The organism is Citrobacter sp. Cb028 (assembly GCF_030336705.1).
GTDB classification, from domain to species: Bacteria; Pseudomonadota; Gammaproteobacteria; order Enterobacterales; family Enterobacteriaceae; genus Citrobacter; species Citrobacter braakii.
The window spans coordinates 115,343-173,013 of record NZ_JAOWCZ010000028.1; the positions used below are offsets into that span (position 1 = coordinate 115,343).

Here is a 57,671-nt window from a genome sequence, read left to right on the forward strand (position 1 = left end):
TTGAAGTTCCCGGCGTCGATCAAAACAGGATCGACGCATTGCGCCAGCAGTTAAAAAGCGCGGGCAGCATTCTGATTTCGGCTCCGCGTATTGGACAGACGCTGCGCGAAGATCGTCTGATTGGCCTTGTACGTCAGCGTTTAAGCATTCCTGGCGGATGCTGCAGTTTCGATCTGCCGACCCTGCATATTTGGTTACATCTACCGCAGTCGCATCGCGACGCGCAGGTTGAAACATGGCTTGCAAGTCTGAATCCGCTCAATCAGGCACTGTCGCTGGTGCTGGATTTAATTCGCAACTCTGCGCCATTCCGTAAGCAAACCAGCTTGAATGGTTTTTATCAGGACAACGGCGAAGATGCCGATCTGCTTCGCTTGCAGCTGCCGCTTGATTCGCAGCTTTATCCGCAAATTTCTGGTCATAAGAGCCGCTTTGCTATTCGCTTTATGCCGCTGGATAGCGAGAATGGCCAGGTGCCTGAGCGTCTCGATTTTGATCTGGCGTGCTGTTAAGGAGTCAACATGTCTGAACAAACCATCGTCAACTGCCCAACCTGCGGCAAACCCGTAGTGTGGGGTGAAGTCAGCCCGTTTCGCCCATTCTGCAGCAAGCGCTGCCAGTTAATCGATCTGGGTGAGTGGGCCGCAGAAGAGAAACGTATCCCAAGCTCTGGTGATCTGTCGGAAAACGACGACTGGAGTGAAGAGCAGAAGTAATTCAGCTAAAACGTAGGGCGGGCAAGCGTAGCGACCCCGCCCTAATTTGCCGGATGGTGGGGTTGCCTAATCCGGCCTAGGAACACCTTTAACCAGCAATCAGCTTTTCAATTACCGGCGCATTCGCAGGCGGAAAATCTTCTGCATTCAGAGCATCTTGCGCAATCCACTGCGCCGGTTGCCCCTCTTTCCCCCACGGTTCGCCTTCCCAGCTTTCAACCAGCCAGAACCACAGAGTGATATGCCGGTCCGGAAACTGGTACTCCAGCTTTTCGAACAGTGAGCTTTGAGTCGGCGTAATGCCTACTTCTTCCTGTAACTCGCGAATCAGCGCCTGCTCCGGCGTTTCGCCTGCTTCAATTTTCCCGCCGGGGAACTCCAGCTTATTTGCCATGTGGGCATCAGCCGCACGCTGGGTTATAAAAATTTCATGGTGCTGGTTGCGAATAATCCCGACGGCGATCTGCAGTATTTTCATCTTTATCGTCCATAAAAAAGGCGCAGAATTCTGCGCCTTTTCAGTAAGTTACTTTCTTAGCTCAGACGGCCATGGCACTGTTTGTACTTTTTGCCGGAACCGCAAGGACACGGATCGTTACGACCCACTTTACGATCGCCAGTTTGTGCTGCCAGCTCTTCTGCCGCGGCAGAATCGTCACCTTTATGGCTCAACTGCTGCATCTGCGCTAAACGTTCAGCGTCTTCACGACGTTGCTGCTCCATCGCTTCTACTTCTTCAGGCATACGTACCTGAACTTTGCTCAGGGTGCTGATCACTTCGTACTTCAGTGATTCCAGCATTGATGCAAACATAGAGAAGGATTCACGCTTGTATTCCTGCTTCGGATCTTTTTGCGCATAACCACGCAGGTGAATACCCTGACGCAGGTAATCCATCGCCGCAAGGTGCTCTTTCCACAGAGAATCGAGAGTTTGCAGCATCACGCCTTTTTCGAAGTGACGCATCATCTCCGCGCCCACAACTTCTTCTTTACGCTGATAAACTTCGATGGCGTTTGCCAGAATACGTTCGCGCAGCGTTTCCTCATGCAGCTCAGGCTCTTTATCCAGCCACTCTGAAATAGGCATTTCCAGATCGAAGTCGTTTTTCAGACGTTCCTGCAGACCCGGGATATCCCACATTTCTTCCAGAGACTGCGGCGGAATATAGGCATCAATCGTCGCTTTGAAGACATCCTCACGGATGCTATTAATGGTTTCGCTAACGTCAGTTACGTCCAGCAGTTCGTTACGCTGGGTGTAGATTGCGCGACGCTGGTCATTGGCAACGTCATCATATTCCAGCAGTTGCTTACGAATATCGAAGTTGCGGCTTTCTACTTTACGCTGCGCGTTTGCAATCGCTTTAGTCACCCACGGGTGTTCAATCGCTTCACCAGGCTTCATGCCCAGTTTACGCATCATGCCGGACACGCGGTCAGAAGCAAAAATACGCATCAGCGCATCTTCCATCGACAGATAGAAACGAGAAGACCCCGCATCCCCCTGACGACCAGAACGACCACGCAGCTGGTTATCTATACGACGAGATTCGTGACGCTCGGTACCGATAATATGTAAACCACCTGCTGCTAACACCGCATCATGGCGAACCTGCCACTCGGCTTTGATCTGCGCGATTTGTTCTGGAGTCGGGTCCTCCAGCTCGGCAATTTCCGCCTGCCAGCTACCACCCAGCACGATATCGGTACCACGACCCGCCATGTTTGTCGCGATAGTCACTGCGGACGGATAACCCGCCTGGGCGACGATTGCGGCTTCGTTGGCGTGGAACTTGGCGTTCAGAACGTTGTGTTTGATACCCGCCTTGTTCAGCTCATTAGAAACCACTTCCGATTTTTCAATAGAGATAGTACCAACCAGCACCGGCTGGCCATTTGCGGTACGCTCTTTAATATCTTCAATGATCGCCTGAATTTTTTCCGCTTCAGTCATGTACACCAGATCCGGTAAATCCTTACGGATCATCGGGCGGTTGGTCGGCACAACCACGGTATCCAGTTTGTAGATGGAGCTGAATTCAAAGGCTTCAGTGTCTGCTGTACCGGTCATACCGGCCAGTTTTTCGTACAAACGGAAGTAGTTCTGGAAGGTAATAGATGCCAGCGTCTGGTTCTCGTTTTGGATATCTACGCCTTCTTTGGCTTCAACAGCCTGGTGCAGACCATCGGACCAGCGGCGACCCTGCATGGTACGACCGGTGTGTTCGTCGACGATGATAACTTCACCGTCTTTCACGATATAGTCAACGTCGCGAGTAAACAGCACGTGCGCGCGCAGTGCAGCAGTCACGTGGTGCATCAGCATAATGTTGCCCGGAGAGTACAGCGACTCGCCCTCATCCATAATGCCTTCGTTAACCAACAGCTCTTCAATCAGTACCAGACCACGTTCGGTCAGGTTGACCTGGCGCGCTTTCTCATCAACAGAGAAGTGGCCTTCCCCCTGGAACGTGTCGGAATCGTCCTTCTCCTGACGAATCAGGTGCGGGATGATTTTGTTCACTTTTTTATACATTTCCGAGCTGTCTTCAGCCGGACCGGAGATGATCAGCGGCGTACGCGCTTCATCGATCAGGATGGAGTCGACTTCATCGACCAGCGCATAGTGCAGTTTACGCTGAACGCGCTCTTCCGGGCTAAACGCCATGTTGTCGCGCAGGTAGTCAAAGCCGTATTCGTTGTTAGTACCGTAAGTAATATCGGCATTGTAGGCTTCACGCTTGGCTGGCGCAGGCAGGCCAGACATGTTGATACCCACGGTCATGCCGAGGAATTCAAACAGCGGGCGGTTATTTTCGGCGTCACGCTGAGCCAGGTAGTCGTTCACGGTAACCACGTGTACACCTTTCCCGCTTAAGGCGTTGAGGTAGGCTGGCAGCGTTGCGGTCAGGGTTTTACCTTCACCGGTACGCATTTCCGCGATGCAGCGATCGTTAAGCACCATACCACCCAGCAGCTGTACGTCGAAATGACGCATGCCGAACACACGCTTACTCGCTTCGCGGACCACCGCGAACGCTTCCGGGATCAGGCTTTCAACGCTGGCGCCTTTTTCCAGACGGGCGCGGAATTCAGCGGTCTTCGCTTTCAGTTCATCATCGGAGAGTTTTTCCATCTCCGGTTCCATTGCATTGATGACATTGACCACTTTACGCATACGACGCAGCGTACGCTCGTTACGGCTACCGAATACTTTTGTTAATAATTTGATTAGCATAATAAAATCTCAAACGCCCCGCGGTGCGGAGTCAAAAATTATAAGTTGGAAGGTTCTTTTTTAGCTGAGGCGTTGAGGGCCAGCACGGATACCCTGCAGCTGGCTGATCCAGACCGGAACGCTAAATGCGGCCTGAGAGGTAAAATGGGCATATGTCACGCGACTCACGGTCGCGGGCGGTCTGCCTTCTTGCGTCAGCATCGCGCTGAGCGTATTCAGTAACGCAAGATGGTGCGCCTGGATTGGCAACGGCTCTTCGGCAACAGGCAGCGCCTGAGGAGCCATGGCAAAAGAAAGATGGCGAATGACCGTACGAATGGCATGCTGATGCCAGTAGTCAACGGTAAAATTCGGGCGGCGATTGGTCGCCTCCAGCAAAGCAAGCTGGCTAAAGTTAACTTTGGCAGATTGATCGTGATTGCTGGCGGTCGCCTTCGCGGGAGTATTAGGTTCAGCAGCATTACCGAGCGCAGGCAGGCCAAAACTAGCCGCGACCATCCCCAACAGGAGATGCGGCCAGAAGTACCGTCTGCCTAACTGTCGCCAACGCGTCAGTATTCCACTCACGTTATTGCCACCTGATATACCCTGCGTTTGGGGTTACAAATGCAAAACCATTTTTTTGCGCATAAATATTACCATTAAAGCGTACGCTCCACAGCAGTAATGACAGCAAGTCGCGGGTAAATATGCTTAAGAAACCAGCGATCGAATGGTGTTTTAATCTGTTGGTGGGGAAAAAGTCGCTTCAGATAAGGTGGTTTTGCAATCGAAAGATAAAAAACGACTGGCTCACCTGGCCGGAGAGAGTGCCAGATTTACCAGTCGAATTTATGCGACAGCGTATGTCGTTATGCCAGTACAGTCGAAGGTGCTTTGAACGCCAACGGCAGTTCTGCATCGTCCTGGAAGGTCACATATTCCCAGGCTTCCTGTTTTGCCAGGACTGCCTGCAATAGTTTGTTATTCAGTGCATGACCGGATTTATACGCGGTGAATGCACCAATAATGTTGTGACCACACATGAACAAGTCACCAATCGCGTCGAGCATTTTGTGACGAACGAATTCGTCTTCAAAACGCAGGCCGTCTTCGTTCAATACGCGATAATCGTCAACAACGATGGCACAATCGAAGCTGCCGCCCAGGCACAGGCCGCGGGACTGCAGATATTCGATATCACGCATGAAGCCGAAAGTACGCGCGCGGCTGATCTGGCGCATGAACGCATCCGCAGAGAAGTTCATCGCGTAGCGCTGCGTGCTGGAGTCGATCGCCGGATGGTTAAAGTCGATGGTGAAATCCAACGTAAAACCATTATACGGCTTAAACTCAGCCCACTTATCGCCATCTTCGACACGAACGGTCTCTTTGATGCGAACAAATTTTTTGGCGCTGCTCAGTTCTTCAATACCTGCATCAAGCAGCAGGTAAACGAACGGAGCGGCACTGCCATCCATAATCGGGATTTCCGGGGCGTTAACTTCAATAACGATGTTATCGATACCTAAGCCCGCCAGAGCAGCATTAAGGTGCTCTACAGTTGAAATCCGCACATCATGCTCATTGACCAGACACGTACAGAGCATGGTATCACGCACAGATTTGGCATCGGCCGGGAAATCTACCGGAGGATTCAAGTCGGTGCGACGATAGATGACCCCGGTGTTGGCCGGCGCAGGTCGTAATGTCAGGGTGACTTTTTTGCCGGTATGCAAACCGACGCCAGTCGCCTGAACGATACGTTTAAGAGTCCTTTGTTTGATCATCGTATAATCTCGCCAAATTACCTATCCAACCGAAGTGTACTATACATTCGGTGGGCCAGTTTAGCACAAAGAGCCACAATTCCCAAATTCCAGCTAATTCTTAATCAGCTTGCTTACGCAGGAATGCAGGGATATCCAGATAATCCGGCTCTTTCGTGGTTTGCGGCGTATTGTCGTTAACCACTTTCGCTACCGGTTTCTGCTCTTGCGTCAACGGCGCCATGCCGTGCTGCTGGTAACGATCCATTACCGGCTGCTGTACCTGTTTGTTGGTCACCAGAGTGATTTCAGGACGCTTGTCCATACCAATTCCAGTCGCAACAACGGTCACGCGCAGTTCGTCGTTCATATCCGGGTCCAGAGAGGTACCGATAACCACAGTCGCGTTATCCGATGCAAAGGCACGAATCGTGTTACCCACGGTTTCGAACTCATCCAGACGCAGGTCGAAGCCCGCAGTAATGTTAACCAGCACGCCGCGTGCGCCGGACAGATCGATATCTTCCAGCAGCGGAGAAGAGATAGCCATTTCAGCCGCTTCTTCTGCACGGTCTTCACCGCTCGCCACGCCAGAACCCATCATCGCGTAGCCCATTTCGGACATCACGGTGCGTACGTCTGCAAAGTCGACGTTCATCAGGCCCGGACGAGTAATCAGTTCAGCGATACCCTGGACTGCGCCTTTCAGCACGTCGTTCGCTGCGCCAAATGCATCCAGCAGGGAGATACCACGGCCCAGTACTTTCAGCAGCTTGTCGTTCGGGATAGTGATCAGAGAGTCCACGTGTTTGGACAGCTCGGTGATACCCTGCTCCGCGAATGCCATACGCTTCTTGCCTTCAAAGTTGAAAGGCTTAGTCACGACAGCAACGGTCAGGATACCTAAATCTTTTGCGACTTCAGCTACCACTGGCGCTGCACCGGTACCGGTACCGCCGCCCATGCCAGCTGCGATAAACACCATGTCTGCGCCGTCAAGCGCTGCGCGCAGAGCTTCGCGATCTTCGTCTGCCGCATTACGACCGACTTCCGGGTTTGCACCCGCGCCCAGACCTTTGGTGATGCCGCTACCAATCTGAATGGTCTGTCCAACCGCCGTTTTACGCAACGCCTGAGCGTCGGTATTCACCGCGAAGAATTCAACACCTTCGATGCGCTCACGCACCATGTGTTCAACGGCATTACCGCCGCCGCCACCGACGCCGATGACTTTAATCACCGCGTCGTTGGTTAGTTCCATAGGTTCAAACATAGTTTCTCTCTCCGTTTTACACTTCATCCTTCAAGCCGCCTCTTTGTTGGCTGCCTTCACTCACTCCCGTGACATAGTAAACTATGCTCCAGGAGATTCGCTCAGTTGCCGCCGCGATGCAACTTGAATGACTTTGTGTAGTGCCTGTCGCCTGAGACCGTTAATTTGCGTCGGTCTCTTTAAAAATTAAAACTCTTTACGTAACCAGCTATTCAGTCGCTTGATCCACGATCCGACCGAGGCAGTTACGCGCTTTTCTACTTCAGCCTCACCACTTAAATGGGATTCTTTCCCGTAGTGCAGCAGCCCTACCGCCGTTGAATAATACGGCTCCTGGGCATAATCCGTCAGACCGGTAATATTCAGCGGTGCGCCAATACGTACTTGTGTATGGAACACGCGCTGTGCGCAGGCCGCAAGACCTTCAATTTGCGCAGCACCGCCGGTTAACACAATCCCCGCCGCCAGATGATGTTTCACACCCTGCTGGCGAAGCTGTTCTTGTAATTGCAAAATTTCTTCGTTGACCAGGTTGAGCAGCTCGGTATAACGCGGCTCAATGACCTCTGCCAGAGTCTGACGTTGCAGGCTACGCGGCGGACGACCACCAACGCTTGGCACTTCAACGCTCTCGTCTTTACCCACGATGGAACCCAGTGCGCAGCCATGACGCACTTTGATGGCTTCAGCATCGCTCGGCGGCGTACCAAAGGCATACGCGATATCGCTGGTCACGACATTCCCTGCATAAGGGATAACTTTAGTGTGGCGCAACGCCCCGCCAGTATAAACGGCGATGTCCATTGTACCACCACCAATATCCACCACGCAGACACCCAGTTCACGTTCATCTTCCGTCAATACGGAATAACTGGCTGCCAACCCGGCAAAAATCAGTTGGTCAACTTTCAGACCACAACGTTCAACGGCTTTGACAATATTCTTCGCCATGTCGTTGTGGCAGGTAATAAGGTGGACTTTTGCCTGCATACGCACACCGGAAAGACCGACCGGATTTTTGATACCTTCCTGGTAGTCGATGGCGTATTCCTGCGGGATGACGTGCAGAACACGATGTTCATCGCGAACGCGTACGGATTTTGCCGTATGTACCACGTTTTCCACATCTTCCTGCGTCACTTCCTCTTCGGAAATGGGCACCATACCAATTTCATTCTGACAGCTAATATGTTTACCGGAAAGCGCCAGATACACTGAAGAGATCTGGCAATCTGCCATCAGTTCAGCCTGGTCAATGGCGCGCTGTACGCACTTCACCACTGACTCAAGGTCATTCACCCCGCCTTTATCCATACCTCGCGATGGGCAACTGCCCACGCCAATGATATTGACCATACCGTCGGGCAGAACTTCCCCTACTAAAGCGGCTACCTTCGCGGTGCCAATCTCCAGTCCAACTACCAGTTTTCTGTCCGTCGCCTTGATCATTGTTGTTCTGCCTGTGCCTGATTCTGTTGCTGATTAGATTCCTCAGGAGGCAAGGGAACCCAGCCTACTGCCGCTCCTGAGTCATAACGCAAATCAACGTAGCTAATCCGTTTGCCATCGGTTTGCGCCTGCTGCTGTAAAACCGGGTAGAGTTCCACAAAGCGAGCCAAACGTTTTATCGTATCGCCCCTGCCCAGATTCAGCTTAATATCGTTATTCAGCGTCAACTGCCAGGAACGACGAGCGGTCATTGCCGCTTCCTTCAGGGTGAATCTGTCCTTAGCCAGCACCTGCCCCATATCGCGGAACCCTTGCAGCACTTCACTTGCGCTGCCTTCCGGTCCGTACAACATAGGTAATACCTGCTTATTAGCCCGACCGGTTGGGACACTGAAGGTATTTCCTTCAGCATCCACCATATGTTGGTCATTCCAACGCGCTATTGGCACATATTCAACCAGATGAATCTTCAATTCATCAGGCCATTGCTTTCTGACGCTCGCCTGTTTGATCCAGGGGAGGCGTTCAATCTGGCTCTGGATGATGTTCACATCCTGAGTCATAAATGTTCCCGGAGCGCCCAGCGCCAGGATGGACTGACGGATATCATCATTGCGCGTGTAATGCCGTTCACCGGTTAACACCAGTTTTGACAATGGCAGGCGCTGCGCATCTTCCATCCATCCCAACACTACCCAGCCGCTGACAAACACGGTGCACAGCACTGTCAGCAGGAACAGTATTCCTGCAAGACGCGTTCCATTATTGCGGCGTGAGGAGTTTACTTCTTCTTCATCACCGTTTCGCGTGTTCAGCGCAGCCTGCGACATATCAGTCCGCCAACTCCAGAATTCTTACCACCAACTGCGAGAAGCTCAGGCCCGCCTGACGCGCCGCCATCGGCACCAGACTGTGGCTGGTCATACCCGGAGAGGTATTCGCTTCCAGCAGATAAAACTGGCCATCGCTGTCCAGCATGACGTCAATGCGACCCCAACCTTTACAGCCCAATGCAGTCCACGCTTTCAGGACTAATTCCTGTAAAAAGGCTTCTTGTTCGACTTCCAGACCAGCAGGGCAGAAATATTGTGTCTCATCAGAGAGATACTTCGCCTCATAATCATAGAAGGTTCCCGCGGGTTGGATACGTATTGACGGTAAAATTTCTTCGCCAAGTATCGCAACTGTAAATTCCGGGCCACTGAGCCATTTTTCAATCAGTACTTCTTCATCATGCTGAAAAGCCAATGCTAATGCACCCTGCAAAGCATTTTCTTCTTCAACTTTTGACATCCCTACGCTGGAACCTTCACGGCTTGGCTTTACAATCAGCGGCAAGCCTAACGCAGAAATTTTTGTAACTGCTTCATCGCTAAGACCTTTTTCGAACTCAGCGCGGGTCAGCGCAACCCATGGGGCGACGGGTAAACCTGCGCCCTGCCACAGCAGCTTGCTGCGCAGTTTGTCCATGGAAATCGCGGAAGCCATGACGCCGCTGCCGGTATACGGCAGGCCAATCAGCTCCAGCATGCCCTGCAATGTGCCATCTTCACCGCCACGACCATGCAGCGCAATAAACACCTTCTGAAACCCCATAGATTTCAAAAGAGTGACATCGACCTCTTTAGGGTCAATCGGATGGGCATCTACACCACCTTCGCGTAACCCTGCCAATACGGCCGCGCCTGAATTCAGCGATACTTCACGTTCAGCGGAGGTTCCCCCTAACAGGACCGCGATTTTATCAGCCATGTTGTTCTTCCTCCGGGTTTTGCGGCTTCAGTTTGATTTCAGCTAAGGAACGCGCGATTTTGCCGATATTTCCAGCGCCCTGCACCAAAATCAGATCGTTGCCGGTTAATACGGGTGCCAGCATTTCTGCCACCTGGGCCGGATCGGATACCAGAATCGGATCGATCTTACCGCGGCCACGAATCGTACGGCACAACGAGCGGCTGTCGGCCCCCGGAATCGCGGCTTCGCCCGCGGCATACACATCCAGCATCAACAGCGCATCGACCTGGGTAAGCACGTTGGCAAAGTCGTCGTACAGATCGCGAGTACGCGTAAACCGGTGCGGCTGGAACAGCATCACCAGGTTTTTGTCCGGCCAACCCGCGCGCGCGGCTTTAATCGTAGCGTCCACTTCCGTTGGGTGGTGGCCATAATCATCAACCAGCATCGCGGTCCCGGCTTTACCGTTCACCGGCTCAAGCGGGAATTCGCCGAGGAAGTCAAAACGACGTCCGGTACCCTGGAAACTTTCCAGCGCGCGCAGAATAGCGTCGTCTTCAATACCTTCTTCCGTCGCGACCGCCACTGCCGCCGCCGCGTTCAGTGCATTGTGACGACCCGGCGCGTTTAACGTAACACGTAAATCGGCCATCCCCTGACGCACCAGCGTGAAGTGTCCTTGTGGACCAATCTGCTGGTAATCTTCAACGCGCACATCGGCATCATCACTGAAACCATAGGTTGTGGTTTGACGGCCAACTCGCGGTAACAGTTCGCGGATAACCGGATCGTCAACGCACATCACCGCACGGCCATAAAACGGCAAGTTATGCAGGAAATTAATAAACGTCTGCTTTAAATTTTCGAAGTCGCCATGGTAGGTATCCATGTGGTCGGCTTCGATATTGGTGACAATCGCCACCATTGGCTGCAAATGCAGGAACGACGCGTCGCTCTCGTCTGCTTCGGCAATCAAATAACGGCTATGACCCAGGCGCGCATGCACGCCTGCGGCCTTCACCAGACCGCCGTTGACAAAAGTGGGATCCAGACCCGCTTCCGCGTAGATGCTGGAGACCATTGCCGTGGTCGTGGTTTTACCGTGCGTCCCGGCAATAGCAATACCGTGACGAAAACGCATTAACTCCGCCAGCATTTCAGCACGACGAATCACCGGAATACGTGCTTCATGCGCTGCAACAATTTCCGGGTTATCCGCAGAAATAGCGCTGGATACCACCACCACGCTCGCATCGCGCACGTTTTCCGGGCGATGGTTGAAGAAAATCGTGGCACCCAGATTCGTCAACTGCTGCGTCACAGGATTCGGCGCTAAGTCAGAACCGCTGATCTGATAACCTTCATTGGCCAAAACTTCGGCAATACCGCCCATACCAGCACCACCGATGCCGACAAAGTGAATGTGCCGAACGCGACGCATTTCGGGCACGATGGAACGCAGTTTTGCCAGTTGTTGTGTATTCATTCTTTAGCCATTAACTTCTTAGTTCATGCGATGCAAAAGGCATCACCACAATTACGCCCGGGCAGCCCGGCTCACTTCATTTGCAACGCGCTCTGTGGCATCCGGTATGGATGCGGCGCGCGCACGTTCTGCCATGGTTAATAACGTTTCTCGCGACCACCCGGCAAGGGTGCTGGCGACGGCATCCACAGTAAACTGCGGCTGCTCCAGAATTTTGGCGGCGCCCGCTTTCTCCAGCGGCAGCGCATTCCAATACTGCTGTCTGTCTTTGTGCTGGAACGGCACAAACAGCGCAGGCAAACCTGCGGTGGCAATTTCGCTCACCGTCAGCGCGCCTGAGCGACAAACCACGACATCAGCCCACGCATAGGCCGCTGCCATATCATCAATAAACTCAGTGACCTTGTGCTGCGGTTGTCCCGCGACGGCATACGCCTGTTCAACGGTCTGCTGCGCGCCTTTGCCGCTCTGATGCCAGATAGTCACCGCGTCGCCAAGCTTTGCGGCAACCTGCGGCATCGTCTGGTTCAGTACGCGTGCGCCCTGAGATCCCCCGACAACCAACACACGAACTGGACCTTCACGCCCGGCCAGACGCGCTTTGGGCAATGGCAGCGCCAGCACGTCAGTGCGCACCGGGTTGCCCACCACTTCCGCATTCGGGAAAGCGCCAGGAAAAGCCTGCATCACCGTAGTGGCAATCTTCGCCAGCCATTTGTTAGTTAATCCCGCAATGCCGTTCTGCTCATGCAGTACAACCGGAATACCTAATGACCAGGCCGCCAGACCGCCAGGGCCAGACACGTAGCCGCCCATACCCAGCACCACATCGGGTTTAAACTGCTTCATGATGGCGCGCGCCTGACGCCAGGCATTAAAAATACGCACAGGTGCGGCAAGCAGCGCATTGACGCCTTTGCCACGCAAACCGGAGATACGAATAAAGTCAATTTCAATGCCGTGTTTCGGCACTAAGTCCGCTTCCATACGATCGGCGGTGCCCAGCCAACGAACCTGCCAACCCTGGGCCATTAAATGGTGCGCGACCGCCAGCCCCGGGAACACATGCCCGCCGGTACCGCCTGCCATCACCATTAACCGCTTCGGTTGACCACTCATCGTGCACCTCGTGTAAACGCCTGGGCTTTTTCCAGACGCGTTTCATAATCAATACGTAACAAAAACATGATGGCCGTCGACATAATCAACAAACTTGAACCACCATAACTGATCAGCGGCAGCGTCAGACCTTTGGTTGGCAGCATACCCGCCGCCGCACCGACGTTTACCAGTGCCTGGAAGCTAAACCAGATCCCGATTGAGCAGGCTAAAAAGCCTGAAAAACGGTGGTCAATTTCCAACGCCTTACGGCCAATCGACATCGCGCGAAAAGCGACGAAGAATACCATTAAAAGTGCCAATACCACACCGATATAACCCAGCTCTTCCCCAATGATGGCGAAGATGAAGTCGGTGTGCGCTTCTGGTAAATACTCCAGTTTTTGGACTGAATTACCTAAGCCCTGCCCCCAAACCTCACCGCGACCAAATGCCATCAGGGATTGCGTCAGCTGGTAGCCACTGCCGAACGGATCTTCCCATGGGTTCCAGAAGGAGGTTACGCGGCGAATACGATACGGTTCGGCAAGGATCAGCAGCACGACCGCTGAAATCCCCATGCCGATAATGGCAATGAACTGCCACAGTTTCGCTCCGGCGAGAAACAGCATCGCCAGGGTAGTGACAAACAGCACTACCACCGTACCAAGGTCAGGCTGTGCCAGCAGTAAAATAGCCAGCACCAGGATCACGCCCATCGGTTTTAAGAAACCGCGCAGGTTGTTACGCACTTCATCAACTTTACGCACCAGGTAGTTGGCGAGGTAACAGAACAGCGACAGCTTGGTAAATTCCGCAGGCTGAATACGCAGCGGCCCCAGCGCAATCCAGCGCGACGCCCCGTTAACGGAGCTACCCACCACCAGCACAATCAGCAGCATGATGATCGAGGCTATCAGCATCGTCGTACTGTACTTTTGCCAGAACTCCATCGGCAGACGCAGCGTCACCATCGCCAGGCAGAAGGCGAGGAAGATGTACAGTGCATCACGCTTAGCAAACAGGAAAGGATCGCCCGCCAGACGTTGTCCAACGGGCATCGATGCCGATGTCACCATCACAAAACCGATCGCTGCCAGACCAAAGGTCAACCACAGCAGCATGCGGTCATACATGATCAGGCTGTCCGCGTCTTTATCACGCGAAGCCATCACCCAGCCTTTAAGTGCCGCGAAGACCCACGCCAGGATACCCAGTCCCGGTAAGCGCGGCATTCTCAGACGAGGGAGAGATAAGCGCATCAACCCAACTCCTTCGCCAGGCGGGTAAAGACGTCACCACGTTGCTCAAAGTTCTTGAACTGGTCGAGGCTGGCGCAGGCGGGCGACAGCAGCACCATATCGCCCGACTTCACGCGCGGTGCGAGCAGACGCATTGCCTGCTCCATGGTTTCAGTTTGTTCCGTAACGTCAGGTCGCAGAGCGGCAAGCTGCGCGCCATCGCGACCAAAGCAATACAGACGAATGTTGTCGCCGGTCAGGTATCGTTGCAGCGGCGTAAAGTCAGCGGATTTCCCGTCTCCCCCCAGCAACAGGTGCAACGTACCGTCAACGTGCAGGCCATTCAGCGCGGCTTCAGTGCTGCCGACGTTGGTGGCTTTAGAATCGTTAATCCAGCGCACGCCGTTGTGCTCAAGCACAGTCTGGAAACGGTGCGCCAGACCGGTAAACGTGGTGAGCGCTTTCAGGCTCGACGCCCGCGGCAGACCCGCAGCATCCGCCAGCGCCAGCGCAGCCAGGGCGTTGGTATAGTTATGCTGACCGGAAAGCGTCATCTCTTTCACGTTAAGAACTTTTTCACCCTTCACTCGCAGCCAGGTTTCGCCCTGCTGACGGTTCAGGTGATAGTCACCCATGTTGATGCCAAAGCTCACGCAACGCTCATCCGCCCCGCGAACCGGCATGGTCAGCGCATCATCAGCGTTGACCACACACACTTTCGCGTTTTCATAGACGCGCAGTTTGGCCGCACGGTACTGCTGCAAGCCAAACGGATATCTGTCCATATGGTCTTCGGTGACATTCAAAATGGTAGCGGCTACGGCTTGTAAGCTGGAGGTCGTTTCCAGTTGGAAGCTCGACAGTTCCAGAACATACAGCTCACGTTCGTCATCCAGCAGCATCAGCGCGGGCAGGCCAATATTACCGCCAACCCCCACGTTCACACCGGCCGCTTTCGCCATCTCACCTACCAGCGTAGTGACTGTGCTTTTCCCGTTGGAACCGGTGATCGCGACGATCGGTGCCTGTGCTTCACGACAGAACAGCTCAATGTCGCCGACAATTTCAATTCCCGCATCGGCGGCGGCGCTCAACGAAGGATGCGCCAGGGCAATACCAGGGCTGGCGACAATAAGATCAGCGGCCAGCAGCCAGTCATCATTCAGACTGCCAACATGACGCTCAACCGCTTCCGGTAATTTGTCCAGGCCCGGCGGCGTCGCGCGGGTATCCATTACGCGCGGCGTCACGCCACGCGCCAGGAAGAAATCCACGCAGGACAGCCCGGTCAAACCCAGACCGATAATGACGACTTTTTTACCCTGGTAATCAGCCATGATTAACGTACCTTCAGCGTTGCCAGGCCAATCAGCACCAGCATCAGCGAAATAATCCAGAAGCGTACAATTACGCGCGGTTCCGGCCAGCCTTTCAGTTCATAGTGATGGTGGATCGGCGCCATACGGAATATGCGCTGTCCGCGCAGCTTAAAGGAGCCAACCTGCAAAATGACCGACAGTGTTTCTACGACGAAAACACCGCCCATGATCACCAGCAGGAACTCCTGACGCAGGAGCACGGCAATAATGCCCAGCGCGCCGCCCAGCGCCAGCGATCCGACGTCGCCCATAAAGACCTGCGCCGGATAGGTGTTAAACCACAAGAAGCCTAACCCCGCACCGACAATTGCCGTACAGACGATCACCAATTCGCCGGCATGACGTAAATAGGGAATATGCAGATAGTTGGCGAAGTTCATGTTACCGGTCGCCCACGCTACCAACGCAAAACCTGCGGCCACAAACACGGTCGGCATAATCGCCAGACCATCCAGACCATCGGTGAGGTTGACCGCGTTGCCAGTACCCACAATCACGAAGTACGCCAGCAGCACGTAGAACAGCCCCAACTGCGGCATCACGTCTTTAAAGAACGGCACCACCAGCTCAGTGGCCGGGGTATCTTTACCAGCCAGATACAGGGCAAAGGCCACGCCCAGCGCAATCACCGACATCCAGAAGTATTTCCAGCGCGCGATCAGGCCCTTGGTGTCTTTGCGTACCACTTTGCGGTAGTCATCGACAAAACCGATAATGCCGTAACCGACCAATACCACCAGCACGCACCATACGTACGGGTTCGACGGGTATGCCCACAGCAGTACGGAGATAACAATCGCGGTAAGGATCATAATCCCGCCCATGGTCGGCGTACCGCGTTTACTGAAGTGTGATTCCGGACCGTCGTTACGCACGACCTGTCCAAAGGACATTTTTTGCAAGCGGGCGATCATGCGCGGGCCCATCCACAAAGAGATGAACAGCGCGGTCAGCAGGCTGACGATGGCGCGAAACGTCAGATAGGAAAAGACGTTAAAGCCGGAATAATATTTGACCAAATGTTCGGCCAGCCAAACTAACATGTCCCATTCTCCTGTAATGCGCGTACTACCTCTTCCATGGCGGCACTACGTGAACCCTTCACTAAAATCGTCATAATCTGATGTTCTGCAATCAGCGCCTTAAGATGCGCGGTCAACGCGGTTTTATCCGCAAAATGCTCACCCACACCGCTGGCATGGCTAATTGCCTGACTCAGTTTCCCTGTACTCAGCACACGGTCGATACCTGCGGCCTTCGCAGCGTCACCCACCTGCACGTGGCATGCTTCGCTTTCCGCGCCAAGCTCTGCCATATCGCCAACGACCAGCACGCGGTAGCCCGGCATTTCGGACAGCACGTTTACCGCTGCGGTCATTGACCCGACATTTGCGTTATAGGAGTCATCCAGCAGTAGCTGATTTTCTGCCAGTTGAATCGGGAACAGACGCCCCGGTACCGCTTGCAGTTCCTTCAGACCCGCTTTAATCGCTTCGTGCGTCGCGCCTACCGCCATAGAGAGAGCAGCCGCCGCCAGGGCGTTAGCAATGTTGTGACGACCCGGCAGCGGCAGCAGAACATCAATGCTTCCGGTTGGCGTTTGCAGAGAAAACTCTGTGCCGTGTGAAGTCACATGAACATTGGCCGCCGAAAAGTCGCTGTTGGCCGCATTCGGGGAGAAGCGCCAGACTTTGCGATCGCCGATAATGCTCTGCCAGTTCAGCCAGTCGTTATTGTCGGCATTCATAATGGCGATTCCGTTCGCTGGCAGGCCGGTAAAAATCTCACCTTTTGCCTTCGCAACGCCCGCCAGTGAACCAAAGCCTTCCAGATGCGCGGCTGCCAGGTTGTTCACCAGCGCCGCTTCCGGACGCGTCAGGCCAACGGTCCAGGCGATTTCGCCCTGATGATTAGCGCCAAGCTCAATCACGGCATAGTCGTAATCGTTGTTTAAGCGCAACAGCGTCATCGGTACGCCGATGTCGTTATTCAGGTTGCCCGCGGTATATAAGGTGTTGCCACACTGACTCAGAATGGATGCGGTCATCTCTTTGACGGACGTTTTACCGGAAGAGCCGGTCAGCGCGACAACGCGCGCCGGAACCTGGGCGCGTACCCATGCCGCCAGTTCACCAAACGCCAGACGTGTATCTTTAACAATCAGTTGCGGCAGGTTGGTGTCCAGCGGACGGCTGACCAGCAGCGCACCCGCCCCGCTCTCTTGCGCCTTGTCTGCGAAATCGTGGGCATCAAAGCGTTCGCCTTTCAGCGCGACAAACAGGCAGCCCGGCGTAACTTTACGCGTATCGGTTGTCACCGCATCAAGAGTCAGATCGGCTCCTTTCAGTTCGCCACGGAGGATCTCCGCCAGTTGGCTGAGCGTTACGCTAATCATGCGATTACTCCCAGCAGACGCGCTGCCGTGACGCGGTCAGAATAGTCGAGGCGCTGCGAGCCAACGATCTGGTAGTCTTCGTGACCTTTCCCGGCCACCAGCACCACATCGTTTTCTTTCGCCTGCATAATGGCGTTTGTCACAGCCTCTGCGCGACCTTCCATCACTTTCGCCTGTCCGGCATCCAGCATACCCGCCAGAATGTCGTTAATAATGGCGCGCGGCTCTTCGGTACGTGGGTTGTCATCGGTCACCACGACAACATCAGCAAACTGCTCGGCAATCGCGCCCATCAACGGACGTTTACCTTTGTCGCGATCGCCGCCGCAGCCAAAGACGCACCACAGTTTGCCAGTACAGTGCAGACGTGCCGCCTGCAGCGCTTTTTCCAGCGCATCTGGCGTATGGGCATAATCAACCACAACGGTGGTTTTACCCGGCGCGCTGAACACTTCCATGCGCCCACAAACTGGCTGTAATTGTGTCGCCGTTTTCAGTAAATCAGCTAACGGATATCCCAACGCCAGCAGCGTTGCCAGCGCCAACAGCAGATTGCTGACGTTAAACGCGCCCATCAGGCGACTTTCAATTTCGCCGTCACCCCATGAGGAGGTAAAACGAATCGTTGCCCCGCTGTCATGATAATTCACGTCAATCGCCTTTAACCAACGACCGTGACAGTTCGGGTTGATGTGGTCTTCCATCGATACGGCAACCGCATCCGGAAGTTTGGCCAACCAGCGACGACCGACTTCATCATCCGCATTAACGATGGCCTGGCCGCAATGGTGCGTGGAATACAGCAGCCATTTCGCGGCTTCGTAATGTTCCATGTCGCCGTGGTAATCAAGATGGTCACGGCTTAAGTTAGTAAATACTGATGCGGCAAACTTCAGCGCCGCCACGCGATGCTGAACCAGACCGTGTGAAGACACTTCCATTGCGCCAACCGTTGCGCCTTGTGCAACCAGCCCTGCCAGCACATGCTGGACATCAACGGCTGAGCCGGTGGTATTTTCCGTCGGGATCACTTTGCCCAGCAGGCCATTGCCGACTGTTCCCATCACCGCGCTGGTTTCACCAAGCAGTTGGCTCCACTGTGCCAGCAATTGGGTGGTGGTGGTTTTACCGTTGGTCCCGGTCACGCCGACCAGTCGCATTTTTTCAGAAGGCTCGTGGTAAAAGCGGCCCGCCAGTGCAGATAAACGTTCGTTAAGCTGACTGAGATAGATAACTGGAACGCCGTGCATTTCACGGATTTCACCGTCAGTAGCTTCATCTTTTGCTTCTGCAATAATGGCAGCCACACCTTGCGCTATCGCCTGCGGGATATACCGACGCCCGTCCGCCTGATGACCCAATACTGCGACAAAGAGATCGCCCGATGCAGCCATACGGCTGTCGAGCGTCATCTCCCGCAGTGCTCGCTCCGGTGCACCCGGCACCCATGGAGCAAGAAGGTCGCGCAAATTACGATCTGCCACCTGTTGCCTCGCCTTGATTATTCACAAATTCATTTTTATCGCCCGTTGTCAGCGCATCCGGTTCGATGTTCATGGTGCGCAGTACGCCGCCCATGATGGCACCAAAGACCGGCGCGGAAACGGCGCCACCGTAGTATTTACCCGCCTGCGGATCGTTGATAACAACAACCAGCGCGAAGCGCGGCTGACTCGCAGGCGCAACGCCTGCGGTATAAGCAATGTATTTGTTGATGTAGCGGCCATCCGGCCCTACTTTCTTCGCCGTACCGGTTTTAATGGCGATACGATAGCCTTTAATCGCCGCCTTCACGCCGCCGCCGCCGGGCAGCGCCACGCTTTCCATCATGTGCACTACGGTACGCACGGTTGATTCCGGGAAGATACGCTCGCCCGGAACAGGAGGGTCAACTTTGGTGATCGACAGTGGCCGATAAACGCCATAGCTGCCGATCGTTGCATAGACTCGCGCTAACTGTAACGGCGTTACCATTAGCCCATAGCCGAAAGAGAAGGTGGCCCTCTCTATGTCAGACCACCGTTGTTTTTGAGGATATAAGCCACTGCGTTCTCCGACCAACCCCAAATTGGTCGCTTTTCCCAGCCCAAAACGTGAGTAAGTGTCTACTAACGCTGAGGACGGCATCGCTAACGCCAGCTTGGAAACACCGACGTTACTCGACTTCTGCAAAACCCCGGTGAGGGTCAATTCGCTATAACGCGCCACGTCTTTAATTTCGTGGCCATTAATTCGGTAAGGGATAGTGTTAAGTACGGTATTTTCGCGAACCACGCCACGCTGCAGCGCCGTCATCACCACCATCGGTTTGACGGTGGAACCCGGTTCAAACACGTCGGTAATCGTACGGTTACGCATCGCATCCTTCGGCGTACCGGTGAGATTGTTCGGGTTGTAGGACGGGCTGTTGGCCATCGCCAGCACTTCACCGGTGTTCACATCCACCAGTACCGCACTTCCTGACTCCGCCTTGTTAAACGCCACGGCGTTATTCAGTTCGCGGTAGACCAGCGCCTGTAAACGCTCATCGATACTTAGCGCAAGGTTATGCGCCGCCTGGCTGTCGGTAGAGGAAATATCCTCAATGACGCGGCCATAACGGTCTTTACGTACAATACGTTCGCCCGGTTGCCCGGTGAGCCATTTGTCGAAGCTCTTCTCAACGCCTTCAATCCCCTGGCTGTCGACGTTAGTAAAGCCGATAAGGTGAGCGGTCACTTCTCCGGAAGGATAGTAACGTCGGGATTCTTCGCGCAGGTGAATGCCTGGCAGCTTCAGTTTTTTGATGTAGTCAGCCATGTCAGGGTTTACCTGACGCGCCAGATAGATAAAGCGCCCTTTCGGGTTGGCGTTAATGCGGGAAGCCAGTTGATCGAGCGGGAGATTCAGCGCGGTCGACAGCGCTCTCCAGCGTTCACCAACGCTTACGCCGCCTGCGTCATGCACCTCTTTGGGGTCGGCCCAAATCGCCTTAACCGGAACGCTCACCGCCAGCGGACGACCTGAACGGTCGGTAATCATCCCGCGCGATGTGGACACTTCCTGTACGCGCAGAGAGCGCATGTCGCCCTGACGCACCAGCATGTCCGGCGCGATGATTTGCAGCCAGGCAACGCGCCCCAGCAGAAAACCCAGTGCCAGCAAAATACAGCCGCACAGTAACGCAAAACGCCAACTGATAAAGTTGGCTTGTTCTTCCTGGCGTTTTGGCTTGTGCGTTTTTGCCGCTGCTTTCATGCGTCGCGTTTATCCTTATTTTTGTACTACGATATTTTCTTGTGAGGGATCAACATGCTGCATTTGCAGCTTTTCCGTTGCGATCCGTTCAACACGGCTATGGTCGCCGAGCGCGTTCTCCTCAAGGATCAAGTTGCGCCATTCGATATCCAGCGCATCTCGCTCCAGAACCAGCTGCTCACGCTGCGCGGTCAGTAACCGCGTATGGTGTGCTGTTGTCACGACGGTAACCGCCGTCAAAATAATGCAAATGAACAGGCAGAGTGGCAGCTTCCCATACCGCAAAAGATCGTCACCGATCACGCCAGGCAAGGCATGGCGCTCGTTGCTTCCTATCGATCCTTTAACTTTGCTGAGGGCTTCTGTCACTCTGCTGATCATGCGTTCGTCCTCTCTGCAATACGCAGAACTGAACTACGGGCACGAGGATTTTCAGCTACCTCTTCTTCACCCGGCATCATCTTGCCTAGTGCTCTTAACTCACGGCCGCCCAGCTTTTTGATCTGCGCTTCGGTCATCGGTATTCCAGCCGGAACCTGAGGACCACGGCTTTGTTCGCGCATAAAGCGTTTCACAATGCGATCTTCAAGCGAATGGAAACTGATTACCGAAAGGCGACCACCTGGTGCCAGCACGCTGAGCGAGCTTTTTAGCGCCTGCTCTATCTCCTCCAGTTCACTGTTCACCCAAATGCGCACCGCCTGGAAGGTACGGGTCGCGGGATGTTTGAATTTGTCTTTCACCGGCATTGCCGCCGCAATCACTTCCGCCAGCTCTTTAGTGCGGGTCATCGGTTCGATGCGGTTGCGCTCTACGATGGCGCGAGCAATACGTTTGCCGAAGCGCTCTTCGCCAAAGGTTTTAATCACCCAGGCAATGTCTGCTTCATCGGCGGTTTGCAGCCATTCGGCCGCTGACTGACCGCGTGTAGGGTCCATACGCATATCTAACGGACCGTCACGCATAAATGAGAATCCGCGCTCAGCATCATCAAGCTGTGGAGAAGACACCCCAAGATCGAGAAGAATCCCGTCGATCTTACCGGTAAGTCCGCGCTCGGCGACATAATCAGCCAGCGCAGAAAAAGGACCATGGACGATGGAAAAACGGGGATCGGTAATCGTCTTTGCAACGGCAATCGCCTGCGGATCGCGATCGATGGCCAGTAAACGCCCCTCTTCGCCAAGTTGCGAGAGGATCAGACGTGAGTGACCACCGCGACCAAATGTCCCGTCAATGTAGATGCCGTCTGGACGAATATTCAGGCCGTTTACGGCTTCATCCAGCAACACCGTTGTATGTTTATAATTTTCCATCATTTTATAGAGACAAATCCTGCAATCGTTCCGACAGCGCGCCGGTAACAGACTGCTCAGCGTCGATATCTTCCTTGACCTGTTGATACCAGGTCGTTTCATCCCACAGCTCAAACTTATTGAACTGCCCAACCAGCATCACTTCTTTCGTTAGCCCTGCGTGTTGCCGCAGAATGGGCGCTATCAACAATCGACCAGCGCTATCCATCTGACATTCGCTAGCATGACCCAACAACAGGCGCTGTACGCGACGCTCAACTGGATTCATGCTCGACAGACGCGATAACTTCTGCTCGATAATTTCCCATTCAGGCAGGGGGTACAGCAGCAGGCACGGGTGATGGATGTCAATGGTGCAAACCATTTGACCGGTAGCGCTCTCGAGCAGTTGATCCCGATAACGGGTAGGCACAGATAAGCGCCCTTTACTGTCGAGATTAACTAACGTTGCTCCCCGGAACATGCCAGCCTCACCCCCGATTACCACTTTATCCCACAAATTCCCACTTAAAGGAGTTTACGGAGCGGAGGAAAACCTTGTCAAGCAAGTCACGGCGCTTAGCGGAGCAAAAAACCCATTGTTTACGGCTAATATCAGCGTTGAACAAATTCCGTACAGCAAACGAAGCAAATTAACGTCATGAATATTTGTAAGAAAAAAATCCAACAACTCATGATTGTTTAAAACAACTGAATATCATCAAAAGAAAAATATAAAGTGTCAGTTTGCGACGCGAGCGGCATTTTAGGACAATATGCAGCGAGATAACAGTACCAGTTAATCAGTCTGTACGCCGCACAGGAGCGAGATAAGGGCGAGATTGCCGCAACACACCAGTAAAGTGTTTGTTAATTCGGCAAATCCCTACATGCTTGTAACAAAATAATACAACCGTAACGCATCGTTACGTCTCAATTACCCAAAAATGGATAGTTGCATTTTTAATTCGGCATAATAGATGAATCAATTTCAGATAATTCTAAAGAATATTCTTAATTATAATGCGGTTATTTCTGAGAACGGGATAATTGATGATGTCAGAGGCTTATCCGCCGACATCATCAATTGAGGCAACTTAGTTACGGCTTAGAATACCGCGACGGTACAGATTACGCCGTATACGCGTTAAACCTGGTTTGGGTTTACGCGGCTCATCCAGGCTTGCCAACACAATCTCCAGCACGCGTTCCGCGACATCTCGATGGCGCTGCGCCACCGCCAGTACCGGGCACTGCAGGAAGTCGAGCAGCTCGTGGTCGCCAAAAGTCGCAATCGCTAAATCAGACGGTAACTGCCCGTCGCGGCGCAGGGTCACATCCATCACCCCCTGCAACAGGGCAAACGACGTGGTAAACAACGCCTGAGGCATTGGATGCGTTTCCAGCCATTTATCAAATAACTGCGCGGCCGCCTCCCGCTCATAGCTGTTGGCATAGAGAAAATGCACTTCACGCGGATCGTCCTTCCACGCGGTACGGAAACCCTGTTCGCGCAGGAAACTGACGGACAATTCAGGAAGCGCCCCCAGATAGAGCACGGTTTCAGCAGGGAATTTACGTAACTCCTCCGCCAGCATCTGCGCATCATCCTGGTCTGCGCCCACCACGCTGGTGAAATGTTCACGATCCAGCGCGCGATCCAGCGCCACAATCGGGAATGAACTGTTCGCCCAGCGCTGATAAAACGGATGTTCAGGCGGCAAGGAAGTCGAAACGATAATGGCATCAACCTGACGTTGTAAAAGATGCTCAATACAGCGCATTTCGTTATCCGGCTGATCTTCAGAGCAGGCAATCAGTAGTTGATACCCGCGCTGACGCGCCTGGCGCTCCAGATAGTTTGCGATCCGGGTATAGCTCGTGTTCTCGAGATCCGGGATCACCAGCCCGATAGAACGTGTGCGTCCAGCACGCAGCCCGGCCGCCACGGCATTCGGGTGGTAATTATGCTCACGCACCACCGCCATGACTTTTTCAACCGTTTTGTCGCTTACGCGGTATTGCTTTGCTTTGCCGTTAATAACGTAGCTTGCAGTCGTTCGCGAAACGCCGGCCAACCGAGCGATTTCATCCAGTTTCACAATTGCCCCTTGCGTAAAATGTACAAACCATAACCTTTGAGATGGCATGGGTTAAACTTCTTAACATCTAAGCGCAGAATAATGACTGCGGCAACCGCTTTTGTCTCTGGTTACTGCTGATTTCGCAAAAAAAAGCAACCAGTAGCCAATGCATCTCGCGTAGGTCAGGTAAGCGTTAGCGCATAATTTTATCGCCGCGGGAAAGCCCCACCACGCCGGAACGGGCAACTTCCACGATTTTGGCGACTTCCCGTAGCGTTGCCAGAAACGCATCCAGCTTATCGCTGGTGCCCGCCAGCTGTACGGTGTAGATCGACGGCGTAACATCGATGATTTGCCCACGGAATATCTCCGTGTTGCGTTTCACCTCTTCCCGGCCATAGCCGCTGGCCTGGATTTTCACCAGCATGATTTCTCGTTCAACGTGGGCGCCCTGCCCCAGTTCGCTGACGCGCAGAACATCCACCAGTTTGTGTAGCTGCTTTTCGATCTGCTCCAGGACTTTCTCATCCCCTACCGTTTGAATCGTCATCCGCGATAAGGTCGGGTCGTCAGTCGGCGCGACGGTCAGGCTTTCAATGTTGTATCCGCGCTGGGCGAAGAGGCCAATCACACGTGACAATGCACCCGACTCGTTTTCCAGCAATACTGATAATATCCGGCGCATAATCAGGTCCTCTCCGTTTTACTTAACCACATTTCGTCCATCCCGCCCCCACGAATCTGCATCGGGTAGACATGCTCACTGCCGTCGACGGTGACATCAACAAACACCAGGCGATGGTTACGCACATGTTCCAGCGCTTCGCCCAGCTTGCTCTCCAGTTCGCCTGGATGATTAATCTGGATACCGATATGCCCATAAGCTTCAGCAAGGCGCACAAAATCGGGTAGCGACTGCATGTAAGACTGGGAGTGACGCCCGGAGTAAATCATGTCCTGCCACTGTTTGACCATGCCGAGATAGCGGTTGTTAAGGTTGAGCACCAGTACCGGTAGCTCATATTGCAGCGCCGTCGACAGTTCCTGGATGTTCATCTGAATGCTGCCATCCCCGGTAACGCACACCACCGTTTCATCCGGCAGCGCCATTTTCACCCCTAACGCCGCGGGTAAACCGAATCCCATGGTGCCGAGGCCGCCTGAGTTAATCCAGCGGCGTGGTTTATCGAACGGATAGTAAAGTGCGGCAAACATTTGATGCTGGCCAACGTCAGAGGTCACGTATGCATCCCCTTTCGTCAGACGCCAGATGGTTTCAATCACCGCCTGCGGTTTAATACTTTCACTTTGCGTGTCGTATTTCAGGCACTGACGAGCGCGCCAGTGTTCGATCTGTTGCCACCAGTCACGGTTATCATCCAGCGGCTGCTGCGATTTCTCCTGCGGCAGCAGTTCAAGCATCTGATCCAGCACCAGGCGAGCATCGCCCACAATCGGAATATCCGCAGTGACGGTTTTTGAAATTGAGGTCGGATCGATGTCGATATGCAGCACGGTCGCATTCGGGCAATATTTTGCCAGGTTATTGGTCGTTCGATCGTCAAAACGAACGCCGACGGCAAAGATCACATCAGAATGATGCATGGTCATATTCGCTTCGTAAGTACCATGCATGCCCAACATTCCCAGCGCCTGGCGATGCGTGGCCGGAAACGCGCCTAACCCCATCAGCGAGGAGACAACCGGCAGATTAAGTGCTTCGGCAATTTGCCCCAGTTGTTCGTGACAGGCGGCATTCACCGCGCCACCACCAACATAGACAACCGGTTTCTTCGCCGCCACCAGCGTCTGCAAAGCACGTTTTATCTGTCCTTTGTGCCCGGTCGTTGTCGGGTTATACGAACGCATACTCACCGACTCCGGCCAGCTATAAGGCAGTTTTTTCGCCGGATTCAGAATATCTTTCGGCAAATCCACCACCACCGGCCCCGGACGACCGCTTGCCGCCAGCCAGAAGGCTTTTTTCAGCACCTGCGGGATATCTTCCGTTTGTTTAACCAGAAAACTGTGTTTTACCACCGGGCGGGATATACCCACCATGTCGCACTCCTGGAAGGCATCGTAGCCAATCAGGGAGGTGGCGACCTGGCCAGAGAGGATCACCAGCGGAATGGAATCCATATATGCCGTTGCAATCCCGGTGATCGCATTGGTTGCTCCTGGTCCGGAAGTGACCAAAACGACGCCCACTTCTCCTGTGGCACGCGCCAGGCCATCAGCCATATGTACCGCGGCTTGCTCATGACGGACTAACACATGATCAATACCGCCGACCGTATGCAATGCATCATAAATATCGAGGACGGCCCCCCCGGGATAACCGAACACCTGCTTCACACCCTGATCGATAAGCGATCGGACGACCATCTCGGCTCCAGACAACATCTCCATGGCTTGCCTCACTCTTATAATGAATTACGGTTTAACAACACATTAACCGCTGACGATGACGCATGGCAATTGACTCCGAAGAGGTGGCACTGGAGTAAATAAGAATAAAACGGAGGTAAGAATTGAATAAATGGAGAATTAAACCAGCATAAGCAATTGATATGATAAATAATCGCTTAAAAAGGGGGACTTACAGCAATTAGTCTATTTTTTTACACTTTCGGACATACGTAAAAAGTTGAGTTCAGCACAAAATTTTAGATATAAAGATAAAAGCAGAATAAACCAGATGTATTCCCCGATTTATTCTGCCAGCGGCTACTTCTTACAGACGGAGACCAACAGTTCTTCCATCCATTGATGTCCTTTATCGCGCCCCGCAGCCTCATGCCAGGAAAGATAACATGTGCGGCTATTCAATTTTAAAGGTAAAGGCAATATCTGCAGTTCTAAAGAATCGGCGAACTCTTCCGCCAACCAACGCGGCGCAATAGAGACCAGGTGCGTTTGCGACACAATATTAAGCACGCTGATTAATGCCATTCCCTGATAAGCCACGCAGGATTGTTTATCCGGTGTGTCATACCACGGCTGGCTGAATGAGGCGAAGCGATCAAGCGAAACCACGGCATGCTGTTCATGATAGAGATTGCTTTCCAGCAATGGGCCACTAATGCGCGGATGTTTTTTGCTTGCCACTAACACCATTTCGTCATTGAATAACGGAACACTGGTAAATTCCGGACGACGGAATTCTTCATAGCTAATAACAAACTCAGTTTCCTGATAACGTAATTGGTGCTCGGTATTTAGATTTAGTGAAGATTTAAAAACGACATTAATGTTCGGCGCGACTTGTTCAACTCGATTATAAATCAACGAAGTAAGAATATTATCCAATGGACTGCATACGCAAAGATTGAATACACGCTCGCTGCTGGTAGGTTCAAAGCCAGAACCAGGCAGTTCATTCTGCACTAATTGCAATGCCTGACGAACGGAGCCAAACAGCTGGAAGGCTCTTGCTGTCGGCTGGATTCCACGGCCATAACGAACAAAAAGCTCATCGTTAAACATGACTTTCAGGCGTGCGACCGCATTACTGACAGCGGGTTGCGACATCCCCAGCGTATGTGCAGCACGCGTAATATTTTGTTCCTGCATCACCGCATCAAAAACAGTTAATAAATTAAGATCAACCATGCGAAGCTGTGGCTTCCCCATCTCTATGAGATTAGATTTATCTATTATTTTTACTTCTGGCATATTTAACTCCACTGTCACTCTAAACTCCCTTTTCCCAGACGGAGTGCAGAAATAATCTCCGTTAATATGATTTACCATGCATATAAAATAAGAAAAAGGAAAAACATTAAAATTAGGAAAACATAAAGGCACAAATCTAAATGTACAAAAGAACACCACAAGCGTAGTGCGGCAGATGTCACTGCGCGATGATTCATATGTTTAAATTTCGAAAACAATATAACCATAAGCGTGGCGAATACACAATCATACGCACAGTGAATATGTATTTAAGTTTTAATTAAACATTTCTATTATTAACACATTAAAAGTTAACATTAATTTATCAATTATTGGGTAACACATTGGTTTCATCCATTCAAAATGAATATAAAAGCTGATAAATCATAAAGATATGAAATCCCAAATGAGGCGTTATCTTTAGTTCTTCGTTACCATAAATGCAAATAAATATGCTTAAATATGTCAAACCGTGAAAAATATGTTCAACGATCAGATGATTAATTTTATATACCCTGAGAAATTCAGCACAATTCGCTTAAGTTTATCAGAAACTTTCCCCCTTAACGGGAGCATTTGCAGGGAATGGGGTTGACATCAGTCTTCATATCCAGTACCACTAAAAGCATATCGCATTCGCCTGGAGCTTGATTGATGACTTACATTGCTCGTTTTATCGGTCTACTACTACTAAACGCATTCCCATTGCGCGGTAGACTGGTGGACGACATTCAGCATTAAGTCAGCTCCAGTTAAGACAAAAAACCCGCGCCGTTGCGCGGGTTTTTTTATGCTCGAAGCAAGGCGCCCTAAAGACCAAGGACCTAAACCATGAGCCAGCAAGTCATTATTTTCGATACCACCTTACGTGACGGTGAACAGGCGTTACAGGCGAGCCTGAGTGTGAAAGAAAAACTGCAGATTGCGCTGGCCCTCGAGCGTATGGGCGTTGACGTGATGGAGGTCGGTTTTCCGGTCTCTTCACCGGGTGACTTTGAGTCCGTACAAACCATCGCTCGTCAGGTGAAGAACAGCCGCGTTTGCGCCTTAGCCCGCTGCGTAGAAAAAGATATCGACGTTGCCGCAGAATCTCTGAAGGTCGCTGAGGCTTTCCGCATTCATACGTTCATCGCCACCTCGCCGATGCATATCGCGACGAAATTGCGTAGCACGTTGGATGAAGTGATCGAGCGAGCAGTCTACATGGTGAAGCGTGCGCGTAATTATACGGATGACGTGGAGTTCTCATGCGAGGATGCTGGCCGTACCCCTATTGCCGATCTGGCCCGCGTGGTCGAAGCCGCGATTAATGCGGGAGCCAAAACTATCAATATCCCCGATACCGTTGGCTACACCATGCCTTTCGAATTCGGAGCAATCATTTCTGGTCTGTATGAACGCGTACCGAATATCGATAAAGCCATCATCTCCGTGCACACCCATGATGATTTAGGTCTGGGCGTTGGCAACGCGTTGGCGGCCGTCCACGCCGGTGCTCGCCAGGTGGAAGGCGCGATGAACGGTATCGGCGAACGCGCCGGTAACTGCTCACTGGAAGAAGTGATCATGGCGATCAAAGTGCGCAAAGATATCCTGAACGTACAGACCCGCATTAATCACCAGGAAATCTGGCGTACCAGTCAGTTAGTCAGCCAAATCTGCAACATGCCCATTCCGGCCAACAAAGCCATTGTCGGTAGCGGCGCCTTTGCCCACTCCTCTGGCATCCATCAGGACGGCGTACTGAAAAATCGTGAAAACTACGAAATCATGACGCCTGAATCCATCGGTCTGAACCAGGTGCAGTTGAACCTGACTTCCCGTTCCGGACGCGCCGCGGTGAAACACCGTATGGACGAGATGGGATATAAAGAGAATGAATACAACCTGGACAACCTGTACGACGCATTCCTGAAGCTGGCGGATAAAAAAGGTCAGGTATTTGATTACGACCTGGAAGCGCTGGCCTTTATTAATAAACAGCAGGAAGAGCCGGAGCATTTCCGTCTGGATTACTTCAGCGTGCAGTCCGGCTCAAATGACATCGCCACCGCCTCCGTCAAGCTGGCCTGCGGTGAAGAAGTCAAAGCCGAAGCGGCGAACGGTAACGGTCCGGTCGATGCCATTTATCAGGCCATCAACCGTGTGACCGAGTACAACATCGAACTGGTGAAATACAGCCTGACCGCCAAAGGGCACGGTAAAGATGCGCTGGGCCAGGTGGATATCGTTGCTAACTATAACGGTCGCCGCTTCCACGGCGTCGGTCTGGCAACAGATATCGTCGAATCGTCCGCGAAAGCGATGGTTCATGTGCTGAACAACATTTGGCGCGCCGAAGAAGTCGAAAAAGAATTGCAACGCAAAGCTCAGAACAACGAGAACAACAAGGAAACCGTGTGATGTCGAAGAATTATCATATTGCTGTTTTGCCGGGCGACGGTATTGGCCCGGAAGTGATGGCGCAAGCCCTGAAAGTACTGGACGCAATCCGCAACCGTTTTAACATGCGCATTACCACCAGCCACTACGACGTGGGGGGGGCCGCTATCGATAACCATGGTCAGCCGCTGCCGCCAGCGACGGTTGAAGGCTGTGAGCAAGCTGACGCCATTCTGTTTGGCTCCGTTGGCGGCCCGAAATGGGAAAATCTGCCACCCAATCAGCAGCCTGAACGCGGCGCGCTGCTGCCGTTGCGTAAACACTTCAAATTATTCAGCAACCTGCGCCCGGCTAAGCTGTACCAGGGTCTGGAAGCATTTTGCCCTCTGCGCGCAGATATTGCCGCGAACGGTTTCGACATCCTGTGCGTGCGCGAACTGACCGGCGGTATCTACTTCGGTCAGCCAAAAGGCCGCGAAGGCAGCGGACAACATGAAAAAGCCTTTGATACCGAGGTTTATCACCGTTTCGAGATCGAGCGTATCGCACGTATCGCGTTTGAATCTGCTCGCCAGCGTCGCCGCAAAGTCACGTCGATTGATAAAGCCAACGTACTGCAAACGTCTATTCTGTGGCGCCAAATCGTCAATGAAATTGCTAATGAATATCCGGATGTTGAGCTGGCGCATATGTACATCGACAACGCGACGATGCAGTTGATCAAAGATCCATCCCAGTTCGACGTGCTGCTGTGCTCCAACTTGTTTGGCGACATTCTGTCTGACGAATGCGCCATGATCACCGGATCAATGGGGATGTTACCGTCCGCCAGCCTGAATGAGCAGGGCTTTGGTCTGTACGAGCCCGCTGGCGGATCCGCTCCGGATATCGCCGGGAAAAACATTGCTAACCCTATCGCCCAAATCCTTTCGCTGGCGCTGCTGCTGCGCTACAGCCTGGACGCCAATGATGCGGCAACCGCAATTGAGAGCGCCATCAACCGCGCATTAGAAGAAGGCATTCGCACCGGTGACTTAGCCCGTGGCGCTGCCGCAGTCGGTACCGATGAAATGGGTGACATTATTGCCCGTTACGTCGCAGAAGGGGTGTAATCATGGCCAAAACGTTATACGAAAAATTGTTCGATGCGCACGTCGTCTACGAAGCGCAAAACGAAACCCCGCTGTTGTATATCGACAGACATCTGGTGCATGAAGTGACCTCTCCGCAGGCGTTTGATGGCCTGCGTGCGCATGGCCGTCAGGTGCGCCAGCCGGGTAAAACCTTTGCCACCATGGACCATAACGTCTCCACGCAAACCAAAGACATTAACGCTTCCGGCGAAATGGCGCGCATTCAGATGCAGGAATTAATCAAAAACTGCAATGAATTTGGCGTCGAACTGTACGACCTGAACCACCCGTATCAGGGGATCGTTCACGTGATGGGGCCTGAGCAAGGCGTAACGTTGCCGGGTATGACCATTGTTTGCGGCGACTCCCACACCGCCACACACGGCGCGTTTGGCGCGCTGGCCTTTGGTATTGGCACCTCTGAAGTTGAACACGTTCTGGCGACGCAGACCCTGAAACAGGGGCGTGCCAAAACCATGAAGATTGAAGTTAACGGCACGGCAGCACCTGGCATTACCGCCAAAGATATCGTGCTGGCGATTATCGGTAAAACCGGTAGTGCAGGCGGTACCGGGCACGTCGTTGAATTTTGTGGCGAAGCCATCCGTGCGCTGAGCATGGAAGGCCGTATGACCCTGTGCAACATGGCCATTGAAATGGGCGCCAAAGCGGGTCTGGTCGCACCGGATGAAACCACCTTTAACTATGTGCAGGGGCGTTTACACGCACCGAAGGGTGAGGATTTTACCAACGCGGTTGCGTACTGGAAAACGCTAAAAACCGACGACAACGCGACGTTTGATACCGTCGTTACCCTGCAGGCAGAAGAGATTGCACCGCAGGTCACTTGGGGTACGAACCCGGGTCAGGTCATCTCGGTGAACGATAATATTCCCGACCCGGCGTCATTTTCCGATCCCGTTGAGCGCGCATCGGCTGAAAAAGCGCTGGCATATATGGGGCTGAAACCGGGCATTCCGTTAACAGAAGTGGCCATCGATAAAGTGTTTATCGGTTCCTGTACCAACTCGCGTATTGAAGATTTACGCGCTGCGGCCCAAATCGCCAAAGGGCGCAAAGTTGCGCCAGGCGTACAGGCGCTGGTTGTGCCGGGTTCTGGTCCGGTGAAAGCGCAGGCTGAAGCGGAAGGTCTGGACAAGATCTTCATCGAAGCCGGGTTTGAATGGCGTTTACCGGGCTGTTCCATGTGTCTGGCCATGAACAATGACCGCCTGAACCCAGGCGAGCGCTGTGCATCCACCAGCAACCGTAACTTTGAAGGCCGCCAGGGCCGCGGTGGTCGCACGCATTTAGTCAGCCCGGCCATGGCCGCCGCTGCCGCCGTTACCGGTCATTTTGCCGACATTCGCAGCATCAAATAAGGAAACTACCATGGCAGAGAAATTTACCCAACATACCGGCCTGGTTGTCCCACTGGATGCCGCCAACGTGGATACCGACGCGATTATTCCCAAACAGTTTTTGCAGAAGGTTACGCGCACCGGTTTTGGCGCTCATCTGTTTAACGACTGGCGTTTTCTGGATGAAAAAGGGCAACAGCCTAACCCAGAGTTCGTACTGAACTTCCCGGAATATAAAGGCGCGTCAATTCTGCTGGCGCGGGAAAACTTTGGCTGCGGCTCTTCCCGTGAACATGCGCCATGGGCGCTGACCGATTACGGCTTTAAAATAGTGATCGCGCCAAGCTTCGCTGACATCTTCTACGGCAACAGCTTCAATAACCAACTGCTGCCGGTGACCTTGAGCGACGCGCAGGTAGATGAAATGTTCGCCCTGGTGAAAGCCAATCCGGGCATTAAATTTGAAGTGGATCTGGAAGCGCAGGTGGTGAAAGCGGGCGATAAGTCCTACAGCTTTAAAATTGACGACTTCCGCCGCCACTGCATGCTGAACGGTCTGGACAGCATCGGGCTGACGCTGCAGCATGAAGCAGCCATCACCGAGTACGAAGACAAGCAGCCAGCGTTTATGCGCTAGTCCTTGTGGTGCCGGATAAGCGCAGCGCATCCGGCACTCCAAAAATCAAACGTCCTTTACCCGCCCGGTCATCACCAGCGTGATCACAGAAATCGCCGCAATCACCCAATAGACGGCAAAGTGACCGTAGCTTTGCGCAACAGCCCCCTGAATCACTCCCGCGAGAATGACCCCCGTTGAAATACTGTTGGTAAATAATGTGGTCGCTGACCCCGCACGCCCGGGCATAAGATCCTGAAACCACAGCATTCCTATCCCGGCGATGATACCGATAAATACTGCATTAAACAGTTGCAGCACCAGCAGCGCCGTGCGGCTGTGAAAGAAGATCAAACCAAGATAAAACAGTACGCCCGCCGCGACGGCCGCGATCATCATTCGCCGTTTGCCAAAGCGCTTCACATAGTAGCCCGCCAGGATCATCGCCGGAATTTCCAGCCCAGCCGCCGTCCCCATCAGGATCCCGGCCAACTTGTCCGGTAACCCCAGCTCAAGGCTTATCCACAGCGGCATATCGATGATGTACATGGTATTGCAGGTCCACATCAGCGTGGAGGCAATAAACAACATGCGCACATTTTTGTCCTGCCAACCGCCGGTCTGTTCCAGCGGTACGTCAACAGGTTGCTCCACCCGTGTAACTGACGGCAGTATCAGCGCAATCAGCACCAGGCTAATGGCGAAAATCCCTGCGGCAATGGAAAACATCGCCGTAAAGCCGTAATTCAGCGCCAGCATGAAGGCCAGCGGCGGTCCAATTACCCAGGCCAGCGAAAGCTGCGCACGCATCACCGAGCTAAACATCACCACTTCACGCGCGGAGTTATCAGCGTATTCCCGCGCCAGCGCAAACAGCTGCGGCATGGCGGTATTCGCCAGCGAGGCCAGCAGTACACCGCAGGTGATAAGCGTGAGATAGTGGCGATTAAACGCAAACAGCAGCGCGTTTCCGATTGCCATCAGGCAGCAGAACATGATCAGCTTGCGCCTGTCGCCCTGGCTGTCGGATCGTTTCGCGAGGCCAAGGCTGACAACGATCCCGACAATCGCATTGACGGTATAAAACAGCCCGACCCAAAACGGCTGCGCCCCGACTTCACGGCTCAGGAACAAGCTCAGCGTGGGTGCCTGCAACGCCCCTGCTACGCCCATCATAAAAGCGACCAGCATAAATGCCGCGTAAACGCCGTTGAGGCGCCGTCCCATGGTCATAATCCAGAGCATTACAGTTCCTTTTAGCGCAGCAGAAACAAAAAAAGCCAGCAGTGATTATCTGCTGGCGCGGCGATTAACACCAATACTCAGTCACACATGATGTCTGCAATTCCCAATTCAGGAGTCAGGCTGTCACCTCCCACTGCATCAGTTCTTCGAGCATCTTTAAGCGCTGCGGTGCGCTCAGGCAAGCCAACCAGGACGATTTTTCTGTCGCGGTAAAGTATTTCAACCAGAACTGACGCATAGATGACCCCTTCGTTGTCTCATCGCTTCATCGGAATCTATTATTGGCTTAATATAGGGATAATAAAATTGCTGAGTTTTTCGCAGGAGTTCCCCTTTTATGTCTTCTGGTCGTCTGCAACAACAGTTCATCCGTCTGTGGCAATGCTGTGACGGCAAAACGCAAGACACGACGCTGAACGAGCTGGCGGAGCTGCTGAGTTGTTCGCGCCGCCATATGCGTACCCTGCTCAATACCATGCAAGAACGCGGTTGGTTAACGTGGGAAGCCGAAGTTGGGCGAGGTAAACGCTCGCGCCTGACTTTCCTCTATACCGGGCTGGCACTCCAGCAGCAGCGGGCAGAAGACCTGCTGGAACAGGATCGCATCGATCAACTGGTGCAGCTGGTCGGTGACAAAACGGCCGTACGACAGATGCTGGTTTCGCACCTGGGACGCAGTTTTCGCCAGGGGCGGCACATCATGCGCGTTCTCTATTATCGTCCCATGCACAACCTGCTTCCCGGTACGGCGCTACGCCGTTCAGAAACTCATATCGCCCGGCAAATCTTCAGCGCCTTAATTCGGGTAAATGAGGAAAATGGGGAACTGGAAGCGGACATCGCCCATCACTGGCAGCAGATTTCACCTTTACACTGGCGATTCTTCCTGCGTCCGGGGATTCATTTTCATCATGGCCGCGAACTGGAAATGGAAGATGTCATCACCTCGCTGATGCGCATTAACGCCCTGCCGCTGTACTCGCACATCACGCAGATCGTTTCTCCCACGGCCTGGACGCTGGATATCCATCTCGCCCAACCCGACCGCTGGCTTCCCTGGCTATTGGGGCAAGTCCCCGCCATGATCCTGCCGCGAGAATGGGAGACGCTCAGCAACTTCTCCAGCCACCCGATTGGCACTGGTCCCTATGCGGTGATGCGCAATACCAATAACCAACTGAAAATTCATGCATTTGATGATTACTTTGGCTACCGGGCGCTGATCGACGAAGTTAACGTTTGGGTGTTACCCGATATCGGCGAAGAGCCTGGCGGTGGGTTGACGCTAAAAGGCCCCACGGAGGATGAAAAGGCGATCGAAAGCCGCCTCGAGGAAGGTTGCTACTACCTGCTGTTTGATGCGCGCACCCACCGTGGCGCTAATCAGGAGGTTCGCGATTGGGTTAGCCGCGTTCTTTCGCCAACCCATCTCATCTGCCACGCCGACGAACAGTTCCAGCGACTGTGGTTTCCCGCCTATGGTTTGCTCCCCCGCTGGCACCATGCCAAACCCGGCCATGGTGAAAAACCCGCCGGACTGGAAACGCTGACGATCACCTACTATCGCGATCACATCGAACATCGGATTATCGCGCAGATCATGAAGACGTTGCTGGCAGAGCATCAGGTACAGTTAAATATTCAGGAGATCGACTACGATCAATGGTATGCGGGTGAAATCGTCAGCGATATCTGGCTCAACAGCGCCAACTTTACCCTACCGCTGGATTTCTCGCTGTTCGCCCATTTGTGCGAAGTCCCGTTGCTGCAAAACTGTATCTCGCGGGACTGGGAAAACGATGCGGCCCGCTGGCGAACCGGCGAAATGAGCCTGGCGGCATGGTGCCAACAACTGCTCGCCACAAAGGCCATTGTGCCGCTGATCCACCACTGGCTGATCATTCAAGGACAGCGCAGTATGCGCGGGTTACGCATGAACACCCTCGGCTGGTTTGATTTTAAATCAGCGTGGTTTGCACCACCGGATCCTTAGATCCGGCTCTTGATTGCCGCATAGCAACAAAATCATTACACTAACGCCGTTCTCAACGGGGTGCTAAATAAAAACATACACAAAATCATTCACGCTGCATCAAGGCGGCAAGCGAGTGAGTCCCCAGGATCATAGATAACTATGTGACTGGGGTGAGCGACAAATCTGCCGGGAGCAGATTTGAACGCTGCTTGCAGCGGCCCTGAAGGGGCGAGGCCCGGAGATGGGCCGAGTAACGCAGCCAACACAGAGGCAGCGTGAATGATGAAGTGTATGGGCTGAGAGATACCCGTCGAACCTGATCCGGATAATGCCGGCGAAGGGATTTGAGGCTGCAACTCAAGTCCTTTGCCACCCAACTTTATGAGGTGCAAAGTGTTTAAAAAATGTCTTCCGCTTTTACTGCTGTGCGCAGCGCCTGCTTTCGCCAAACCTGTACTGACCATTTATACCTACGACTCGTTCGCAGCTGACTGGGGCCCGGGCCCGACAATAAAAAAAGCCTTTGAAGCTGACTGCAACTGTGAACTGAAACTGGTCGCGCTGGAAGATGGTGTCTCGCTGCTTAACCGCCTGCGCATGGAAGGAAAAAACAGTAAAGCTGACGTCGTACTGGGCCTCGATAACAACCTTCTGGAAGCCGCCACCCAAACTAAACTGTTTGCCAAAAGCGGTGTAGCAAGTGAAGCCGTAAACGTGCCCGGCGGCTGGAAAAACGATACCTTCGTTCCGTTTGATTACGGCTATTTCGCCTTCGTTTATGATAAGAACAAGCTGAAGAATCCGCCCAAAAGCCTGAAAGAACTGGTAGAAAGCGATCAAAAATGGCGCGTCATTTATCAGGACCCGCGTACCAGCACGCCGGGGCTGGGCCTGCTGCTATGGATGCAGAAAGTCTATGGCGATAAGGCGTCGGAGGCCTGGCGCGCGCTTTCGGCAAAAACCGTCACGGTCACCAAGGGCTGGAGTGAAGCCTACGGCCTGTTCCTGAAAGGCGAAAGCGACCTGGTACTCAGCTACACCACCTCTCCGGCCTATCACATCATCGCCGAGAAAAAAGACAACTACGTCGCAGCCAACTTTAGCGAAGGCCACTATTTGCAGGTAGAAGTCGCCGCCCGTACTGCGGCCAGCAAACAGCCGGAACTGGCCGAGAAATTCCTCAAGTTTATGGTGTCTCCGGCCTTCCAGAACGCGATTCCGACCGGTAACTGGATGTATCCGGTAACCCAGGTCGCCCTGCCTTCTGGACTCGAGCAACTGAATAAGCCAGCCACCGCGCTGGAATTTACGCCGCAGCAGGTTGCGGCTCAACGCCAGGCATGGATTAGCGAATGGCAACGCGCCGTCAGCCGTTAATTTCCGGCTGGCTGGTTCCAGGGCTTACCGCCGCCACGCTGATGGTGACCGTTGCCCTGGCCGCGTTTCTGGCGCTGTGGTTTAACGCCCCACGGGGGGAGTGGCGCTCACTGTGGCAAGACGACTACCTGTGGCACGTGGTGCGCTTTTCTTTCTGGCAGGCTTTTTTATCCGCAGTGCTGTCGGTCATCCCGGCGATTTTCCTTGCCAGAGCGCTCTATCGCCGCCGTTTTCCAGGACGACTGGCGCTGCTGCGCCTGTGCGCGATGACGTTAATCCTGCCAGTGCTGGTCGCGGTCTTCGGTATTCTTAGCGTGTACGGTCGTCAGGGCTGGCTGGCCTCGATCTGGCATACATTCGGGTTGGAATGGACGTTTTCGCCGTACGGTCTGCAGGGCATTCTGCTGGCGCACGTCTTTTTCAACCTGCCGATGGCCAGTCGTCTGCTGTTGCAGTCTCTGGAGAATATTCCCGGCGAACAGCGACAGTTAGCCGCTCAGTTAGGTCTGCGCGGCTGGCATTTCTTCCGCTTTGTTGAATGGCCGTGGCTGCGTCGGCAAATCCTTCCCGTCGCGGCGCTCATCTTTATGCTCTGTTTCGCCAGCTTCGCCACCGTTTTGTCGCTGGGCGGTGGACCGCAGGCCACTACCATCGAGCTGGCAATTTATCAGGCGCTGAACTTCGATTACGATCCCGCCCGCGCCGCCATGTTGGCGTTGATCCAGATGGTTTGTTGTTTAGCGCTGGTGCTCTTCAGCCAACGTCTGAGCCGCGCCATTGCCCCCGGTACCACGCTGGTTCAGGGCTGGCGCGATCCCGACGATCGTCTGCACAGCCGCCTGGCAGACGCGCTGCTGATTATTCTGGCCCTGCTGCTACTGCTGCCGCCGCTGCTGGCGGTAATTGTCGATGGTATTAACCGCCATATGCTGGATGTTCTTAAGCAACCTGTACTGTGGCACGCGCTGGGAACCTCGCTGCGTATTGCGCTGGCGGCAGGTGCGTTGTGCGTAGTTCTCACCATGATGCTGTTATGGAGCAGTCGTGAACTGCGTGCCCGACAGCAGGTACTGGCTGGTCAGATGCTGGAACTTAGCGGCATGATGATCCTCGCCATGCCGGGCATCGTGCTGGCAACCGGTTTCTTTCTGCTGCTCAATAACACCATTGGACTCCCCGAATCAGCCGACGGCATTGTCATTTTTACCAATGCGCTGATGGCGATCCCTTACGCGCTGAAGGTACTGGAAAACCCAATGCGGGACGTCACCACCCGCTACAGTATGTTGTGCCAGTCGTTGGGAATTGAGGGATGGTCGCGCCTGAAAGTGGTTGAACTGCGTGCCCTGAAGCGCCCGCTGGCGCAGGCGATGGCTTTTGCCTGCGTGCTGTCGATTGGCGATTTTGGCGTGGTCGCGCTATTTGGTAATGAGGATTTCCGCACCCTGCCGTTTTATTTATATCAGCAGATTGGCTCTTATCGCAGTCAGGATGGCGCAGTTACGGCGTTATTGCTGCTGATCCTGTGCTTTACGCTGTTTACCGTTATTGAGAAATTGCCGGGTCGAAATGTTAAAACTGATTGATATCACATGGCTTTATCACCATTTGCCGATGCGCTTTACGCTGTCGATCGCGCGCGGTGAGCAGGTCGCGATCCTCGGGCCCAGCGGCGCCGGGAAAAGTACGCTGCTGAATCTGATCGCCGGCTTCCTCACGCCTGCCAGCGGTACCATGTTGATTGAAGGTGAAGATCACACCGCCACGCCTCCCTCACGTCGCCCCGTTTCGATGCTGTTTCAGGAAAATAACCTGTTCAGCCACCTGAGCGTGCAGCAAAACATCGGCCTGGGCCTTAACCCGGGATTGAAGCTGAACGCATCGCAGCGGGAGAAAATGCATCACATCGCCCAGCAAATGGGGATCGACTCACTGCTGGAGCGCCTCCCCGGAGAGCTTTCCGGCGGTCAGCGACAGCGCGTAGCGCTGGCGCGTTGCCTCGTGCGGGAACAACCCATTTTGCTGCTTGATGAACCGTTCTCTGCGCTCGATCCCGCCCTGCGCCAGGAGATGTTAACGCTGGTTGCCGAGGTCTGTCGCGATAAACAGCTTACGTTGCTGATGGTGTCCCACAGCGTAGAAGATGCGGCGCGAATTGCGTCCCGTTCGATTGTGGTCGCCGACGGGCGCATCGCCTGGCAGGGCAAAACGGATGAGTTATTAAGCGGTCAGGCCAGCGCCTCGACGCTCTTGGGCATCAAAGCCGAGTGATTGATTTCCCAGGCCGGATAAGCGTCAGCGCCATCCGGCAAAAGAATCGTCAGAAACCCACGACTTTACGCAGAATATCAATATACACCGGCATCAGCGGATGGCGCAGTAACGCCACCAGCGCAACCACGCCGATCCCAAGCGTCAACGGCGCCAGATACAGTAAACGGCTGCGGGGGAAATACGCGGTTAAGCGATCGACTACCGCTTTGCCGCTACGCCACAGTCGCCAGCAAAACCAGCCCCCTACCCATAGCAACAGCGCCGTCGCCAGCAGCAACCATTTGAAATCCCCGCTCTGCATCTCAGAAGGAATATCAATTGCCGCCCCCGCCAGGATCCCCGGCAGGAAGTAGAACGGCGGCCACAGTATGCAACCAATAATATTCGGGACGATAAATTTAGCGACAGGCAGATCCAGCATGCCCGCCACCATTGGCACCAGCGGACGCGTCGGTCCCACAAAACGCCCCACCAGAATGGTAAACATGCTGTGCTGATGCAGCGCGTGCTCGGTTTTATCCAGCAACGCCTTGTTCTTTTTCATGAACGACCAACGGTGCAGCGGCTTTTTAAAGCGCCAGCCCAACCAGAAAGAGATCCAGTCCCCCAACAGGCAACCAATGATGCCCGCAAGCCAGGCATGCCAGAAGTTCAGTTCGCCACTGCCAATCAGCGCCCCCAGTCCCGCCATCATCACGGTACCGGGCAGAATCAGGCCAACCAGCGCCAGTGACTCCAGAAAGGCCACCAGCAGTACGGCGATCAGGGAGTACAGGGCGGACTGAAGAATAAAGTGTTCCAGCAATGCTTGCATAATGTGTCCGTCAGATTTACGAAGCAGGGATTTTGATAACCCGTCTCAACTTCGTCAAGCCATCAATTGTCTGAATAGATTGCGAGTTATGACAACTTTCAGGACACATCATTCACTTTTTATTCACATCCGGCGCGAAACTCGCTCGGACTGGCGCCGGTACATTTTTTGAAAACGCGAGAAAAATAGAGCTGATCGTCAAAGCCAACATTGCGCCCCACCGTAGCAATGGGCATACGAGTGGTACTCAGCAATAGCTTGGCCTGGCTGATACGCTGATCCTCGCGCCAGCTTAATACGCTGATACCCAACTGCTGACGGAACAGATGCGACAAACGGGAAGGCGACAGGCAGACGTGCTGTGCGACGCTGGCAATATCAAAATTACTGTCCGCCAGGTGATCGCTGATGTACTGGCAGGCGTCGCGCACGCGGTTGTCCATGGGGGGATGCAGCGATTCATTAATGGCTTCCATACGGCGGAGCAATAACTGTTCCAGTAAATTAATCGCCAGCAGTTCGGAATAGCGACCTTCTCCCTGCCCGGCGTTGATTATCTGCCCAAACAGTTCGTTAAAATGCGGCTGATGTGCTTCATCCGGACGAAAGAATCCAGTCTGGGCAAAAATGGCCGGCCAGGTCAGCCACTCCTGCCAGTAGGCGCGTGGGCGAAAGTAAACCCACTGGTGATACCACTCGCTGGCATCAGGATGGCGTCCGTAGTGGTGAATTTCTCCGGGCGGAAACAGCAAAATATCGCCAGGCCGACAGACAAATTGTTTGCCCTGATTATTGATAACCCCTTCGCCACGGATAGTGAGATTGAGGATATAGCCCTTCATACCCAGCGGCCTGTCGATAAAAAAATCCAGGTATCCGTTCGCCTCGATGGGGGTTAATCCGGCCACCAAATGCGCGTTAAACGAATAGCCTGGCAGCAGGGGATCGTTTTGCGTTTCAGCCATAATTTCAATACTCCCTATGTTCTGCTAAGAAACAATTTGTCCATATTACGCCAGACATCATTGCCGTCGCCCCTGCGGGCCGCTGTGTTTGCGGTAATGGACCATCAACCCCGCTTGTGAAAAGCACTTTGTAAAAAATATGTACTGCGCCAACGTTAAAATCGGCTAACAAAAGTGTCTATAACTACGGCAGAAATGTCCACATTGATTATTTGCACGGCGTCACACTTTGTGATGCCACAGCATTTTAGTCCATAAGATTAGCGAATCCTGCCTGACGGTTTTTATCCCTACTAACTACTGTTTATCCATACCCGTATTTTTGGATGGAGTAAGACGATGGCGATTGCAATTGGCCTCGATTTTGGCAGTGATTCAGTACGCGCTTTGGCAGTGGAATGTGCTACCGGTGAAGAAATCGCCACCAGCGTAGAGTGGTACCCACGTTGGCAGGAAGGGCAGTATTGCGATGGCCCAAACAACCAGTTTCGCCATCATCCACGCGACTACATTGAATCAATGGAAGCGGCGCTGAAAACCGTGCTGGCCGAACTGAGCGTTAAACAGCGTGCGGAAGTGGTCGGGATTGGCGTTGACAGCACCGGTTCAACCCCGGCCCCCATCGATGCCGACGGCAACGTACTGGCGTTGCGTCCGGAGTTCGCTGAAAACCCAAATGCAATGTTTGTCCTGTGGAAAGATCACACCTCAGTAGAAGAAGCTGAAGAAATTACCCGTCTGTGCCACACACCGGGCAAGATCGATTACTCCCGCTATATCGGCGGTATTTATTCCAGCGAATGGTTCTGGGCCAAAATCCTGCATGTGACCCGTCAGGACCACGCGGTTGCCGAGGCCGCGGTTTCGTGGATTGAACTGTGCGACTGGGTTCCGGCCCTGCTCTCTAATACCGTACGTCCACAGGATATTCGTCGCGGTCGCTGCAGCGCCGGGCATAAATCCCTGTGGCATGAAAGTTGGGGTGGTCTACCGCCAGCCATTTTCTTTGACGAACTCGACCCCATCCTCAACCGCCATCTGCAATACCCGATGTTTACCGATACCTTCACAGCCGACCTGCCGGTTGGCACCCTGTGCGCCGAGTGGGCGCAGCGTCTGGGACTACCGGAAAGCGTGGTGATTGCAGGCGGCGCTTTTGACTGCCATATGGGCGCGGTCGGCGCGGGCGCACAGCCCAATACGCTGGTGAAAGTCATCGGCACGTCGACCTGCGACATTCTGATTGCTGACAAACACAGCGTCGGCGAACGCGCGGTGAAAGGCATTTGCGGCCAGGTTGATGGCAGCGTGGTGCCGCATTTTATTGGCCTCGAGGCAGGCCAGTCCGCGTTCGGCGATATCTATGCCTGGTTTAGCCGTGTGCTGAGCTGGCCGCTGGAGCAGCTTGCCACGCAGCACCCGGAGCTGAAGACCCAGATTAAAGCCAGCCAAAAACAGCTGCTACCAGCGCTAACCGAAGCCTGGGCGAGAAATCCGTCGCTGGATCATCTGCCGGTGGTGCTCGACTGGTTCAACGGTCGCCGTACGCCCAATGCCAACCAGCGTCTGAAAGGAGTGATTACCGATCTGAATCTGGCAACCGACGCGCCAGCGCTGTTCGGCGGTCTGATTGCCGCCACCGCCTTTGGTGCACGCGCCATCATGGAATGCTTCACCGAACAAGGCATTGCGGTTAACAACGTAATGGCGCTAGGCGGCATCGCCCGTAAAAATCCGGTCATCATGCAAGCCTGCTGTGACGTGCTCAACCGTCCGCTACAGATTGTCGCTTCAGACCAGTGCTGCGCACTCGGTGCGGCTATCTTTGCCGCCGTTGCCGCGAAAGTACACACCGATATCCCAGCCGCTCAGCAACAGATGGCAAGCGCCGTGGAAAACACGCTGCAACCTCGACCAGAGCAGGCTCAACGTTTTGAACAGCTTTACCGCCGCTACCAGCAGTGGGCGGTAAGCGCTGAACAACAATACCTTCCGACTGCCGCTCCGGTGCAACAAACCCCGGTAGACCAGGCAACCCTGACACATTAAGGACACGACAATGACGATTTTTGATAACTATGAAGTGTGGTTTGTGATTGGTAGCCAGCATCTGTATGGCCCTGAAACCCTGCGTCAGGTAACCCAACATGCCGAGCACGTCGTTAACGCGCTGAATACTGAAGCTAAACTGCCCTGCAAACTGGTTTTAAAACCGCTGGGTACTTCACCTGACGAGATTACCGCTATTTGTCGTGACGCTAACTACGATGATCGCTGCGCAGGTCTGGTGGTCTGGCTGCACACTTTCTCTCCGGCCAAAATGTGGATTAACGGTCTGACTATCCTCAACAAGCCGCTGATGCAATTCCATACCCAGTTCAACGCCGCCCTGCCGTGGGACAGCATTGATATGGACTTTATGAACCTGAACCAGACCGCGCACGGCGGCCGTGAATTCGGCTTCATCGGCGCACGTATGCGTCAGCAGCACGCCGTGGTCACCGGTCACTGGCAGGACAAACAAGCGCACGAACGCATTGGCTCCTGGATGCGCCAGGCCGTGTCCAAACAGGATACCCGCCATCTGAAAGTCTGCCGTTTTGGCGACAACATGCGTGAAGTCGCAGTCACCGATGGCGATAAAGTCGCTGCGCAGATCAAATTCGGCTTCTCGGTAAATACCTGGGCCGTAGGCGATCTGGTGCAGGTAGTGAACTCCATTAGCGACGGCGAAATCAACGCGCTAATCGATGAGTATGAAAGCACCTACACCATGACGGCGGCAACGCAAGTCCACGGTGAGAAACGTCAGAACGTACTGGAAGCAGCCCGTATTGAACTGGGGATGAAGCGTTTCCTGGAACAGGGCGGATTCCACGCCTTTACCACGACATTTGAAGATTTACACGGCCTGAAACAGCTCCCGGGTCTGGCCGTACAGCGTCTGATGCAGCAAGGCTACGGCTTTGCGGGCGAAGGCGACTGGAAAACCGCCGCTCTGCTTCGCATCATGAAGGTGATGTCAACCGGTCTGCAGGGCGGCACCTCATTTATGGAGGATTACACCTACCACTTCGAGAAAGGCAACGATCTGGTGCTCGGCTCGCACATGCTGGAAGTGTGCCCGTCCATCGCGGTGGAAGATAAACCGATCCTCGATGTTCAGCATCTCGGCATTGGTGGTAAAGACGATCCCGCTCGTCTGATCTTCAACACCAAAACTGGCCCGGCAGTCGTTGCCAGCCTGATCGATCTTGGCGATCGCTATCGCCTGCTGGTTAACTGCATCGACACAGTTCAAACACCGCACTCCCTGCCGAAACTGCCGGTGGCTAACGCATTGTGGAAAGCCCAGCCTGATCTGCCGACCGCATCTGAAGCCTGGATCCTGGCCGGTGGCGCGCACCACACCGTCTTCAGCCACGCGCTGGATCTGAACGATATGCGCCAGTTTGCTGAAATGCACGATATCGAGATCGCCGTGATCGACAACGATACCCGCCTGCCGGCCTTTAAGGACGCGCTGCGCTGGAACGACGTCTATTACGGTTTTAAACGTTAATTATGTTGTTGCCGGATGGCTCTGCGCTTGCCCGCCATCCGGCACAGAGGAATCAACATGTTAGAAGATCTCAAACGTCAGGTGCTGGAAGCCAATCTGGCGTTGCCTAAGCACCACCTGGTCACCTTGACCTGGGGGAACGTGAGTGCCGTCGATCGCGAGCGCGGCGTGTTTGTGATTAAACCATCCGGGGTCGATTACAGCGTTATGACCGCAGAAGATATGGTCGTAGTCAGTATCGCCACCGGTGAGGTTGTAGAAGGTGCGAAGAAACCCTCCTCCGATACCCCAACGCACCGTCTGCTGTATCAGGCATTCCCGACCATTGGCGGCATTGTTCATACCCATTCGCGTCATGCAACCATCTGGGCGCAGGCGGGCCAGTCGATTCCAGCCACGGGTACCACTCATGCGGACTATTTCTACGGCTCGATTCCCTGCACACGGAAAATGACCGAGGAAGAAATCAACGGCGAATATGAGTGGGAAACCGGTAATGTGATCGTTGAAACCTTTGAGAAACAAGGTATTGACGCTTCGCAGATGCCTGGCGTGCTGGTGCACTCTCACGGTCCGTTTGCGTGGGGAAAAAACGCCGAAGATGCGGTACACAACGCCATCGTGCTGGAAGAAGTCGCCTACATGGGGATCTTCTGTCGCCAGCTCGCGCCGCAATTGCCGGATATGCAGCAAACCCTGTTAGATAAACATTACCTACGTAAACACGGCGCAAAAGCCTACTACGGCCAGTGAAAACAATCTGAGCGCGCCCGGAATCTCGGTGACGCGCTCTCTGGTTATTCCTTTATATATTCCGCAAACGCACTTCGATACACACAGTTATTAGCACAAACGTATTTAATCACGTTGTCATAATGTCCCTGCGCCTCTTCACCATCCAGTGAATGAAAGAAAATGTAATCTGTAATCGTTGACTGCCAGCGCTGTCCATTCAACAGATAATTAATCACCGTATCACGATGACCATTTATTCTGTCATGCCCTTGCCAGTGAAAGAAAGCATTCCCACGTTCAATAACCTCAGTACGCCAAATTTGACCTGACCACGTTCTATACTCAATATATTGACTTACTGATTTAATTGTAGGGTTAGATAACTGAGTATTAACAAATAAATAGTGATCATATCCTACCTGTAACGCCTGAGTATAAATATCCATAATAGGCCTCCATAACACTACGCACCCAAGCTATTGATATAAAACACCCGAGCTATCTGATGAATAAAATTATATTCAGCGATAAAAATCAAATTATACAGAGAGATATTCCCGACGAAATCGAACCGAAAATCCGTTTTTATCCAGACAATAGCAAGCCATAAAAATATATTATATTCAATCTGGTAACCCGAGTGTTTGATTAAAATAGTTACACTAACCATGAATAAAAACAAATAAAAAAATAACCATTTTTCCTGAACCGAGGGATGAGTAACAAAACCGTACGAGCACGATTCCGAAAATGACATAAAAATCCTGAAACGGACTTCCAATTTATGAAACAAATATAATTACAAAAGAATAATAGATACAAATAGCCATGACAGGCCAATAAAATAATTAAAGGAAGAGTTTTCAATTAAGGCATTCATTTATTAAATATCAAAGCCTATCCTGTAACACTTTTACTGCGGAGGGCATTTTACTGTTACTGTCACAATAACTTCCCGCAGCTCTCATTTTTAACTGTACAAAATAACAGTACAATCGTGTAAACCAGGCTATAATAATGCCTGGTTTTTTAATGGGTACGCAGCGTGGCGCAGGCAGGCTTTATTTTAACCCGGCACTGGCGGGACACCCCGCAGGGAACTGAGGTCACATTCTGGCTGGCTACGGACGACGGGCCGCTACAGGTCACGCTCGCGCCTCAGGAGTCGGTCGCGTTTATTCCTGTCAGTCAGGTTCCTCGCGTAGCGTCATTATTACGCAATGAAAACGGCTATCGTCTGACGCCGCTGCAATTGCAAGACTTCCACCGCCAGCCCGTTTCCGGCCTGTATTGCCGCTCACATCGCCAGCTCATGCGGCTTGAAAAGCTGCTGCGTGAAAACGCAATTACCGTCTACGAGGCCGACGTGCGTCCGCCGGAACGGTATCTGATGGAGCGTTTTATCACCTCACCTGTTTGGGTTGAAGGCGACAGACACAACGGTACGCTGGTCAATGCCCGGTTGAAGCCAAACCCTGACTATCGACCGCCGCTGAAATGGGTCTCGCTGGATATCGAAACCACGCGCCACGGCGAACTCTACTGTATCGGCCTTGAAGGCTGTGGGCAGCGTATTGTCTACATGCTCGGCCCGGCAAACGGCGATGCCTCAGCGCTGGATTTTGAACTTGAATATGTCGCAAGCCGCCCGCAGTTACTGGAAAAGCTCAACGACTGGATTGCCCGTCACGATCCTGATGTGGTAATCGGCTGGAACGTCGTGCAATTCGATTTACGCGTCCTGCAAAAGCATGCCGAACGTTACCGCATTCCCCTGCGTTTTGGCCGTGACAATAGCGAGCTGGAGTGGCGCGAACATGGCTTCAAAAACGGCGTATTCTTCGCGCAGGCTAAAGGTCGCCTGATTATCGACGGCATTGAGGCGCTTAAATCCGCATTCTGGAATTTCTCATCCTTTTCGCTGGAAACGGTGTCACAGGAGCTGCTGGGCGAAGGGAAGTCGATAGATAATCCCTGGGACAGGATGGACGAAATAGATCGCCGGTTTGCCCAGGATAAGCCCGCGCTTGCCACCTACAATCTCAAAGACTGTGAGCTGGTCACGCGTATTTTTCATAAAACCGAGATCATGCCATTTTTGCTGGAACGATCGACGGTAAACGGCCTGCCGGTCGACCGGCACGGCGGTTCCGTTGCCGCCTTCGGCCATCTCTACCTACCGCGAATGCACCGGGCGGGCTATGTGGCACCGAATCTGGGGGAAGTTCCCGCGCACGCCAGCCCCGGTGGCTACGTGATGGACTCGCGCCCGGGTTTGTACGACTCCGTGCTGGTGCTGGATTACAAAAGCCTGTACCCGTCAATTATTCGTACTTTTTTGATCGATCCAGTGGGACTTATCGAAGGGATGGCACAGCCGGATCGGGAACACAGTACCGAGGGGTTCCTTGACGCCTGGTTCTCACGCGAAAAGCACTGTCTGCCAGAAATTGTTACCCAGATCTGGCATGGGCGCGATGAAGCCAAACGCCGCGGCAATAAGCCGCTCTCACAGGCGCTGAAAATCATCATGAACGCGTTTTACGGCGTGCTTGGCACCACCTCCTGCCGCTTTTTCGACCCGAGGCTGGCTTCGTCTATCACCATGCGCGGTCACGCGATCATGCGTCAGACCAAAGCGCTGATTGAGGCTCAGGGTTACGACGTCATCTATGGCGACACCGACTCCACCTTTGTCTGGCTTAAAAAGGCGCACTCGGAAGACGATGCGGCCCGGATTGGTCGGGAGCTGGTAAGCTATGTCAACAACTGGTGGGCGCAATCGCTGAAGCAGCAAAACCTGACCAGCGCGCTGGAGCTGGAATTTGAAACCCACTTTTGTCGCTTTCTGATGCCGACCATTCGCGGTGCAGATACCGGCAGCAAAAAACGCTACGCCGGAATGATTCAGTCAGGTGCTGAGCAACGCATGGTATTTAAAGGTCTGGAAACGGTACGCACCGACTGGACGCCGCTGGCCCAGCAGTTTCAGCAGGAGCTGTACCTGCGAATTTTTCGTAACGAGCCTTATCAAGAGTTTGTTCGCGAGACTATCGACCGTCTGATGGCGGGTGAACTGGATGAACACCTGGTGTACCGCAAACGCCTGCGACGCCCGTTGAGCGAATACCAGCGGAATGTTCCGCCGCACGTTCGCGCCGCGCGGCTCGCCGATGAGCAGAACGTCAAACTGGGGCGTCCGCAGCAGTATCAGAATCGTGGCACGATTAAATATGTCTGGACGATAAATGGACCTGAACCTGTTGATTATCAGCAATCTGCACTTGATTACGAGCATTATCTGACCCGCCAGATCCAGCCGGTTGCCGAGGGAATTCTTCCCTTTATTGACGATAATTTTGCTACACTACTCACAGGACAACTGGGGTTATTTTGACGCGTGACGAAACCGCCGCCATCCAGTACCATAGCGCCCTTTCCATTCCTGGACCCATTTAACACCCCTACCACTGATTTATTAGCCTGGTAGCGGGGTCGTATGCTCTCAATAACGGGGACTAGCCCGGAAAATGACGAGTATTGCCTGCAATTAAAGATATAGAGCCGAACATATATGCCTTTTACACTTGGTCAACGCTGGATCAGCGATACAGAAAGCGAATTGGGACTTGGTACTGTTGTCGCCATGGATGCGCGAACCGTCACTTTACTTTTCTCATCGACGGGTGAAAACCGTCTGTATGCGCGCAGTGATTCCCCCGTGACCCGCGTGATGTTCAACCCTGGCGACACGATAACGAGCCATGAAGGCTGGCAACTGCATGTCGATGAAGTAAAAGAAGAAAACGGCCTGCTTGCCTATATCGGAACCCGCCTTGATACCGAAGAAACCGGTGTAACGCTGCGTGAAGTGCTGCTCGACAGCAAACTGGTTTTCAGTAAACCCCAGGATCGCCTGTTTGCCGGCCAGATTGACCGTATGGACCGCTTTGCGCTGCGCTATCGCGCACGTAAATTTCAGAGCGAACAGTACCGAATGCCGTGGAGTGGTTTGCGTGGTCAACGTACCAGCCTGATCCCCCACCAGCTCAACATTGCCCATGATGTCGGCCGTCGTCATGCCCCTCGCGTGCTACTGGCAGACGAAGTGGGTTTAGGTAAAACCATTGAAGCAGGGATGATCCTGCATCAACAGCTGCTGTCAGGCGCCGCAGAGCGCGTGCTGATCATCGTCCCGGAGACGTTACAACACCAGTGGCTGGTCGAAATGCTGCGTCGTTTCAACCTGCGCTTTGCGCTGTTTGATGATGAGCGTTATGCAGAAGCGCAGCACGATGCCTACAACCCGTTTGAAACCGAACAGTTGGTTATCTGTTCGCTGGACTTTGCCCGTCGCAGTAAACAGCGTCTGGAGCACCTGTGTGATGCCGAATGGGATCTGCTGATTGTCGATGAAGCCCATCACCTGGTGTGGAGCGAAGACGCGCCCAGCCGTGAATATATGGCCGTTGAACAGCTGGCAGAGCGCGTACCAGGCATCCTGCTGCTGACCGCAACGCCGGAACAGCTGGGCCTGGAAAGCCACTTTGCGCGCCTGCGCCTACTGGATCCAAGCCGCTTCCACGATTTCGCCCAGTTTGTTGAAGAACAGAAAAATTACCGTCCGGTCGCCGACGCCGTCGCCATGTTACTGGCTGGCAACAAGCTGAGTAACAATGAGCTGAACATGTTAGGTGACATGATTGGCGAACAGGACATTGAGCCGTTACTGCAGGCGGCAAACAGCGACAGCGAAGACGCCCAGAGCGCGCGTCAGGAGCTGGTTTCGATGCTGATGGACCGCCACGGCACCAGCCGCGTGCTGTTCCGAAATACCCGTAACGGTGTGAAAGGCTTCCCTAAACGCGAGCTGCATACCATCAAATTGCCGTTGCCAACCCAATACCAGACGGCCATTAAAGTCTCCGGTATTATGGGCGCGCGTAAGAGCGCGGAAGACCGCGCGCGCGACATGCTCTACCCGGAGCAGATTTATCAGGAATTCGAAGGCGACACCGGCACCTGGTGGAACTTTGACCCGCGCGTGGAATGGCTGATGGGCTACCTGACCAGCCACCGCTCGCAAAAAGTTCTGGTCATCTGTGCGAAAGCCACCACTGCGCTTCAGCTGGAGCAGGTTCTGCGCGAGCGCGAAGGTATCCGCGCCGCCGTGTTCCATGAAGGGATGTCGATCATTGAACGTGACCGCGCTGCGGCCTGGTTTAGCGAAGAAGATAGCGGCGCCCAGGTGATGCTGTGCTCTGAAATCGGCTCCGAAGGGCGTAACTTCCAGTTCGCCAGCCATCTGGTGATGTTTGATCTGCCGTTCAATCCGGACCTGCTGGAACAGCGTATTGGCCGTCTGGACCGTATTGGTCAGGTGCATGATATCCAGATCCACGTTCCATACCTGGAAAAAACCGCGCAATCCGTGCTGGTGCGTTGGTACCACGAAGGTCTGGATGCGTTCGAACACACTTGCCCGACCGGACGTACCATCTATGACACGGTATATAACAATCTGATCGGCTACCTGGCTGAGCCAGAAAACACTGATGGCTTTGACGATCTGATCAAAACCTGTCGCGAACAGCATGACGCGCTGAAAGCACAGCTGGAGCAAGGTCGCGATCGCCTGCTGGAGATCCACTCTAACGGCGGCGAAAAAGCGCTGGCGCTGGCTGAGAGTATTGAAGAACAGGACGACGATACCAGCCTGATCGCCTTCGCCATGAACCTGTTTGATATCGTTGGTATTAATCAGGATGACCGTGGCGACAATTTGATCGTGCTGACACCGTCCGATCATATGCTGGTGCCGGATTTCCCTGGGCTGCCGGAAGATGGCTGTACCATTACGTTTGAGCGTGATGTTGCCCTGTCGCGTGAAGACGCGCAGTTTATTACCTGGGAGCATCCGCTGATCCGTAATGGTCTGGATCTGATCCTCTCCGGCGACACCGGAAGCAGCACCATTTCTTTGCTGAAAAACAAAGCATTACCGGTCGGTACTCTGCTGGTTGAACTGGTCTACGTCGTTGAAGCGCAAGCGCCAAAACAGCTGCAGTTAAACCGCTTCCTGCCGCCAACCCCGGTACGCATGCTGCTGGACAAAAACGGCAACAACCTTGCCGCGCAGGTTGAATTCGAAACCTTTAACCGTCAGCTCAGCGCCGTTAACCGCCACACCGGCAGTAAACTGGTCAACGCCGTACAGCAGGATGTGCATGCCATTCTGCAACTCGGTGAAGCGCAGGTAGAAAAATCGGCCCGCGCGCTGATCGACGCGGCGCGTAAAGAGGCGGACGAGAAGCTGACGGCTGAACTCTCCCGTCTGGAAGCGCTGCGTGCCGTTAACCCGAACATCCGTGATGACGAACTCAGCGCCATTGAAAGCAATCGTCAGCTGGTGATGGAAAGCCTGGATCAGGCGGGATGGCGTCTGGATGCCCTGCGCCTGATCGTCGTGACGCATCAGTAACGGAGCCTGACATGGGGATGGAAAACTATAATCCGCCGCAGGAACCCTGGCTGGTTATCCTGTATCAGGATGAGCACATTATGGTGGTCAACAAGCCGAGCGGCTTGTTGTCCGTGCCGGGTCGTCTGGATGAACACAAAGACAGCGTGATGACGCGTATTCAGCGCGATTATCCGCAGGCTGAATCCGTACATCGTCTGGATATGGCAACCAGCGGCGTGATTGTAGTGGCGCTAACTAAAGCGGCAGAGCGCGAGCTAAAGCGCCAGTTTCGCGAACGCGAGCCGAAGAAACAGTATGTCGCACGCGTCTGGGGACATCCCGCTCCGGCCGAGGGGCTAGTTGATTTACCGCTGATTTGCGACTGGCCGAATCGGCCAAAGCAGAAAGTGTGTTATGAGACCGGAAAATCGGCGCAGACCGAGTATGAAGTGGTGGAGTTTGCGGAAGATAACACCGCCCGGGTCGTGCTCAAACCCATTACCGGACGCTCCCACCAGTTGCGTGTGCATATGCTGGCATTAGGGCATCCGATTCTGGGCGACCGCTTCTACGCCCCGCCACAGGCCCTGGCGTTAGCGCCGCGCCTGCTGCTGCACGCAGAGATGTTAACTATCACGCATCCCGAATACGGCAACAGTATGACGTTTAAAGTTCCGGCAGATTTTTAAACGTACGACCCATTTAGGCCGGTGGGCTTCGCTTACCCGGCCTACATTTATTAACGTAGGCGGGATAAGGCGCTAGCTGCCATCCGGCATAACGATTATTTAAAACCTTTCTGTTCTTTAATTAGCTCGTAAGCTTTTTGAATTTCCTGCGCTTTTTGCTTCGCCATTTCCATCATTTCTGGCGGCAGGCCTTTCGCCACCAGTTTGTCCGGATGGTGCTCGCTCATCAGCTTACGGTATGCGCGCTTAATGGTGGTCGCATCATCGGTCGCTTTCACACCCAGCACATTGCAGGCGTCTTCCAGCGTCGGACCGCGTTGCGTCTGCTGCCAGCCACCGCCACCGGACTGTTGCTGATATCCGCCGCCAAACTGGGCGCCGCCCTGCATCATGCGCAGAAACTGATCAAACTGGGTACGTGAGATCCCCAACTCTTCAGCAATCACATACAGCACTTCACGCTCGTTCGGATGCAACGACCCATCGGCAAAAGCCGCCTGAATCTGAATCTCCAGAAACATGCGGATCAGATCGAAGCGGCCAAAACAGACGCTGCGAAACTGACGCATTTTTTCACGTAATGGGTAATTGTCCGATTTTCCCACCCGGAAGGCATGTTGCGCGGCGGTACGCGAGTCACCGTGCAAATTCATTCGATCCATCAATTGACTGGCGATATGGATATCGGCTTCCGTGACGCGACCTTTGGATTTGGTCAGATGCCCCATCACCTCAAAAGTGGTGGCAAAAAACAGCGCCTGGCGTTCACGCTGGTTGGCAAACCACGCCATTTTGCGCATGCGGGCTTTGTCGAACATGTGGCCAACTAACAGGCCCAGAACCACACCCCAGAAGCCGCCGCCCATCATTAAGGCCACGGCGACACCAATTATCTTTCCCCAATACTGCATAGACTCCCCAAATCTTTCTGCTCTCTGCCAGGATATGTCCCACAATATAAGGTGCTTTTACCGATTTACGGCTGCGGTCAATTGTGGGACATCGCCTATAATTTGCATTATCATACCTGTCATTCTATGCCGTGCCTAACACCACAAACGCTATACCCGTTGGATTTCGAGTTGCAACAAGGCGGTAACGCAGTGACCAATTCGTCTGGAACGAAGATGCAGCTTGAAAGGTGGCGGGATAAAATGGGCAGGATTAATACTAGCGAAGTGAAGATGAGATAAGTTAGGCTGTGACCGTTTGTCACGCGCGACGCTACTGATGATGGAACAATAAATACAACGTATGAAAAAACGTATTCCCACTCTTCTGGCCACCATGATTGCCAGCGCCCTCTATAGCCATCAGGGTCTGGCAGCCGATCTCGCCTCACAATGTATGCTGGGCGTGCCAAGCTATGACCGTCCTCTGGTACAGGGCGAGACCAATGAATTACCCGTCACCATCACTGCTGACAACGCGAAAGGGAATTACCCGGATGACGCGGTGTTTACCGGCAATGTGGACATCGCACAGGGTAACAGCCGCCTGCAGGCCGACGAAGTGCAGCTTCATCAGAAGCAGGCAGAAGGCCAGCCGGAGCCAGTTCGTACCGTCGATGCGCTTGGCAATGTCCATTATGATGACAATCAGGTTATTCTGAAGGGGCCGAAGGGCTGGTCTAATCTGAATACCAAAGATACCAACATCTGGGAAGGTGATTATCAGATGGTAGGCCGTCAGGGGCGCGGAAAAGCCGATCTGATGAAGCAGCGTGGGGAAAACCGCTATACCATTCTGGAAAACGGTAGCTTCACCTCTTGTCTGCCAGGTTCCAATACCTGGAGCGTCGTCGGTAGCGAAGTCATTCACGACCGTGAAGAACAGGTCGCAGAGATCTGGAACGCCCGTTTTAAACTGGGTCCGGTTCCGGTCTTTTACAGTCCTTATTTACAGTTACCCGTCGGCGATAAGCGTCGCTCTGGTTTCCTGATCCCGAACGCAAAATACTCTACCAATAACTATTTTGAGTTCTATCTCCCGTATTATTGGAACATTGCGCCCAATATGGACGCCACCATCACGCCGCATTATATGCACCGTCGTGGCGGTATCATGTGGGAGAACGAATTCCGCTACCTCACCCAAGCGGGCGCAGGTCTGATGGAGTTCGACTATCTGAATTCCGATAAAGTGTACGAGGATGAACATCCGAAGGATGACAATTCCCGCCGCTGGCTGTTCTACTGGCAACACTCTGGTGTGATGGATCAGGTGTGGCGTTTCAACGTTGACTACACCAAGGTCAGTGACACCAGCTACTTTAATGATTTTGATAATAAATACGGTTCCAGTACCGACGGCTACGCCACGCAAAAATTCAGCGTCGGCTACGCGGTACAAAACTTTGACGCGACGGTTTCGACCAAGCAGTTCCAGGTCTTCGACGCACAAAACAGTAACAGTTACTCTGCGCAGCCGCAGTTAGACGTCAACTACTACCAGAATGATGTGGGCCCGTTTGACACCCGGATTTATGGTCAGGCAGTCCATTTCGTTAATACCAACGACAACAGGCCGGAAGCAACTCGTTTACACCTTGAACCGACCATCAATCTGCCATTGTCGAATAATTGGGGAAGTATCAACACTGAGCTGAAGCTGATGGCAACGCACTATCAGCAAAACAACATCAGCGAGTATCAATCATTCGCAAGAAAAAATTATCGTAACAATCCTAATCCGGATAATTTAAATACCCTTAACGCGGCTAATTCCCTGGAAGATTCCGTCAACCGCGTCATGCCACAGTTTAAAGTTGACGGTAAACTGGTCTTTGAACGCGATATGGAAATGCTGGCCCCGGGATATACCCAGACGCTGGAGCCGCGCGCGCAGTACCTGTACGTACCGTATCGAGATCAAAGTAATATTTTTAACTATGACTCGTCCCTGCTGCAATCTGACTACAGCGGCCTGTTCCGTGATCGTACCTATGGCGGTCTGGACCGCATCGCATCTGCCAACCAGGTAACGACCGGGGTCACATCTCGCGTTTATGATGACGCGGCCGTTGAACGTTTTAATATTTCTGTGGGTCAAATCTACTATTTTACCGAGTCTCGCACTGGCGATGACAACATTAAATGGGAGAATGACGACAAAACGGGCTCACTGGTATGGGCTGGCGACACCTACTGGCGCATCTCCAACCGCTGGGGTTTACGCAGTGGAATCCAGTACGATACCCGTCTGGACAGCATCGCAACCAGCAACAGCAGCATCGAATATCGTCGCGACGAAAACCGTATGCTGCAGCTGAACTACCGTTATGCCAGCCCGGAGTATATTCAGGCTGCAGTGCCTTCCCGTGATGTGACTAAACCACAATATGAAAACGGGATTTCGCAGGTGGGCGCAGTGGCAAGCTTCCCAATCGCCGACCGCTGGTCGATTGTCGGGGCTTACTACTTTGATACCAACGTGAACAAAGAAGCGGATTCCATGCTGGGTCTGCAGTACAACTCCTGCTGTTACGCCATTCGCTTCGGCTACGAACGTAAGCTGAACGGCTGGGATAACACTCAGAAACATGCAGTTTATGACAACACGATCGGCTTTAATATCGAACTACGCGGCCTGAGTTCCAACTACGGTCTCGGCACCAACCAAATGTTGCGTTCGAACATTTTACCGTATCAAAGCTCTTTATGATCTGATTGATTTACAACGTAATCCGCTTTGCGGTTAATTGAAATGGAAAAAGTATGAAGAACTGGAAAACGCTGCTTCTCGGTATCGCCATGATCGCGAATACCAGTTTCGCTGCCCCACAGGTAGTCGATAAAGTCGCAGCCGTCGTCAATAACGGCGTCGTTCTGGAAAGCGACGTCGATGGCTTAATGCAGTCAGTAAAACTTAATGCGGGTCAGGCTGGTCAACAATTACCGGACGACGCCACGCTGCGTCATCAGATCCTGGAACGTTTGATCATGGATCAAATCCTCCTGCAGATGGGTCAGAAGATGGGTGTTAAAATCTCTGACGAGCAACTGGATCAGGCAATTGCCAACATCGC

Annotated in this window: 48 protein-coding genes (2 of these 48 running past the window's edge); 19 read left to right on the forward strand and 29 right to left on the reverse strand. The window is 53.4% G+C overall.

Annotated elements, in window-relative coordinates:
* Both zapD and yacG read left to right on the forward strand, forming a co-directional pair.
* Positions 1-512, forward strand: partial view of a cell division protein ZapD gene (gene zapD, locus OGV75_RS05420; protein WP_016151705.1) — the 3' portion only. It extends 232 nt beyond the left edge of the window; only the last 512 of its 744 coding nucleotides appear in the window; the start codon falls outside the window, past its left edge; its stop codon occupies positions 510-512.
* Positions 513-521: 9 nt separating this feature from the next.
* On the forward strand, positions 522-716 hold the full coding sequence (yacG, locus tag OGV75_RS05425; RefSeq protein WP_016151704.1) for a DNA gyrase inhibitor YacG: 195 nt from the start codon (positions 522-524) through the stop codon (positions 714-716).
* Positions 717-804: 88 nt separating this feature from the next.
* Here yacG and mutT read toward each other — a convergent pair whose 3' ends face one another.
* From mutT to leuO, 23 genes are all read right to left on the reverse strand, one after another.
* Positions 805-1,194: an 8-oxo-dGTP diphosphatase MutT gene (mutT, locus tag OGV75_RS05430; RefSeq protein WP_046275370.1), complete on the reverse strand. Its 390-nt coding sequence runs from the start codon at positions 1,192-1,194 to the stop codon at positions 805-807.
* Between the two features lie 56 nt (positions 1,195-1,250).
* Positions 1,251-3,956 (reverse strand): preprotein translocase subunit SecA, encoded by a 2,706-nt coding sequence (secA, locus tag OGV75_RS05435; protein WP_016151702.1) that lies wholly within the window; start codon positions 3,954-3,956, stop codon positions 1,251-1,253.
* A 60-nt stretch (positions 3,957-4,016) separates the two neighbouring features.
* Positions 4,017-4,523, reverse strand: coding sequence for a secA translation cis-regulator SecM (gene secM, locus OGV75_RS05440; RefSeq protein ID WP_029139762.1), 507 nt, complete (start codon positions 4,521-4,523; stop codon positions 4,017-4,019).
* Between the two features lie 284 nt (positions 4,524-4,807).
* Positions 4,808-5,725, reverse strand: a complete 918-nt coding sequence (gene lpxC, locus OGV75_RS05445) for a UDP-3-O-acyl-N-acetylglucosamine deacetylase (protein WP_006686706.1) — start codon at positions 5,723-5,725, stop codon at positions 4,808-4,810.
* A gap of 100 nt (positions 5,726-5,825) precedes the next feature.
* The gene (gene ftsZ, locus OGV75_RS05450) at positions 5,826-6,977 is read right to left on the reverse strand and encodes a cell division protein FtsZ (RefSeq protein ID WP_003018753.1); all 1,152 of its coding nucleotides are present in this window, start codon (positions 6,975-6,977) and stop codon (positions 5,826-5,828) included.
* A 186-nt stretch (positions 6,978-7,163) separates the two neighbouring features.
* Positions 7,164-8,426, reverse strand: a complete 1,263-nt coding sequence (gene ftsA, locus OGV75_RS05455) for a cell division protein FtsA (protein ID WP_003018755.1) — start codon at positions 8,424-8,426, stop codon at positions 7,164-7,166.
* On the reverse strand, positions 8,423-9,256 hold the full coding sequence (gene ftsQ / locus OGV75_RS05460) for a cell division protein FtsQ (protein WP_003018758.1): 834 nt from the start codon (positions 9,254-9,256) through the stop codon (positions 8,423-8,425). The genes ftsA and ftsQ overlap by 4 nt, the downstream gene beginning before the upstream one ends.
* A gap of 1 nt (position 9,257) precedes the next feature.
* Positions 9,258-10,178, reverse strand: a complete 921-nt coding sequence (locus OGV75_RS05465; RefSeq protein WP_046275371.1) for a D-alanine--D-alanine ligase — start codon at positions 10,176-10,178, stop codon at positions 9,258-9,260.
* A complete protein-coding gene (gene murC / locus OGV75_RS05470; protein WP_016151698.1) occupies positions 10,171-11,646 on the reverse strand; it encodes a UDP-N-acetylmuramate--L-alanine ligase in 1,476 nt (491 codons plus the stop codon). Before murC ends, OGV75_RS05465 begins: the two co-directional genes overlap by 8 nt.
* A 51-nt stretch (positions 11,647-11,697) precedes the next feature.
* Positions 11,698-12,765, reverse strand: a complete 1,068-nt coding sequence (gene murG / locus OGV75_RS05475) for an undecaprenyldiphospho-muramoylpentapeptide beta-N-acetylglucosaminyltransferase (RefSeq protein WP_181603870.1) — start codon at positions 12,763-12,765, stop codon at positions 11,698-11,700.
* Positions 12,762-14,006 carry a cell division protein FtsW gene (gene ftsW, locus OGV75_RS05480; protein WP_016151696.1) on the reverse strand — a complete coding sequence of 415 codons (1,245 nt, stop codon included), beginning with the start codon at positions 14,004-14,006 and terminating at the stop codon, positions 12,762-12,764. Before ftsW ends, murG begins: the two co-directional genes overlap by 4 nt.
* Positions 14,006-15,322, reverse strand: a complete 1,317-nt coding sequence (murD, locus tag OGV75_RS05485; protein ID WP_016151695.1) for a UDP-N-acetylmuramoyl-L-alanine--D-glutamate ligase — start codon at positions 15,320-15,322, stop codon at positions 14,006-14,008. Before murD ends, ftsW begins: the two co-directional genes overlap by 1 nt.
* A gap of 2 nt (positions 15,323-15,324) precedes the next feature.
* Complete coding sequence (mraY, locus tag OGV75_RS05490) at positions 15,325-16,407, reverse strand: phospho-N-acetylmuramoyl-pentapeptide-transferase (protein WP_016151694.1); 1,083 nt, start codon at positions 16,405-16,407, stop codon at positions 15,325-15,327.
* On the reverse strand, positions 16,401-17,759 hold the full coding sequence (gene murF / locus OGV75_RS05495; RefSeq protein WP_019078371.1) for a UDP-N-acetylmuramoyl-tripeptide--D-alanyl-D-alanine ligase: 1,359 nt from the start codon (positions 17,757-17,759) through the stop codon (positions 16,401-16,403). Before murF ends, mraY begins: the two co-directional genes overlap by 7 nt.
* Entirely contained in the window at positions 17,756-19,243 is a 1,488-nt protein-coding gene (murE, locus tag OGV75_RS05500; protein ID WP_016151692.1) for a UDP-N-acetylmuramoyl-L-alanyl-D-glutamate--2,6-diaminopimelate ligase, read from the reverse strand. The genes murF and murE overlap by 4 nt, the downstream gene beginning before the upstream one ends.
* Complete coding sequence (ftsI, locus tag OGV75_RS05505; RefSeq protein ID WP_016151691.1) at positions 19,230-20,996, reverse strand: peptidoglycan glycosyltransferase FtsI; 1,767 nt, start codon at positions 20,994-20,996, stop codon at positions 19,230-19,232. The genes murE and ftsI overlap by 14 nt, the downstream gene beginning before the upstream one ends.
* A 15-nt stretch (positions 20,997-21,011) precedes the next feature.
* A complete protein-coding gene (gene ftsL / locus OGV75_RS05510) occupies positions 21,012-21,377 on the reverse strand; it encodes a cell division protein FtsL (RefSeq protein WP_006686695.1) in 366 nt (121 codons plus the stop codon).
* Positions 21,374-22,315 (reverse strand): 16S rRNA (cytosine(1402)-N(4))-methyltransferase RsmH, encoded by a 942-nt coding sequence (gene rsmH / locus OGV75_RS05515; RefSeq protein ID WP_016151690.1) that lies wholly within the window; start codon positions 22,313-22,315, stop codon positions 21,374-21,376. Before rsmH ends, ftsL begins: the two co-directional genes overlap by 4 nt.
* Before the next feature lies 1 nt (position 22,316).
* On the reverse strand, positions 22,317-22,775 hold the full coding sequence (gene mraZ, locus OGV75_RS05520; RefSeq protein ID WP_005124560.1) for a division/cell wall cluster transcriptional repressor MraZ: 459 nt from the start codon (positions 22,773-22,775) through the stop codon (positions 22,317-22,319).
* A 613-nt stretch (positions 22,776-23,388) separates the two neighbouring features.
* Positions 23,389-24,393 (reverse strand): catabolite repressor/activator, encoded by a 1,005-nt coding sequence (gene cra, locus OGV75_RS05525; RefSeq protein WP_016151689.1) that lies wholly within the window; start codon positions 24,391-24,393, stop codon positions 23,389-23,391.
* A 175-nt stretch (positions 24,394-24,568) separates the two neighbouring features.
* Positions 24,569-25,060: an acetolactate synthase small subunit gene (gene ilvN / locus OGV75_RS05530; RefSeq protein WP_003829566.1), complete on the reverse strand. Its 492-nt coding sequence runs from the start codon at positions 25,058-25,060 to the stop codon at positions 24,569-24,571.
* A gap of 2 nt (positions 25,061-25,062) precedes the next feature.
* Positions 25,063-26,787 carry an acetolactate synthase 3 large subunit gene (gene ilvI / locus OGV75_RS05535; protein ID WP_016151688.1) on the reverse strand — a complete coding sequence of 575 codons (1,725 nt, stop codon included), beginning with the start codon at positions 26,785-26,787 and terminating at the stop codon, positions 25,063-25,065.
* Positions 26,788-27,105: 318 nt separating this feature from the next.
* A complete protein-coding gene (leuO, locus tag OGV75_RS05540; protein WP_016151687.1) occupies positions 27,106-28,053 on the reverse strand; it encodes a transcriptional regulator LeuO in 948 nt (315 codons plus the stop codon).
* A gap of 654 nt (positions 28,054-28,707) precedes the next feature.
* On the opposite strand from leuO, the gene leuL reads away from it, so the two are divergent.
* From leuL to leuD, 5 genes are all read left to right on the forward strand, one after another.
* Positions 28,708-28,794, forward strand: coding sequence for a leu operon leader peptide (gene leuL, locus OGV75_RS23525; protein ID WP_353622578.1), 87 nt, complete (start codon positions 28,708-28,710; stop codon positions 28,792-28,794).
* Positions 28,795-28,884: 90 nt separating this feature from the next.
* The gene (leuA, locus tag OGV75_RS05545; protein ID WP_016151686.1) at positions 28,885-30,456 is read left to right on the forward strand and encodes a 2-isopropylmalate synthase; all 1,572 of its coding nucleotides are present in this window, start codon (positions 28,885-28,887) and stop codon (positions 30,454-30,456) included.
* A complete protein-coding gene (gene leuB / locus OGV75_RS05550; protein ID WP_016155686.1) occupies positions 30,456-31,547 on the forward strand; it encodes a 3-isopropylmalate dehydrogenase in 1,092 nt (363 codons plus the stop codon). The genes leuA and leuB overlap by 1 nt, the downstream gene beginning before the upstream one ends.
* A gap of 2 nt (positions 31,548-31,549) precedes the next feature.
* Positions 31,550-32,950 (forward strand): 3-isopropylmalate dehydratase large subunit, encoded by a 1,401-nt coding sequence (leuC, locus tag OGV75_RS05555; protein ID WP_016155685.1) that lies wholly within the window; start codon positions 31,550-31,552, stop codon positions 32,948-32,950.
* A gap of 10 nt (positions 32,951-32,960) precedes the next feature.
* On the forward strand, positions 32,961-33,566 hold the full coding sequence (gene leuD, locus OGV75_RS05560; protein WP_286480415.1) for a 3-isopropylmalate dehydratase small subunit: 606 nt from the start codon (positions 32,961-32,963) through the stop codon (positions 33,564-33,566).
* Between the two features lie 45 nt (positions 33,567-33,611).
* Here the strand turns inward: leuD and OGV75_RS05565 are convergent, their stop codons facing one another.
* Positions 33,612-34,790, reverse strand: a complete 1,179-nt coding sequence (locus tag OGV75_RS05565) for a sugar efflux transporter (protein ID WP_065554749.1) — start codon at positions 34,788-34,790, stop codon at positions 33,612-33,614.
* Between the two features lie 115 nt (positions 34,791-34,905).
* Complete coding sequence (gene sgrT / locus OGV75_RS05570) at positions 34,906-35,028, reverse strand: glucose uptake inhibitor SgrT (protein WP_016151681.1); 123 nt, start codon at positions 35,026-35,028, stop codon at positions 34,906-34,908.
* Between the two features lie 99 nt (positions 35,029-35,127).
* Here sgrT and sgrR point away from each other — a divergent pair, with 99 nt between their 5' ends.
* The 4 genes from sgrR to thiQ all read left to right on the forward strand — a co-directional run bounded on the left by sgrR (position 35,128) and on the right by thiQ (position 40,413).
* Positions 35,128-36,783: an HTH-type transcriptional regulator SgrR gene (gene sgrR / locus OGV75_RS05575; protein WP_286480417.1), complete on the forward strand. Its 1,656-nt coding sequence runs from the start codon at positions 35,128-35,130 to the stop codon at positions 36,781-36,783.
* A 375-nt stretch (positions 36,784-37,158) separates the two neighbouring features.
* Positions 37,159-38,142 (forward strand): thiamine ABC transporter substrate binding subunit, encoded by a 984-nt coding sequence (gene thiB, locus OGV75_RS05580; protein WP_286480418.1) that lies wholly within the window; start codon positions 37,159-37,161, stop codon positions 38,140-38,142.
* Positions 38,118-39,728 (forward strand): thiamine/thiamine pyrophosphate ABC transporter permease ThiP, encoded by a 1,611-nt coding sequence (gene thiP / locus OGV75_RS05585; protein ID WP_286480419.1) that lies wholly within the window; start codon positions 38,118-38,120, stop codon positions 39,726-39,728. The genes thiB and thiP overlap by 25 nt, the downstream gene beginning before the upstream one ends.
* The gene (thiQ, locus tag OGV75_RS05590) at positions 39,712-40,413 is read left to right on the forward strand and encodes a thiamine ABC transporter ATP-binding protein ThiQ (protein ID WP_016151677.1); all 702 of its coding nucleotides are present in this window, start codon (positions 39,712-39,714) and stop codon (positions 40,411-40,413) included. Before thiP ends, thiQ begins: the two co-directional genes overlap by 17 nt.
* Positions 40,414-40,462: 49 nt before the next feature.
* Here thiQ and OGV75_RS05595 read toward each other — a convergent pair whose 3' ends face one another.
* Positions 40,463-41,230, reverse strand: coding sequence for a DedA family protein (locus OGV75_RS05595; protein ID WP_141895896.1), 768 nt, complete (start codon positions 41,228-41,230; stop codon positions 40,463-40,465).
* Positions 41,231-41,349: 119 nt separating this feature from the next.
* The gene (gene araC, locus OGV75_RS05600) at positions 41,350-42,195 is read right to left on the reverse strand and encodes an arabinose operon transcriptional regulator AraC (RefSeq protein ID WP_003018834.1); all 846 of its coding nucleotides are present in this window, start codon (positions 42,193-42,195) and stop codon (positions 41,350-41,352) included.
* 339 nt (positions 42,196-42,534) lie between these two features.
* Here araC and araB point away from each other — a divergent pair, with 339 nt between their 5' ends.
* The 3 genes from araB to araD are packed head-to-tail and all read left to right on the forward strand — an operon-like array spanning position 42,535 to position 46,510.
* A complete protein-coding gene (gene araB / locus OGV75_RS05605; protein ID WP_286480420.1) occupies positions 42,535-44,244 on the forward strand; it encodes a ribulokinase in 1,710 nt (569 codons plus the stop codon).
* Positions 44,245-44,254: 10 nt separating this feature from the next.
* On the forward strand, positions 44,255-45,757 hold the full coding sequence (gene araA, locus OGV75_RS05610; RefSeq protein WP_016155678.1) for an L-arabinose isomerase: 1,503 nt from the start codon (positions 44,255-44,257) through the stop codon (positions 45,755-45,757).
* Positions 45,758-45,814: 57 nt separating this feature from the next.
* Complete coding sequence (gene araD, locus OGV75_RS05615; RefSeq protein WP_047498360.1) at positions 45,815-46,510, forward strand: L-ribulose-5-phosphate 4-epimerase; 696 nt, start codon at positions 45,815-45,817, stop codon at positions 46,508-46,510.
* Positions 46,511-46,554: 44 nt separating this feature from the next.
* Here araD and OGV75_RS05620 read toward each other — a convergent pair whose 3' ends face one another.
* Positions 46,555-46,938, reverse strand: coding sequence for a DUF4751 family protein (locus tag OGV75_RS05620; protein WP_016155677.1), 384 nt, complete (start codon positions 46,936-46,938; stop codon positions 46,555-46,557).
* A 599-nt stretch (positions 46,939-47,537) separates the two neighbouring features.
* On the opposite strand from OGV75_RS05620, the gene polB reads away from it, so the two are divergent.
* From polB to rluA, 3 genes are all read left to right on the forward strand, one after another.
* On the forward strand, positions 47,538-49,889 hold the full coding sequence (gene polB, locus OGV75_RS05625) for a DNA polymerase II (RefSeq protein WP_286480422.1): 2,352 nt from the start codon (positions 47,538-47,540) through the stop codon (positions 49,887-49,889).
* Between the two features lie 177 nt (positions 49,890-50,066).
* Positions 50,067-52,973: an RNA polymerase-associated protein RapA gene (gene rapA, locus OGV75_RS05630; RefSeq protein ID WP_047498352.1), complete on the forward strand. Its 2,907-nt coding sequence runs from the start codon at positions 50,067-50,069 to the stop codon at positions 52,971-52,973.
* 11 nt (positions 52,974-52,984) lie between these two features.
* Positions 52,985-53,644, forward strand: a complete 660-nt coding sequence (gene rluA, locus OGV75_RS05635) for a bifunctional tRNA pseudouridine(32) synthase/23S rRNA pseudouridine(746) synthase RluA (protein WP_016151668.1) — start codon at positions 52,985-52,987, stop codon at positions 53,642-53,644.
* Between the two features lie 95 nt (positions 53,645-53,739).
* Here rluA and djlA read toward each other — a convergent pair whose 3' ends face one another.
* Positions 53,740-54,555 carry a co-chaperone DjlA gene (gene djlA / locus OGV75_RS05640; RefSeq protein WP_046276044.1) on the reverse strand — a complete coding sequence of 272 codons (816 nt, stop codon included), beginning with the start codon at positions 54,553-54,555 and terminating at the stop codon, positions 53,740-53,742.
* Positions 54,556-54,898: 343 nt separating this feature from the next.
* On the opposite strand from djlA, the gene lptD reads away from it, so the two are divergent.
* Both lptD and surA read left to right on the forward strand, forming a co-directional pair.
* Positions 54,899-57,307, forward strand: a complete 2,409-nt coding sequence (gene lptD, locus OGV75_RS05645; protein ID WP_115191005.1) for an LPS assembly protein LptD — start codon at positions 54,899-54,901, stop codon at positions 57,305-57,307.
* 53 nt (positions 57,308-57,360) lie between these two features.
* A protein-coding gene (gene surA, locus OGV75_RS05650; protein WP_016155672.1) for a peptidylprolyl isomerase SurA crosses the window boundary here: on the forward strand, positions 57,361-57,671 show its 5' end (the start). Its footprint extends 976 nt past the window's final position; only the first 311 of its 1,287 coding nucleotides appear in the window; its start codon is at positions 57,361-57,363; the stop codon falls past the right edge of the window.

What these genes read in the sequence shown, in the direction of transcription:
- OGV75_RS05565 (WP_065554749.1), bottom strand. Translation starts at nt 34,790, where the DNA reads ATGCTCTGGATTATGACCATGGGACGGCGCCTCAACGGCGTTTACGCG.
- ftsI (WP_016151691.1), bottom strand. Translation starts at nt 20,996, where the DNA reads ATGAAAGCAGCGGCAAAAACGCACAAGCCAAAACGCCAGGAAGAACAA.
- OGV75_RS05595 (WP_141895896.1), bottom strand. Translation starts at nt 41,230, where the DNA reads ATGCAAGCATTGCTGGAACACTTTATTCTTCAGTCCGCCCTGTACTCC.
- ftsW (WP_016151696.1), bottom strand. Translation starts at nt 14,006, where the DNA reads ATGCGCTTATCTCTCCCTCGTCTGAGAATGCCGCGCTTACCGGGACTG.
- thiP (WP_286480419.1), top strand. Translation starts at nt 38,118, where the DNA reads ATGGCAACGCGCCGTCAGCCGTTAATTTCCGGCTGGCTGGTTCCAGGG.
- ilvI (WP_016151688.1), bottom strand. Translation starts at nt 26,787, where the DNA reads ATGGAGATGTTGTCTGGAGCCGAGATGGTCGTCCGATCGCTTATCGAT.
- sgrT (WP_016151681.1), bottom strand. Translation starts at nt 35,028, where the DNA reads ATGCGTCAGTTCTGGTTGAAATACTTTACCGCGACAGAAAAATCGTCC.
- araA (WP_016155678.1), top strand. Translation starts at nt 44,255, where the DNA reads ATGACGATTTTTGATAACTATGAAGTGTGGTTTGTGATTGGTAGCCAG.
- leuA (WP_016151686.1), top strand. Translation starts at nt 28,885, where the DNA reads ATGAGCCAGCAAGTCATTATTTTCGATACCACCTTACGTGACGGTGAA.
- secA (WP_016151702.1), bottom strand. Translation starts at nt 3,956, where the DNA reads ATGCTAATCAAATTATTAACAAAAGTATTCGGTAGCCGTAACGAGCGT.
- araB (WP_286480420.1), top strand. Translation starts at nt 42,535, where the DNA reads ATGGCGATTGCAATTGGCCTCGATTTTGGCAGTGATTCAGTACGCGCT.
- lpxC (WP_006686706.1), bottom strand. Translation starts at nt 5,725, where the DNA reads ATGATCAAACAAAGGACTCTTAAACGTATCGTTCAGGCGACTGGCGTC.
- murC (WP_016151698.1), bottom strand. Translation starts at nt 11,646, where the DNA reads ATGAATACACAACAACTGGCAAAACTGCGTTCCATCGTGCCCGAAATG.
- sgrR (WP_286480417.1), top strand. Translation starts at nt 35,128, where the DNA reads ATGTCTTCTGGTCGTCTGCAACAACAGTTCATCCGTCTGTGGCAATGC.
- yacG (WP_016151704.1), top strand. Translation starts at nt 522, where the DNA reads ATGTCTGAACAAACCATCGTCAACTGCCCAACCTGCGGCAAACCCGTA.
- djlA (WP_046276044.1), bottom strand. Translation starts at nt 54,555, where the DNA reads ATGCAGTATTGGGGAAAGATAATTGGTGTCGCCGTGGCCTTAATGATG.
- murF (WP_019078371.1), bottom strand. Translation starts at nt 17,759, where the DNA reads ATGATTAGCGTAACGCTCAGCCAACTGGCGGAGATCCTCCGTGGCGAA.
- rluA (WP_016151668.1), top strand. Translation starts at nt 52,985, where the DNA reads ATGGGGATGGAAAACTATAATCCGCCGCAGGAACCCTGGCTGGTTATC.
- rsmH (WP_016151690.1), bottom strand. Translation starts at nt 22,315, where the DNA reads ATGATGGAAAATTATAAACATACAACGGTGTTGCTGGATGAAGCCGTA.
- araC (WP_003018834.1), bottom strand. Translation starts at nt 42,195, where the DNA reads ATGGCTGAAACGCAAAACGATCCCCTGCTGCCAGGCTATTCGTTTAAC.
- lptD (WP_115191005.1), top strand. Translation starts at nt 54,899, where the DNA reads ATGAAAAAACGTATTCCCACTCTTCTGGCCACCATGATTGCCAGCGCC.
- leuD (WP_286480415.1), top strand. Translation starts at nt 32,961, where the DNA reads ATGGCAGAGAAATTTACCCAACATACCGGCCTGGTTGTCCCACTGGAT.
- mraY (WP_016151694.1), bottom strand. Translation starts at nt 16,407, where the DNA reads ATGTTAGTTTGGCTGGCCGAACATTTGGTCAAATATTATTCCGGCTTT.
- thiQ (WP_016151677.1), top strand. Translation starts at nt 39,712, where the DNA reads ATGTTAAAACTGATTGATATCACATGGCTTTATCACCATTTGCCGATG.
- mutT (WP_046275370.1), bottom strand. Translation starts at nt 1,194, where the DNA reads ATGAAAATACTGCAGATCGCCGTCGGGATTATTCGCAACCAGCACCAT.
- mraZ (WP_005124560.1), bottom strand. Translation starts at nt 22,775, where the DNA reads ATGTTCCGGGGAGCAACGTTAGTTAATCTCGACAGTAAAGGGCGCTTA.
- ftsZ (WP_003018753.1), bottom strand. Translation starts at nt 6,977, where the DNA reads ATGTTTGAACCTATGGAACTAACCAACGACGCGGTGATTAAAGTCATC.
- rapA (WP_047498352.1), top strand. Translation starts at nt 50,067, where the DNA reads ATGCCTTTTACACTTGGTCAACGCTGGATCAGCGATACAGAAAGCGAA.
- OGV75_RS05465 (WP_046275371.1), bottom strand. Translation starts at nt 10,178, where the DNA reads ATGGCTGATAAAATCGCGGTCCTGTTAGGGGGAACCTCCGCTGAACGT.
- leuB (WP_016155686.1), top strand. Translation starts at nt 30,456, where the DNA reads ATGTCGAAGAATTATCATATTGCTGTTTTGCCGGGCGACGGTATTGGC.
- murD (WP_016151695.1), bottom strand. Translation starts at nt 15,322, where the DNA reads ATGGCTGATTACCAGGGTAAAAAAGTCGTCATTATCGGTCTGGGTTTG.
- ilvN (WP_003829566.1), bottom strand. Translation starts at nt 25,060, where the DNA reads ATGCGCCGGATATTATCAGTATTGCTGGAAAACGAGTCGGGTGCATTG.
- murG (WP_181603870.1), bottom strand. Translation starts at nt 12,765, where the DNA reads ATGAGTGGTCAACCGAAGCGGTTAATGGTGATGGCAGGCGGTACCGGC.
- ftsA (WP_003018755.1), bottom strand. Translation starts at nt 8,426, where the DNA reads ATGATCAAGGCGACGGACAGAAAACTGGTAGTTGGACTGGAGATTGGC.
- ftsL (WP_006686695.1), bottom strand. Translation starts at nt 21,377, where the DNA reads ATGATCAGCAGAGTGACAGAAGCCCTCAGCAAAGTTAAAGGATCGATA.
- ftsQ (WP_003018758.1), bottom strand. Translation starts at nt 9,256, where the DNA reads ATGTCGCAGGCTGCGCTGAACACGCGAAACGGTGATGAAGAAGAAGTA.
- leuO (WP_016151687.1), bottom strand. Translation starts at nt 28,053, where the DNA reads ATGCCAGAAGTAAAAATAATAGATAAATCTAATCTCATAGAGATGGGG.
- leuC (WP_016155685.1), top strand. Translation starts at nt 31,550, where the DNA reads ATGGCCAAAACGTTATACGAAAAATTGTTCGATGCGCACGTCGTCTAC.
- leuL (WP_353622578.1), top strand. Translation starts at nt 28,708, where the DNA reads ATGACTTACATTGCTCGTTTTATCGGTCTACTACTACTAAACGCATTC.
- OGV75_RS05620 (WP_016155677.1), bottom strand. Translation starts at nt 46,938, where the DNA reads ATGGATATTTATACTCAGGCGTTACAGGTAGGATATGATCACTATTTA.
- araD (WP_047498360.1), top strand. Translation starts at nt 45,815, where the DNA reads ATGTTAGAAGATCTCAAACGTCAGGTGCTGGAAGCCAATCTGGCGTTG.